44 protein-coding genes and 3 tRNA genes (1 of these 47 running past the window's edge) are annotated in these 57,671 nt (G+C 65.7%); 18 read left to right on the forward strand and 29 right to left on the reverse strand.

The window, feature by feature from the left end; genetic code table 11:
- Positions 1-297: 297 nt before the first annotated feature.
- From J2S97_RS22360 to J2S97_RS22370, 3 genes are read right to left on the reverse strand one after another with little or no spacing between them, the layout of a single operon-like run.
- Positions 298-3,987: a 1,4-alpha-glucan branching enzyme gene (locus J2S97_RS22360; RefSeq protein ID WP_307052131.1), complete on the reverse strand. Its 3,690-nt coding sequence runs from the start codon at positions 3,985-3,987 to the stop codon at positions 298-300.
- 1 nt (position 3,988) lies between these two features.
- A complete protein-coding gene (treS, locus tag J2S97_RS22365) occupies positions 3,989-5,785 on the reverse strand; it encodes a maltose alpha-D-glucosyltransferase (RefSeq protein WP_307052132.1) in 1,797 nt (598 codons plus the stop codon).
- On the reverse strand, positions 5,782-7,863 hold the full coding sequence (locus J2S97_RS22370) for an alpha-1,4-glucan--maltose-1-phosphate maltosyltransferase (RefSeq protein WP_307052133.1): 2,082 nt from the start codon (positions 7,861-7,863) through the stop codon (positions 5,782-5,784). Before J2S97_RS22370 ends, treS begins: the two co-directional genes overlap by 4 nt.
- A gap of 131 nt (positions 7,864-7,994) precedes the next feature.
- Here J2S97_RS22370 and glgP point away from each other — a divergent pair, with 131 nt between their 5' ends.
- Positions 7,995-10,613 carry an alpha-glucan family phosphorylase gene (glgP, locus tag J2S97_RS22375; RefSeq protein WP_307052134.1) on the forward strand — a complete coding sequence of 873 codons (2,619 nt, stop codon included), beginning with the start codon at positions 7,995-7,997 and terminating at the stop codon, positions 10,611-10,613.
- Between the two features lie 93 nt (positions 10,614-10,706).
- Here the strand turns inward: glgP and J2S97_RS22380 are convergent, their stop codons facing one another.
- Genes J2S97_RS22380 through glgX form a run of 3 tightly spaced genes read right to left on the reverse strand, consistent with a single transcriptional unit; the run spans position 10,707 to position 13,711 of the window.
- Positions 10,707-11,063: a barstar family protein gene (locus J2S97_RS22380; protein WP_307052135.1), complete on the reverse strand. Its 357-nt coding sequence runs from the start codon at positions 11,061-11,063 to the stop codon at positions 10,707-10,709.
- An 8-nt stretch (positions 11,064-11,071) separates the two neighbouring features.
- The gene (locus J2S97_RS22385; protein ID WP_307052136.1) at positions 11,072-11,575 is read right to left on the reverse strand and encodes a ribonuclease domain-containing protein; all 504 of its coding nucleotides are present in this window, start codon (positions 11,573-11,575) and stop codon (positions 11,072-11,074) included.
- A gap of 21 nt (positions 11,576-11,596) precedes the next feature.
- The gene (gene glgX / locus J2S97_RS22390; RefSeq protein ID WP_307052137.1) at positions 11,597-13,711 is read right to left on the reverse strand and encodes a glycogen debranching protein GlgX; all 2,115 of its coding nucleotides are present in this window, start codon (positions 13,709-13,711) and stop codon (positions 11,597-11,599) included.
- A 116-nt stretch (positions 13,712-13,827) separates the two neighbouring features.
- Here glgX and J2S97_RS22395 point away from each other — a divergent pair, with 116 nt between their 5' ends.
- The gene (locus tag J2S97_RS22395; protein ID WP_307052138.1) at positions 13,828-14,673 is read left to right on the forward strand and encodes a carbon-nitrogen hydrolase family protein; all 846 of its coding nucleotides are present in this window, start codon (positions 13,828-13,830) and stop codon (positions 14,671-14,673) included.
- A 135-nt stretch (positions 14,674-14,808) separates the two neighbouring features.
- Here the strand turns inward: J2S97_RS22395 and rlmB are convergent, their stop codons facing one another.
- The 6 genes from rlmB to J2S97_RS22425 form a co-directional block, all read right to left on the reverse strand.
- Positions 14,809-15,795 carry a 23S rRNA (guanosine(2251)-2'-O)-methyltransferase RlmB gene (gene rlmB, locus J2S97_RS22400; protein ID WP_307052139.1) on the reverse strand — a complete coding sequence of 329 codons (987 nt, stop codon included), beginning with the start codon at positions 15,793-15,795 and terminating at the stop codon, positions 14,809-14,811.
- A gap of 101 nt (positions 15,796-15,896) precedes the next feature.
- On the reverse strand, positions 15,897-17,351 hold the full coding sequence (gene cysS, locus J2S97_RS22405; RefSeq protein ID WP_307052140.1) for a cysteine--tRNA ligase: 1,455 nt from the start codon (positions 17,349-17,351) through the stop codon (positions 15,897-15,899).
- Positions 17,352-17,398: 47 nt separating this feature from the next.
- Positions 17,399-17,725 (reverse strand): hypothetical protein, encoded by a 327-nt coding sequence (locus J2S97_RS22410; RefSeq protein WP_307052141.1) that lies wholly within the window; start codon positions 17,723-17,725, stop codon positions 17,399-17,401.
- Positions 17,726-17,793: 68 nt separating this feature from the next.
- Positions 17,794-18,288: a 2-C-methyl-D-erythritol 2,4-cyclodiphosphate synthase gene (ispF, locus tag J2S97_RS22415; RefSeq protein WP_307052142.1), complete on the reverse strand. Its 495-nt coding sequence runs from the start codon at positions 18,286-18,288 to the stop codon at positions 17,794-17,796.
- A 2-nt stretch (positions 18,289-18,290) separates the two neighbouring features.
- Positions 18,291-19,112, reverse strand: coding sequence for a 2-C-methyl-D-erythritol 4-phosphate cytidylyltransferase (gene ispD / locus J2S97_RS22420; RefSeq protein ID WP_307052143.1), 822 nt, complete (start codon positions 19,110-19,112; stop codon positions 18,291-18,293).
- 112 nt (positions 19,113-19,224) lie between these two features.
- Entirely contained in the window at positions 19,225-19,707 is a 483-nt protein-coding gene (locus J2S97_RS22425) for a CarD family transcriptional regulator (RefSeq protein WP_011690592.1), read from the reverse strand.
- A gap of 339 nt (positions 19,708-20,046) precedes the next feature.
- Here J2S97_RS22425 and J2S97_RS22430 point away from each other — a divergent pair, with 339 nt between their 5' ends.
- On the forward strand, positions 20,047-20,583 hold the full coding sequence (locus tag J2S97_RS22430) for a hypothetical protein (protein ID WP_373460641.1): 537 nt from the start codon (positions 20,047-20,049) through the stop codon (positions 20,581-20,583).
- A 108-nt stretch (positions 20,584-20,691) separates the two neighbouring features.
- Here the strand turns inward: J2S97_RS22430 and J2S97_RS22435 are convergent, their stop codons facing one another.
- A complete protein-coding gene (locus J2S97_RS22435; RefSeq protein ID WP_307052145.1) occupies positions 20,692-21,372 on the reverse strand; it encodes a response regulator transcription factor in 681 nt (226 codons plus the stop codon).
- Complete coding sequence (locus tag J2S97_RS22440) at positions 21,369-22,589, reverse strand: sensor histidine kinase (protein ID WP_307052175.1); 1,221 nt, start codon at positions 22,587-22,589, stop codon at positions 21,369-21,371. The genes J2S97_RS22435 and J2S97_RS22440 overlap by 4 nt, the downstream gene beginning before the upstream one ends.
- A gap of 205 nt (positions 22,590-22,794) precedes the next feature.
- Here J2S97_RS22440 and phoU point away from each other — a divergent pair, with 205 nt between their 5' ends.
- Positions 22,795-23,457 carry a phosphate signaling complex protein PhoU gene (phoU, locus tag J2S97_RS22445; protein WP_307052146.1) on the forward strand — a complete coding sequence of 221 codons (663 nt, stop codon included), beginning with the start codon at positions 22,795-22,797 and terminating at the stop codon, positions 23,455-23,457.
- A gap of 143 nt (positions 23,458-23,600) precedes the next feature.
- On the opposite strand, the gene J2S97_RS22450 is transcribed toward phoU, so the two are convergent.
- The gene (locus J2S97_RS22450) at positions 23,601-24,347 is read right to left on the reverse strand and encodes a phosphoglyceromutase (RefSeq protein WP_307052147.1); all 747 of its coding nucleotides are present in this window, start codon (positions 24,345-24,347) and stop codon (positions 23,601-23,603) included.
- Positions 24,348-24,466: 119 nt separating this feature from the next.
- On the opposite strand from J2S97_RS22450, the gene J2S97_RS22455 reads away from it, so the two are divergent.
- Complete coding sequence (locus tag J2S97_RS22455; protein WP_373460640.1) at positions 24,467-25,327, forward strand: class I SAM-dependent methyltransferase; 861 nt, start codon at positions 24,467-24,469, stop codon at positions 25,325-25,327.
- A 62-nt stretch (positions 25,328-25,389) separates the two neighbouring features.
- On the opposite strand, the gene J2S97_RS22460 is transcribed toward J2S97_RS22455, so the two are convergent.
- Positions 25,390-25,740, reverse strand: coding sequence for a DUF2516 family protein (locus tag J2S97_RS22460; RefSeq protein WP_307052148.1), 351 nt, complete (start codon positions 25,738-25,740; stop codon positions 25,390-25,392).
- 9 nt (positions 25,741-25,749) lie between these two features.
- Complete coding sequence (locus J2S97_RS22465; RefSeq protein ID WP_307052149.1) at positions 25,750-26,934, reverse strand: trans-sulfuration enzyme family protein; 1,185 nt, start codon at positions 26,932-26,934, stop codon at positions 25,750-25,752.
- 88 nt (positions 26,935-27,022) lie between these two features.
- On the opposite strand from J2S97_RS22465, the gene tmk reads away from it, so the two are divergent.
- The 3 genes from tmk to J2S97_RS22480 all read left to right on the forward strand — a co-directional run bounded on the left by tmk (position 27,023) and on the right by J2S97_RS22480 (position 30,494).
- Positions 27,023-27,703 carry a dTMP kinase gene (tmk, locus tag J2S97_RS22470; protein WP_307052150.1) on the forward strand — a complete coding sequence of 227 codons (681 nt, stop codon included), beginning with the start codon at positions 27,023-27,025 and terminating at the stop codon, positions 27,701-27,703.
- A complete protein-coding gene (locus J2S97_RS22475; protein ID WP_307052151.1) occupies positions 27,700-28,842 on the forward strand; it encodes a DNA polymerase III subunit delta' in 1,143 nt (380 codons plus the stop codon). The genes tmk and J2S97_RS22475 overlap by 4 nt, the downstream gene beginning before the upstream one ends.
- Positions 28,843-28,919: 77 nt before the next feature.
- On the forward strand, positions 28,920-30,494 hold the full coding sequence (locus tag J2S97_RS22480; protein ID WP_307052152.1) for an alpha/beta hydrolase: 1,575 nt from the start codon (positions 28,920-28,922) through the stop codon (positions 30,492-30,494).
- Positions 30,495-30,523: 29 nt separating this feature from the next.
- On the opposite strand, the gene J2S97_RS22485 is transcribed toward J2S97_RS22480, so the two are convergent.
- Positions 30,524-31,279 carry an HAD family hydrolase gene (locus J2S97_RS22485; protein ID WP_307052153.1) on the reverse strand — a complete coding sequence of 252 codons (756 nt, stop codon included), beginning with the start codon at positions 31,277-31,279 and terminating at the stop codon, positions 30,524-30,526.
- A 272-nt stretch (positions 31,280-31,551) separates the two neighbouring features.
- Here J2S97_RS22485 and J2S97_RS22490 point away from each other — a divergent pair.
- Positions 31,552-31,624, forward strand: a tRNA-Thr gene (locus J2S97_RS22490).
- Between the two features lie 139 nt (positions 31,625-31,763).
- Here the strand turns inward: J2S97_RS22490 and J2S97_RS22495 are convergent.
- Positions 31,764-32,195: a hypothetical protein gene (locus tag J2S97_RS22495; RefSeq protein WP_307052154.1), complete on the reverse strand. Its 432-nt coding sequence runs from the start codon at positions 32,193-32,195 to the stop codon at positions 31,764-31,766.
- A gap of 96 nt (positions 32,196-32,291) precedes the next feature.
- Here J2S97_RS22495 and J2S97_RS22500 point away from each other — a divergent pair, with 96 nt between their 5' ends.
- Positions 32,292-33,344: a hypothetical protein gene (locus J2S97_RS22500; RefSeq protein WP_307052155.1), complete on the forward strand. Its 1,053-nt coding sequence runs from the start codon at positions 32,292-32,294 to the stop codon at positions 33,342-33,344.
- Positions 33,345-33,383: 39 nt separating this feature from the next.
- Positions 33,384-33,620 carry a hypothetical protein gene (locus tag J2S97_RS22505; RefSeq protein ID WP_307052156.1) on the forward strand — a complete coding sequence of 79 codons (237 nt, stop codon included), beginning with the start codon at positions 33,384-33,386 and terminating at the stop codon, positions 33,618-33,620.
- An 86-nt stretch (positions 33,621-33,706) separates the two neighbouring features.
- On the opposite strand, the gene J2S97_RS22510 is transcribed toward J2S97_RS22505, so the two are convergent.
- The 7 genes from J2S97_RS22510 to J2S97_RS22540 form a co-directional block, all read right to left on the reverse strand.
- The gene (locus J2S97_RS22510) at positions 33,707-34,552 is read right to left on the reverse strand and encodes an aldo/keto reductase (RefSeq protein ID WP_307052157.1); all 846 of its coding nucleotides are present in this window, start codon (positions 34,550-34,552) and stop codon (positions 33,707-33,709) included.
- 119 nt (positions 34,553-34,671) lie between these two features.
- Positions 34,672-35,127, reverse strand: a complete 456-nt coding sequence (locus tag J2S97_RS22515; RefSeq protein WP_307052158.1) for a hypothetical protein — start codon at positions 35,125-35,127, stop codon at positions 34,672-34,674.
- 7 nt (positions 35,128-35,134) lie between these two features.
- Positions 35,135-35,758 carry a bacterial proteasome activator family protein gene (locus J2S97_RS22520; protein ID WP_307052159.1) on the reverse strand — a complete coding sequence of 208 codons (624 nt, stop codon included), beginning with the start codon at positions 35,756-35,758 and terminating at the stop codon, positions 35,135-35,137.
- A gap of 176 nt (positions 35,759-35,934) precedes the next feature.
- Positions 35,935-36,126: a YbdD/YjiX family protein gene (locus J2S97_RS22525; protein WP_307052160.1), complete on the reverse strand. Its 192-nt coding sequence runs from the start codon at positions 36,124-36,126 to the stop codon at positions 35,935-35,937.
- A 13-nt stretch (positions 36,127-36,139) separates the two neighbouring features.
- The gene (locus J2S97_RS22530; RefSeq protein WP_307052161.1) at positions 36,140-38,440 is read right to left on the reverse strand and encodes a carbon starvation CstA family protein; all 2,301 of its coding nucleotides are present in this window, start codon (positions 38,438-38,440) and stop codon (positions 36,140-36,142) included.
- 178 nt (positions 38,441-38,618) lie between these two features.
- Positions 38,619-39,155 (reverse strand): PadR family transcriptional regulator, encoded by a 537-nt coding sequence (locus J2S97_RS22535; RefSeq protein ID WP_307052162.1) that lies wholly within the window; start codon positions 39,153-39,155, stop codon positions 38,619-38,621.
- Between the two features lie 130 nt (positions 39,156-39,285).
- A complete protein-coding gene (locus tag J2S97_RS22540) occupies positions 39,286-40,269 on the reverse strand; it encodes an NAD(P)H-quinone oxidoreductase (protein WP_307052163.1) in 984 nt (327 codons plus the stop codon).
- 123 nt (positions 40,270-40,392) lie between these two features.
- Here J2S97_RS22540 and J2S97_RS22545 point away from each other — a divergent pair.
- The 3 genes from J2S97_RS22545 (at position 40,393) to J2S97_RS22555 (ending at position 46,430) form a co-directional block, all read left to right on the forward strand.
- Positions 40,393-40,480, forward strand: a tRNA-Ser gene (locus tag J2S97_RS22545).
- 170 nt (positions 40,481-40,650) lie between these two features.
- Positions 40,651-41,472, forward strand: coding sequence for a VOC family protein (locus tag J2S97_RS22550; protein ID WP_307052164.1), 822 nt, complete (start codon positions 40,651-40,653; stop codon positions 41,470-41,472).
- A 368-nt stretch (positions 41,473-41,840) separates the two neighbouring features.
- Positions 41,841-46,430, forward strand: coding sequence for an ExeM/NucH family extracellular endonuclease (locus J2S97_RS22555; protein ID WP_307052165.1), 4,590 nt, complete (start codon positions 41,841-41,843; stop codon positions 46,428-46,430).
- 221 nt (positions 46,431-46,651) lie between these two features.
- On the opposite strand, the gene J2S97_RS22560 is transcribed toward J2S97_RS22555, so the two are convergent.
- Entirely contained in the window at positions 46,652-48,640 is a 1,989-nt protein-coding gene (locus tag J2S97_RS22560) for an FAD/NAD(P)-binding protein (protein WP_307052166.1), read from the reverse strand.
- Positions 48,641-48,701: 61 nt separating this feature from the next.
- On the opposite strand from J2S97_RS22560, the gene J2S97_RS22565 reads away from it, so the two are divergent.
- The 3 genes from J2S97_RS22565 to J2S97_RS22575 all read left to right on the forward strand — a co-directional run bounded on the left by J2S97_RS22565 (position 48,702) and on the right by J2S97_RS22575 (position 52,897).
- On the forward strand, positions 48,702-50,993 hold the full coding sequence (locus J2S97_RS22565; RefSeq protein WP_307052167.1) for a prolyl oligopeptidase family serine peptidase: 2,292 nt from the start codon (positions 48,702-48,704) through the stop codon (positions 50,991-50,993).
- A gap of 113 nt (positions 50,994-51,106) precedes the next feature.
- Positions 51,107-51,194, forward strand: a tRNA-Ser gene (locus J2S97_RS22570).
- Positions 51,195-51,307: 113 nt separating this feature from the next.
- Positions 51,308-52,897, forward strand: coding sequence for a phytoene desaturase family protein (locus J2S97_RS22575; RefSeq protein ID WP_307052168.1), 1,590 nt, complete (start codon positions 51,308-51,310; stop codon positions 52,895-52,897).
- A 25-nt stretch (positions 52,898-52,922) separates the two neighbouring features.
- Here the strand turns inward: J2S97_RS22575 and J2S97_RS22580 are convergent, their stop codons facing one another.
- Positions 52,923-54,368, reverse strand: a complete 1,446-nt coding sequence (locus J2S97_RS22580; RefSeq protein ID WP_307052169.1) for an MFS transporter — start codon at positions 54,366-54,368, stop codon at positions 52,923-52,925.
- 94 nt (positions 54,369-54,462) lie between these two features.
- Complete coding sequence (locus J2S97_RS22585) at positions 54,463-56,652, reverse strand: RecQ family ATP-dependent DNA helicase (protein ID WP_307052170.1); 2,190 nt, start codon at positions 56,650-56,652, stop codon at positions 54,463-54,465.
- 149 nt (positions 56,653-56,801) lie between these two features.
- Here J2S97_RS22585 and J2S97_RS22590 point away from each other — a divergent pair, with 149 nt between their 5' ends.
- A protein-coding gene (locus tag J2S97_RS22590) for a phosphomannomutase/phosphoglucomutase (protein ID WP_307052171.1) crosses the window boundary here: on the forward strand, positions 56,802-57,671 show its 5' portion. The gene runs 549 nt beyond the window's last position; 870 of the gene's 1,419 nt are visible here — the first part of the coding sequence; its start codon is at positions 56,802-56,804; its stop codon lies off the right edge, out of view.

Below are 57,671 nucleotides of genomic sequence, written 5' to 3' on the forward strand. Positions count from 1 at the left end.
TATTGAGTTCTCAAACAACAGACACACCCGGCACCACCACAACCAACAACTCGGTCGCGGATCGCTCCGGAGCAACTTTCCAAACTTACCCGCTTGCTTCACCCGAGTCAAATCGGCCATCCCGACTCACTTTGCCTGCGGCAATCTGTGGAGTCTTTGCTGGCCAACTCCGGGGAGCAGCGCGGAAATAAACTCTACCACCACTTCGGCGAGGATACAAAGCGACCTCTGCCAGGGGCGCCAAAAGCCCGGGATCACTAGTATCCCGGGCTTTTGGCGGCTTTGCGCGCTAGCCCGTTATGCGCCAGCAGATGCGCTGGCCGGCTTGAAGAAGGCCGCGCCCAGTGGAGGCAACGTAACGCTCAGCGTTGCCGGCTGGCCGTTCTGCCCTTCGTCCGTAGCCGTGAGGGCGCCCTTGTTCAGGACGCCTGAACCGCCGTATACGGAGTCGTCGGTGTTGAGGACTTCCTGCCACGCGCCTGTTACCGGAACACCAAGGGTGTAGCCGTGGTGCGGGCCGCCGGAGAAGTTGATTGCACACACCAGCGGGTTGCCATCGGTATCCCACCGGATGAACGACAGGACATTGTGATCAGCGTCTCCACCGTTGATCCACTGGAAGCCGCCCGGTTCATTGTCCCGTTCGTACATCGCGGGAGTCGACGCGTAGAGCTCGTTCAGTTCCTTGGTGAGCAGCTGGACACCCCGGTGCGCCGGAATTTCCGCCAGGTACCAGTCCAGGCCATGCTGTTCGGACCATTCAGCTTCCTGGCCGAATTCAGTTCCCATGAATATCAGCTGCTTGCCGGGGTGGGCCCACTGGTAAGCCAGGAAGGCGCGGAGGTTTGCCAGCTGCTGCCAGCGGTCACCGGGCATCTTCCGGAGCATGGAGCCCTTGCCGTGCACAACTTCGTCGTGGCTGATGGGCAGGAGGAAGTTCTCAGTGAACGCGTAGACCATCGAGAAGGTGACGGTTCCGTGGTGCCACTTGCGGTTTACCGGGTCTTCCGACGCGTACTTGAGTGAGTCGTGCATCCAGCCCATGTTCCATTTGAGGCCGAAGCCCAGGCCTCCGACGCTGGTCGGGGCGGTCACTCCGGGGAAGGCAGTGGATTCCTCCGCGATCATCACCGCGCCCGGGTGGGTCTTGTACACCGTGGCGTTGGCTTCCTGCAGGAAGGAGATCGCTTCAAGGTTCTCGCGGCCACCGTACCTGTTGGGCTGCCACTGGCCTTCCTCACGCGAGTAGTCGAGGTAGAGCATCGACGCCACGGCATCCACACGAAGGCCGTCGATGTGGAACTCGTCCAGCCAGTAGAGCGCGTTGGACACCAGGAAGTTGCGGACTTCCGTGCGGCCGAAGTCGAAGATCAGCGTGCCCCAGTCCGGGTGCTCACCAAGGTTCGGGTCAGCGTGCTCGTACAGTGCCTCACCGTCGAACTGGGCCAGGGCCCAGGCATCCTTGGGGAAGTGCGCCGGCACCCAGTCAAGCAGGACGCCGATGCCCTCCTGGTGCAGCGCGTCCACGAGGAACCTGAACTCGTCCGGGTGGCCGAACCGGGACGTGGGCGCGAAGTAGGAGGTTACCTGGTAGCCCCAGGACCCGCCGAAGGGGTGCTCTGCCACCGGCATGAACTCCACGTGGGTGAAGCCAAGCCACTTGACGTACTCCACCAGCTCCTTGGCGAGTTCACGGTAGCCCAGTCCGAGACGCCACGATCCCAGGTGAACCTCGTAAACGCTCATGGGCGAGTTGTGCGGGTCCCGCTCGGCGCGGGCAGCCATCCATTCATCGTCCTTGAAGGCATAGGCCGACTCAACGACCCGGGAGGCCGTGAGCGGCGGAACCTCAGTCCCGAACGCCAGGGGATCGGCTTTTTCCACCCAATGGCCGGCTTTTGTCTTGATTTCGAACTTGTAGCACGCCCCTGCTAAAACACCCGGGATGAAGAGTTCCCAGACGCCGGAAGAGCCCAGCGAGCGCATCGAGTTCTCCCTGCCGTCCCAGGCGTTGAAGTCACCCTTGACCCGGACAGCCTGTGCATTCGGCGCCCACACAGCGAACGAGACACCGTCGACATCCCCCAGGGAGGATTTGTAGTGCTGGACGTGCGCGCCAAGCACTTCCCAAAGCTTCTCGTGGCGGCCTTCCCCGATCAGGTGGAGGTCCACTTCCCCGATTGTCGGGAGGTAGTGGTAGGGATCGTCCATTGCCTGCGGGGGCAGGCCCTCGTAGGTGACTTCCAGCCGGTAGTCGGGGACGTGGCCCGGCTGGATGGGTTCCAGCACCACTGCCCAGACGCCGTTGGCCTCGTGAGTCATGGGCGCGGTGCCTGCCGCGGTCACTACCGACACAGCCGAGGCCAGGTGCTTGACGGTGCGGATGCTGACGTGGCCGTGGTCGTCAAGGTGCGCTCCCAGGATGGAGTGCGGGGCGTGGTATTCGCCCGACGCCACTCGTGAGAGCGTCTCCGCGTCCACCTGAAGCGGCACACCGGGCCGGTCTGTACGTGCTGAGCCTGTCATTTTGTTACCTTCCGCTGCGGCTGCGGCTGAAGCGCCGGAGCCTGTACTGCTGAGGAGACGTCGTGAGGCATTTACCGGAATGTCCAGCCATCCGGGCCTGTTCCGCAACTCATAGACAACTTCATACAAAGCCTTGTCCAGCCACAATGCCACAAACAAGGGCGAGCGGCGGTCAATGGTCCCGGGCGTAATTTCGCCGTACCCCGCCAGGAACGCGTCGGCGCAGTCGTCAGCCCAGGATGCGGGTACATGGAACCCGGCCTGCTCGCGTTCGGCGGCACCGGCGGCGTAGTCGAAGGAACGCAGCATGCCGACGACGTCGCGCAGCGGCACGTCAGGAAAGTTGCGTTCCGCGATGGGCCGCAGGGGTTCGCCTTCAAAGTCCAGGATGGCCCAGCGTTCCGGCTCCCCCGGGCGCCCGGGCACTTGCAGGATCTGCCCCAGGTGGAGGTCGCCATGGATCCGCTGCAGCGCACCGGCGTTGCTTCCTTCAAGCTGGTTGAGCAGACCCGCCAGGGCGTCGTCGTACTGCCCGACGGCGGGTGCCGCTTCCGCCCAGGACTGCCGCACGCGCTGGGCTACTCCGGGGGCGATGTCCTTACCCGGGGCGGATTCCGCGGCCAGGCCCAGGGCCTCGGCCAGCCGCCGGTGCACTGTTGCAGTTGCAACGCCGAGCGCATGGGCCTCGGATGTGAAGTCCGTGCCGGAGCTGGCGGCGGCAACGGCCAGCCGCCACGCGTCCCGGCCGCCGGCCAGGAACTCATGGGCGACGGCAAGTTCACCTTGAGCGGTGCGTGGACTGTCCTCGGTGCCGTTCAGAGGGGCTTCCCACTCCCCCGTGACCCAGCCGAGGGTCGCCGGCACTTCCGATGTCCTGGCCTGCGTCAAGGCTGCGCCGATTTCCACCTCGGGGTTCCGTCCTTCGGACAGCACGCGGAAGAATTTCACAATGGCCGCAGAGCCGCCGTCGTCCACTATCACTGAACTGTTTGACTGCTCACTCGAGAGGACCTTCACCGTACCGGTGGCCGTAGGCAGCGGATAGTCGGAGGGCACCAGGTGGCCCACCGCGTTTCCTGCCGGCGAGGTGCCCCCGCTGCGCATCAGCTCCAGCCATGCCGAGACAAACACGGGGTCATGGACGCCATCGTAGATCCAGCGCCGTCCCCGCGAGGGGTCCCCTCCCTCACCAACCAGCGCAGCTTCCTTGCCGGGCAGGGGTTCGACCCGATAGCTCAGTGGGACCTGCACAACGTCGGTGCGGCTGCCGCCGTCGGCCGTGGGGTAGGTGACTGCCGCCAGGAACACCTCAAGGCCCACCTCGCCGCTGCTGTCATCCAGGCGCACGCCGCCGACAGGTGACAAGGTGAATTCTCCCGTCTTGACGGGGAACCAGCGCTGGCGCGGAAGCCAGGCCCTGAGCAGTTCGGCGAGGGATGGGTTGAGTGTGGATTGGGTCATGTCAGCCTTCGATGGACAGGACCGGGAGGGCCTGGGTGAACGGCGAGGCCGGGTTGGAGGCAGCCGAGCGGATGCGCAGCCAGAAGAAATCGTGGCTGCCGAGCGTCAGCGTGAGCAGGCCGTCGTCGCCGATTGCCGGGAACGGCTGGCCGCCGAAAACGTCCCGCAGGCCGCGGCCGGCAAACTGCGGAACCCGCAGCGTGGTGGCCACCGGGTGCTGGGAGAGATTGAACGCACACAGGATGGACTCGGCGTCCTCCCCAGCAGCGTTGTCAACCGGGATCTCCCGCAGGTAGGCAAGGACGACGTCGTGGTCCGCTTCGACGTGCTTGAAGCCCCCCAGCCCGAAAGCGGGGTGGTTTTTCCGGACGCTGAGGATCTGCCGGGTCCACCGCAGCAATGATCCGGAATGCGCGGCCTCCGCTTCCACGTTGGCCATGCCGTAGTTGTAAACGAGCGACTGGATGACCGGCAGGTAGAGCTTGCCCGGATCGGCATGGGAGAAACCTGCGTTGCGGTCCGGGTTCCACTGCATCGGCGTGCGGACGGCATCGCGGTCCTCAAGCCAGATGTTGTCGCCCATGCCGATTTCATCCCCGTAGTACAGGAAGGGGCTGCCGGGCAGCGAAAGCAGCAGGGCGTTGATGAGCTCTATCTCGGCCCGGGAGTTGTCCAGCAGCGGTGCGAGTCTGCGGCGGATGCCGATGTTGGCCCGCATGCGGGGGTCGGGAGCGTACCAGCCGAGCATGGCCGCGCGTTCGTCGGACGTGACCATCTCCAGCGTGAGCTCGTCGTGGTTCCGCAGGAACGTACCCCATTGCGCACCCTCGGGAATATCCGGCGTGTCCTTCATCGTCTCGATGATGGGCGCCGCCTTCTGGTCCCGCAGCGCGTAGTAGAGCCGCGGCATGATGGGGAAGTGGAAAGCCATGTGGCATTCGGGTTCCTCTTCGGTCCCGAAGTACTCCACCACTTCAACCGGTGGCTGGTTGGCCTCGGCGATGATGACCCTGCCCGGGTAGTTCTCGTCCACCATTTTCCGCAGCTTGCGCAGGAAGTCGTGGGTGGCGGGCAGGTTCTCGCAGTTGGTGCCCTCCTCCTCGAACAGGTAAGGGATGGCGTCGGCCCGGAACCCGTCGATGCCCTGGTCCAGCCAGAAGCGCACGACGTCGAACAGGGCGTCGATGACCTTCGGATTCTCGAAGTTCAGGTCGGGCTGGTGGCTGAAGAACCGGTGCCAGAAGAACTGCCGCCGGATGGGGTCGAACGTCCAGTTGGATTCCTCGGTGTCCACGAAGATGATGCGGGCATCCTGGTACTTCTCGTCCGTGTCGCTCCACACGTAGAAGTCACCGAACGGTCCGTCCGGGTCCTTGCGGGACTCTTGGAACCAGGGGTGCTGGTCCGAGGTGTGGTTCAGCGGCAGGTCGATGATCACCCGGACGCCACGGGCATGGGCCTCGGCCACCAGGCGCTTGAAGTCGCTGATGGTGCCGAACTCGTCGAGCACGGAGTTGTAGTCCGAGATGTCGTAGCCGCCGTCACGGAGCGGGGACTGGAAGAAGGGCGGCAGCCACAGGCAGTCGACGCCCAGCCACTGCAGGTAGTCCAGCTTGTCGATGAGGCCGTGGAAGTCACCGGAGCCGTCACCGTTACCGTCGGCAAAGCCGCGGACCAGGACTTCGTAGAACACCGCCTTGCGGTACCACAGGGGATCGTGCTGGAGGCCGGGGGCGTTGAGTTCGAATGTGCCTTTGGGTGTGAAGTGATGGCTCGGGTTCTGCGGACTAAAACTCACGAATGCGACCTCCGGATATGCAGGATGTGGGCAGGTTCCAGATGCGCGTCCAGGCGCACGTAGTTGTATTCGCCCCACTCCCAGCTTTCGCCGGTAAGCAAATCATCCACCTGGAAGCCGCCGTTGTGCGTGAGGTCCTCGGAGTCGAGTTCAAGTGCCGCGAGATCCAGGGAAACGGTGCTCTCCCGGGTGCTGTGCGGATCGACGTTCACCACGATGATCAGCGTGTCCTTGGTCCCGTCCGGAAGCGTCTTGTGCTTCGAGTACACGATGGTGGCATCGTCCGTGCTGTGGTGCAGCGTCAGGTTCTGCAGGTCCCCCAGCGCGGGGTGCGCATGGCGGATTTCGTTGAGCCTGGTCAGGTACGGGGCAAGGGTACGGCCCGATTCCGCCGCCGCGTCCCAGTCCCTCGCCTTGTACTCGAACTTCTCGTTGTCGATGTACTCCTCGGCGCCGGGCCGGGCCACATGCTCGTAGAGCTCGTACCCTGCGTAGACGCCCCACAACGGGCTCGCCGTCGCTGCGAGCGCGGCACGGATCTTGAACGCGGCCGGCCCGCCGAACTGCAGGTACTCAGTGAGGATGTCCGGGGTGTTCACGAAGAAGTTCGGGCGGAAGTATGCCGGTGACTTATGGCTGACCTCGGTGAAGTACTCCTCAAGTTCGGTCTTGGTGTTCCGCCAGGTGAAGTACGTGTAGGACTGCTGGAAGCCCGCCCGCCCCAGCGCGTGCATCATGGCAGGGCGGGTAAAGGCCTCCGCCAGGAAGACCACCTCGGGGTGCTTCTTGTTGACCTTGGCGATGAGCCACTCCCAGAACCAGACCGGCTTGGTGTGCGGGTTGTCCACGCGGAAGATCTTCACGCCGTGGCTCACCCAGAGGAGCACGATCCGGAAGATCTCCTTGGACAGCCCCTCGGGATCGTTGTCGAAGTTCAGCGGGAAGATGTCCTGGTACTTCTTCGGCGGGTTTTCGGCATAGGCGATGCTGCCGTCCACCCGGGTGGTGAACCATTCCGGGTGCGACTCCACCCAGGGGTGGTCCGGCGCCGCCTGCAGGGCCAGGTCAAGTGCCACCTCGAGGCCGAGTTCCCGGGCACGGGCCACGAAGGCGTCGAAGTCCTCGAAGGTGCCCAGGTCCGGGTGGATGGCGTCGTGTCCGCCTTCCTTGGCTCCGATGGCCCACGGTGAACCTGGATCGTGGGGGCCGGCGATCAGGGTGTTGTTCGGGCCCTTGCGGTGCTGGATACCAATCGGGTGGATCGGCGGCATGTAGATGACGTCAAAGCCCATACCCGCGACGGCGTCGAGCCGCTGGGCGGCGGTCCGGAACGTTCCCGACTGCCATTCGCCCGTTGTGTGGTTGCGAACGGCCCCTTCGGAACGGGGAAAGAATTCATACCAGGCACCGCGGCCGGCCAGATCGCGTTCCACGAGCAGGGGGAAACGCTCCGAGACGGTGACGTGTTCACGGATGGGCTGGCGCTCGACGACGTCAGTCACCTCAGGGCCGAACCCGGCAGCGAGCCGCTCCTCCGGGGACAGCGACGTATCAGACAGGACCACGACGGCGGTCCGGAGCGTCCGCCGGTCGGAGGAAGGGCGGGCCGAATCTTCGGAGGCTTCGGAGAGCAGCGCAGCGCCCTCGGCCAGCATCAGTTCGACGTCGATGCCTGCTTCGACCTTGACCTCGGCGTTGTGGTGCCAGGTCCCGTACCGGTCATGCCACGCTTCAATGGCGAACGACCAGTTGCCGGTGCCGGTGGGAGTGATGATGCCTTCCCACCGGTCGGTGCCTTTTCCGCGGTCGCCGCGTGGCGGCGCCAGCCGGACGCGCTGGCGTTCCTTGCCCTTGGGATCAAACAGCACCGCGCTGACTCCGAGCTGGTCGTGTCCTTCGCGGAATGCTGTGGCGCCGACTACAAGCCCTTCACCGGGCAGCGCCTTGGCGGGAACCATACCTCCGTCCACCACTGGCTGCACGGCAGTGATCGGGAATCGGCCAAAACGCAGGCCTTCCGTGATCAGGGCCTTAGGCTTTTTGCTGGATCCGGCACTGGTTCGCGTATTAGTCGTCACGAACTCGACGTTATCTAGAAATCCCCCATTTTGCTAAGGGGACTTGCGTTTTTCTTGGAGCAATCCGTCATTTACCTAAAAGAAACCAAAACCTGTTCCTGCGGCCCATGTTGTCGGTTAGTGTGACGCAGGTGAAGGCTATCCGCAGATTTACCGTCCGAACCGTCCTACCGGAATCCATCCGGCCGCTGGCCCGGTTGGCCACTAACCTGCGGTGGTCGTGGCACCGGCCAACCCGCGAGCTTTTCGAGGGACTCAACCCCGCCATTTGGGACGAAAGCGCCCACGATCCGGTCAGCTTCCTAGGCCTCGTGAGCAGGGAAGAGCTACAGCGCCTCGCAGCGGACCAGGACGTTGTCCGCCGCGTCCAGGCCGCCGCCGAAGATCTGGACCGGTACCTCGACCAGCCGCGCTGGTACCAGGGCCTGGGCGACGACGCTCCGTCCTGCATCGCCTACTTCTCACCGGAATTCGGAATCACCGAAGTTTTGCCACAGTATTCCGGCGGCCTGGGAATTCTGGCAGGCGACCACCTAAAAGCCGCATCGGACCTCGGCGTGCCGCTCATCGGCGTCGGCCTGCTTTATCAGGCCGGCTATTTCAAACAGTCCCTCTCCCGGGATGCCTGGCAGCAGGAAACGTACCCGGTCCTTGACCCGGACGGGCTCCCGCTGACACTCCTCCGCGAGGACTCCCCCGACGGCAACGGCAAGCCCATCCAGATCTCGCTGCCGCTCCCCCACGGGCGCCGGCTGCTGGCGCACATCTGGCGTGCCGACGTCGGGCGTGTCCCCCTGCTGCTGCTCGACTCGAACGTTCCGGGCAACGACGACGCCGCCCGCGGCATCACAGACCGCCTGTACGGCGGCGGTGGCGACCACCGGCTGCAGCAGGAACTCCTGCTGGGGATGGGCGGTGTGAAGGCGCTGCGCGTCTACCAGCGCCTCACCGGATGCGCAGCGCCGGAGGTCTTCCACACCAACGAGGGCCACGCCGGTTTCCTAGGCATCGAACGCATCCAGGAGCTCATGTCTGCCGAGCGTCCGCTGAGCTGGGAAGAAGCACTGGCGGCGGGGCGTGCCTCCACCGTGTTCACGACGCACACTCCGGTACCGGCCGGCATCGACCGTTTCGAGGTCTCGCAGATCCAGCACTTCTTCGAGGGCGGTCTGGCTCCGGACGTGCCGGTGTCCAAAATCCTGGACCTGGGCCGGGAAAACTTCGCGGACGGCAATCCCTCGGTCTTCAACATGGCCGTCATGGGGCTGCGGCTGGCACAGCGCGCCAACGGCGTGGCCAAGCTCCACGGTGTGGTGTCCCGCGGAATGTTCTCGGCCCTGTGGCCGGGCTTCGACCACTCGGAAGTTCCCATCACCTCGGTGACCAACGGCGTGCACGTCCCAACGTGGGTGGACAGCCGTGTCTCCAAGCTGGCCCGTGACCAGTTCGGTGCCGAGGCGGAAGCCATGGGCCGCTGGGACCTCGCCTACAACGTCAGTGACGAGGACGTCTGGGCACTCCGTCGCGAGATGCGCGTCTCGCTCGTGGAGGACGTCCGCAAGCGCCTTCGCGCAGCGTGGAAGAAACGCGGAGCTGCCGATGCCGAGCTCGGCTGGACTGATTCGGTGCTGGACCCGGATGTCCTCACCATCGGTTTTGCCCGACGGGTACCGACGTACAAGCGGCTTACCCTGATGCTCCGCGAGCCCGCCCGGCTCAAGGCCCTGCTGCTGCACGAGACCCACCCCATCCAGCTGGTCATCGCGGGCAAATCGCACCCGGCGGATGATGCCGGCAAGAAGATGATCCAGGACCTGGTCCGGTTCACCGACGATCCCGAAGTGCGCCACCGGATCGCGTTCCTGCCCAACTACGACATCGCCATGGCGCGCACGCTCTTCCCCGGCTGCGACGTGTGGCTGAACAATCCGTTGCGCCCGCTGGAGGCCTGCGGCACGTCCGGCATGAAGGCGGCCATCAACGGTTCATTGAACCTGTCGGTGCTGGACGGCTGGTGGGATGAAATGTACGACGGCGAAAACGGCTGGGCGATCCCCACCGCCAACAACAACGCCTCGCCCGAGGAACGCGACGACATCGAAGCCGCTGCCCTCTACGAACTGCTGGAAACACAGGTGGCGCCCCGCTTCTACGGGCTCACCGTTTCCGACGCTGCCGGAGCCGCAGGGCCTTCGGAATCCGGAACGCAGAAGGTCCCCACCCACTGGGTGTCCATGATCAAGCACACCATGGCGCACCTTGGCCCGGCCGTCTCCGCTGAGCGGATGCTCCAGGACTACGTGAACATCCTCTACCGTCCCGCCGCGATTGCGGGGCGCCGGGCGGTCGCGGATTCCTTCTCCCAGGCCATTGCACTCGCAGCGTGGACGTCGCGGATCCGCGCTTCGTGGCCCCAGATCCAGGTGGAACACGTCGATTCGGTTGGCGTCTCCGAGGACCCGCAGATCGGCGACACCCTCCAGGTGAACGCCTACATCGCCCTGCACGATCTCGACCCGGACGATGTCGCCGTGGAAGTTGCATTCGGCCGCGCAGAGGAAAGCGACGAACTGGCCGATGTGACGGTGGCGGACCTGGTGCCCAAGGAAGACCTCGGCAAGGGACGTTTCCTGTTCAGCGGCTCGCTGCTGATCGACCGGTCCGGGTCCTTCGGCTACACCGTGCGGGTGCTGCCCAAGCACTCGGCTCTCGCTTCGCGGGCTGAGCTGGGGCTCATCGTCAACGCCTAAGCGTCCTGGCTTTGCTTCAGGGCACCAGCCGGCAACGCTCCCTCACTGAGGGAGCGTTGCCGGCTTAACGGCGAGAACTGCGGGAGCGTCCGGTTAGAGGCAGACTGTGATCACGGACAGGCTCTTGCCGGCGTAGCTCTCCGCGTCCTGGAGGATCTCGCAGATGATCCCGAACGAGCGGTCCGAGCGGAACACCGCCGGGACCTGCCAGATGAATGTGAGGGGTTCCTTGCCGTCGTCCGTGACCGTATCCGCGAAGTCGTGCAGCGAGTCATTGAGGGCATCGAGGTTCACGCCGTAGTGTTCAGGGAAATCCAGTACTTCCCCGAACGTGTGGAGCACCGCCTTTTTTGTGTCGGCGGCGGGGATCACCAGGACCCGGCGGCCGGCGTCGGACGCCTGCTCGCGCAGCTCATCGATGGTCCAGGTGTCAGCGGAGTAGATCTTCATTCGTGCCCTTACTTGCTTTCGACGATAAACAGAAACGATTCGTAGTGGTCCGGCGTGTAGTACTTTTCGCCGGTCTCTCCCGCTACTATCCGGCGGGCGCCACGGTCCGATTCCCCGGGGGTCCTGACGGTGAATTCCTTGTAGTAGCCGCCGGGTTTCCTCGGCAGCAGGCGCTCGAAGTTGCTGAAGACGGCGCCGTCACGCGAATACGGGTAGGGCCCGCCGCGGGCGATGAGGGCCAAGGTCTCCCGTGCCTCCGGTGGAAGGCTTGAGGCAGCAACCGCCTCCAGGCCTGAAGTGTTCGCCACCTCGGGGACAGCCGGAACCGTGGCAGTTTTTGCGGAGCCGGGACTGGCGGAGCCGGTCCCGATAGCGGACGTGCCGCCCGCCGTCGGGCTCGCCGAAACGGCCGGTCCGGCCGGGTTCTCCTGCGTGGTGGACAGCACCATGCCCAGGCCCACGACCAATATCAGGACCGCGGCCAAGGTCAGGAGCCTCGCGATCCCCCTCATGGATTCCCCATCTGCCGAGTCCTAGGTGCGGTAGATGCTGATGGTGTTGGACTGGACGACGTCGCGCTCGCCGGCGGCGACCCGCACGCCTTGGCGGCTTTCGTGGAGTTCAGACGTGGTCAGCCGGAGTTCAAAGAGCCGCCTTCCCGTGCCTTCGTCGTTGCTGATGTCGGGCAGGGTGATCTTGATGTCGTTGGCGCTGCCGTTCACCACCACGAGTCCGTCCACCTGGCCGTCGTCGGAACCCAGCAGGAGCTGGACAACCCGGTGCTGCGGATCATTCCAGCGGTCCATGGACATGGGGTTTCCGTGCTCGTCGAACCAGTGCAGATAGGCCTGCTTGTCCCGGGAGGGATAATCGTGCGGCTGGCTCGCCAGGAACTCCTTGCGGAGCCGGATGACCCGCTTCGTGCTGCGAAGCATGGCGTGGGATTCCGGCGTGCTGGTCCAGTCCAGCCACGTGATCTGGTTGTCCTGGCAGTAGGCATTGTTGTTGCCCTGCTGCGTGCGTCCGATCTCATCGCCCGCGGTGATCATGGGGATCCCCATGGACACCATCAGCGTGGCCATCAGGTTGCGGCTGGTCTGAGCCCGGCTTGCCAGGATCTCCTCGTCTTCGGTCCGGCCTTCAAAGCCGTGGTTGTAACTGCGGTTGTCTCCGTGGCCGTCGCGGTTCTGCTCACCGTTGGCCTCGTTGTGCTTGCGGTCGTAGGACACAAGATCGGCCAGTGTGAACCCGTCGTGCGCCGTGAAGAAGTTGAGCGACGCCATCCGGGAACGTCCCGATTCCGCGAAAAGGCCCGCGGAGCCGGAAATGGAGTCTGCGAGGCGGGCCACGGAACCACCCTGGCCGCCGGCGTCGATGGCGGCACGGTCGGCGACCCAGAAGGAGCGCAACGCGTCACGATAGTGGTCGTTCCAGTCAACCCACCCGGGCGGGAAGCGTCCGGTCTGCCAGCCGCCGTAGCCCACGTCCCATGGCTCGGCAATCAGCTTGACGGAGGACAGCACCGGATCCGCGGCTATGGCCACGAGGAACGGGTGGTGCGGATCGAAGTCGTTCGCGGCGTTCCGGCAGAGGGTAACCGCCAGGTCGAACCGGAAGCCGTCGATGTGGAACTCGTCCACCCAGTACCTTAGCGAGTCGAGGACCAACTGGACCACGCGGGGGTGGCCGAAGTTGAGGCTGTTGCCGCACCCGGTGGTGTCCACGTACCGGCCGTTGCCGTCGTTTCGGTAATACTGCATCTCGCCCAGCCCGCGGAAGCTGAGCGTCTGCCCGTCGGGTCCGCCTTCGGCTGTGTGGTTGTAAACCACATCGAGGATGACTTCCAGGCCCGCTGCGTGCAACAGCTTGACCATGCCTTTGAACTCGTCCTGTACCGCCTGCGGTCCGGCCTCCTGCGCGGCCCGGGTGGCATACGCCGGGTGCGGGGCAAAGAACGCCGCCGTGTTGTAGCCCCAATAGTTGGTCATGCCCAGGTTTTGGAGATGCGGCTCATCAAGATGGAAATGGACGGGCAGGAGCTGGACCGAGGTGATGCCCAGGCCCGTGAGGTGCTCAATCATGGCCGGGTGCGCCATGCCTGCGTAGGTGCCCCGGAGATTCTCGGGGATGTCCGGGTGCAGCATGCTCTGGCCGCGGACGTGTGCCTCGTAGATGATCGTGTTCCGCCACGGAATGTGCGGATTGCGGTCGTCGCGCCAGTCGAAGCTGCCGGACATCCGCACGTTGGAAAGGAACCCTTCGCGCTCATCCACGGCCCGGCCGTAAGGGTCCAGCAGCAGTGGCTGATCTCCGTCGGAATCAAAAGCCACGGTGGGCACTGATACCGGAAGGGCGTCATCTTCGGAAGAGGATCGGAACCCGTACCTCGACCCCGCGGGGAAGCCGTCCACGATACCGTGGTGGACGTCATTGGTGACGTTCGGCAGGGTTTTCAGCTGCCACGTTCCGCCGGGCGCACAGTAGGCGATTTCAAGCGTGGCCACGCCGGGTGCGTAGACCGCGACATTGGCGCAGGCACTCTGAGGATCGTCCGTTGCCGGAGAGCCCGTGCGCGGAACGCTGATACCCAGTGGAAACGGCCGGGAGGCGTCCACGGTGGAGGCTGTGTCTAGGAGTGGCATGACCATTGCTTAAATATTAGCTGTGCCACACAAATGCCCGGTATCTTCCGCAATGTGTCGGGAAATGGGCTGGCGTTGTTCAGCGTTGCATACTGGAAGAACACGCCAAGTTGGAGGTAATTGTGCGAGTTGCACTTGCTCAAGTAGTTACGGGCCGGGAGATTTCCGGGAATCTGGATCTGGTGGAAAATCTCGCCCGCCAAGCGAAAAAAGGCGGCGCGGAATTGGTTGTCTTCCCTGAAGCGACCATGCGCGCGTTCGGAAATTCGCTTCTCGATATTGCCGAGCCGCTCGACGGACCCTGGGCTACCCGCGTGCGGGAAATCGCAGCGGAGCTGGACATCGCGATCGTGGCGGGCATGTTTACGCCGGGCCAGTCCGGTCCTGCCGGCTCCGGGCAAGCCGGCAGGGAGGACAGTAATGCTGTCACGAAGGTGCGCAATACGCTGCTTGTCACCGGACCGGGTGTGGAGGCGAGCTACGACAAGATCCACCTGTTCGACGCTTTTGGCTTCGCCGAATCAGACACCGTGGAAGCCGGGACAGGACCGGTCACCTTCGAGCTCGGCGGCATCAGCTTTGGCCTGGCCACGTGCTACGACGTCCGCTTTCCTGCGCTGTTCACGGCCAACGCCGACCTTGGCGCCGAAGTAAACATCGTTTGTGCCTCCTGGGGATCAGGACCGGGAAAAGTGGACCAGTGGCGGCTGCTGGCCCGTGCCCGTGCCGTGGACACCACCACGTACGTTCTGGCCTGCGGCCAGGGCGATCCGGTAACCCAGGGCATCGAAGCCAAGGGATCGGCACCCACCGGCGTGGGGCACTCCGCCGTCGTTTCTCCACTTGGTGAGGTCATCGAAGAGCTCGACGGCGGCACCGGACTGCTGTTCGCTGACCTGGACCCCGCCGTCGTCAAGGAAGCCCGAACGAAACTCCCGGTCCTGGCCAACCGCCACGACTTCCGCTAATAGACGCTCTCTCAGATTTCGCCACAAAAACAGCAACGCTCGCTCACACTGTGAGAGAGCGTTGCTGTTTGACCCGCAGGAACTGAGAGAGCGTCACAGATTAAGCGGCAGGAAGTGAGAGAGCGTGCCTGGGGCCTACTTCGCGGCGCGCTGCCTGGAGACTTCGTACAGGGAGATGCCGACGGCCATGGAGGCGTTGAGCGATTCCATCGCGGAGTCGATCGGGATGGAGACGATCTGGTCGCAGTTCTCGCGGACCAACCGGCTCAGGCCCTTGCCTTCGGAGCCGACCACGATGCACACGGGTTCCTTGGCGAGGCTGAGGTCCGGCAGCGAAACGTCGCCGTCGCCGTCCAGGCCGAGCACGTAGATGCCCATGTTCTTGAACGCCTTCAGGGTGTTGTTCAGGTTGGCGGCGCGTGCCACCGGAACGCGGACTGCTGCTCCGGCACTGGTCTTCCAGGCCGAAGCCGTGACGCCGACGGAGCGCCGCTCCGGCACGATAACGCCGTGGCCGCTGAAGGCCGACACAGAGCGGATGATCGCGCCCAGGTTGCGGGGGTCGGTGATGCCGTCCAAGGCGACGAACAGCGGCGCGTTGGCCACGTGGCCCCGCTTCCAGCTCGCCAAGGTTTCTTCGGCCAGCTCGTACGCGTCCTGATACTCGTAGGGCGGAATCTGCAGCACGAGCCCCTGGTGGATGGCGTCGTCCGTCATCCGGTCCAGCTCGGGCTTGCCCGTTTCCATCAACGGAATGCCGCGTTCGGCCGCCAGCTTGAGGGACTCCTTGACGCGGTCATCCATTTCAATGCGGATGGCGACGTGGAGGGCCTTGGCCGGGATGCCGGCGCGCAGCGCTTCAACGACGGAGTTGCGTCCAGTGACGACTTCCTCCGTGGCCCGGCCCTTCGGACCTGAGCGGGCACCCGTGCCGCGAGCCGCGCCCGGACGCTTGGCAGCAGACCGTTCGGCGAGCTGCTTGTTCTTATGGGCCTTGTGGTACGGGCGGTCCTCCGCCTTGGGAGTAGGCCCCTTGCCTTCGAGGGCCTTGCGGCCGTGGCCACCCGTTCCGATGGTGGGGCCCTTCTTCGCTTTGACCGACCGGCGACCGTTGTTGGCCATGAGTTTCACCCTTGCTTTGTTGAGTAAGTCTGACCTCCAGTCTACTTACTCAGGTTAAATCGCCGGTCCAGCGCCCTGCCGGGCCTTCGGACTGCCACAACTCAGCCGCGCTTGAGGGTCCAGCTGGCGCCGTCCGGACCGTCCTCGACGACGACGCCAGCAGCGGCAAGCGTGTCCCGGATGGCATCCGATGCGGCCCAGTCCTTGGTGGCCCGCGCCTCCGCCCGGGCACCAAGCTGGGCCTCCACGAGGACGCCCAGGGCTGCGTCTGCCTGGTCGTCCCGTGCGGGGGCCGCGACGTCGTTCAGGCCCAGGACGCGAAGCATGTCGGTGACGGAGTGCAGCGCTGCCCTGGCTGCAGCGTTGTCGCCCGCGGTGAGCGCGGTATTGCCTGCCCGCACGGTGTCGTGAAGGACGGCCAGCGCCTGCGGAACATTCAAGTCGTCGTCCATGGCCGCAGCAAAGGCGTCCGGCACCTCGCCATGGCTGCCGAACAGGAGGGAACCGCCGTCTGACAATGCCCGCACGGCCCGGGCAACGAAGCCGTCAATCCGCTCCATCGCGGCGGAGGCTTCCTGCAGCGACGTGGGCTGGTAGTCCAGGATGGAGCGGTACTGTGCCTGGCCAAGGTAGTAGCGCACCACGCGCGGCGAAGCGATCTCAAGCATTTCGGTGGGGCTGACGGTGTTGCCGATGGACTTGGACATCTTTTCGCCCTGGTACGTCACCATGCCGTTGTGCATCCAGAAGTTGGCGAACGCGTGGCCTGCCGCCTGGGACTGAGCCATCTCGTTTTCGTGGTGCGGGAACCGGAGGTCCAGTCCCCCGCCATGGATGTCGAACTCGGTACCGAGGTATTTGGTCACCATGGCCGAGCACTCCAGATGCCAGCCCGGCCGGCCGGTGCCCCAGGGCGAAACCCAGCTGGCCGTCGTCGGCTCCCCTTCCTTGTGACCCTTCCACAGCGCAAAGTCCCTCGGGTCCTTCTTCCCGCGCGGATCGGCGTCGGCAGCGCCCTGCATTTCATCGATCTTCTGGCGGGTCAGGGACCCGTAACGGTTCCACGAGCGGACGTCGAAATAGACGTCGCCGGAATCGTCGAGGGCGGGGTAGGCATGGCCGCGATCGATCAGGCGCTGGATCAGCGAGTGCATCTCCGGGATATGGCCGGTGGCGCGCGGCTCGTACGTGGGACGGGAAACGCCCAGGGTGTCATAAGCATTGAGGAATGCCTGCTCGTAGCGGTAGGCCAGCGCCCACCATTCCTCTTCCCGGATGTCGTCCGGGCCTTCCTCGAAGTCCGGCTCAAAGGAGGCGGCTGACTTGGCGAGGATTTTGTCGTCGATGTCCGTGACGTTCCGGACCACGGTCACGCGGAATTTCCGGTATTCGAGCCAGCGGGTGAGCTGGTCAAAAGCAATGGCTGACCGAATGTGTCCGACATGCGGCAGTCCCTGCACCGTCGCGCCGCAGTAGTACAGGCTCACTTTGCCCGGTGTCAGAGGGACGAAGTCGCGGACTTCGGCGGATGCTGTGTCGTAAAAGCGCAAGGTCACCGCTCCAGATTAGCTGATCGCCATGGCCGGGCCCGGCGCCGGGCCCCCTATTTGCAGACTTCGCCGATCTTGTTGTTCTGCTCGCTCAGCTGTTGGGTCTGCTCGGCGCTTTTGGTGCCCAGCGAGGTACTGGCGACCTTCTTCATGATGTCCGCCATTTTCTGGATGGGCTCGGCAACCTCGGGGGCAACCTTGTCCGCCACTTCCTGGTAGTGCTTGGCGATCTGGTCAGCCTGCTGCTGCTCGTTTCCAGTGGGCACGAAGGTGTCCCCATTGAGGAACTTGCAGCTTTCCTCGACACTCATTTTTGGCGTTCCGCAACCGCTCAGCAACATTCCTGCAATGAGTACGACGGCGGCAAGCGGCTTCTTCACGAGGGGTCTCCTGGAGTGTTCGGCAGAGGTCTGACTCCCTTAAGCCTAGGCGAAAGGCGTGCCCGGCCTCAGCCCGCCCGGTAGACCAGCGCTGTGGCGAGGGCGGAAATGCCCTCCCCGCGTCCGGTGAAGCCGAGGCCGTCGCTGGTGGTGGCGCTGACGCTGACCGGGGCTCCGGCCGCCGCGCTGAGGACGGCTTGGGACTCCTGCCGGCGTGGACCGAATTTTGGCCTGTTGGCCACGAACTGAACCGCGATATTCCCGATCTCGAAACCTTCCGCCCTCACTATGCGCGCAGCCTCGGCGAGGAGCGTCACACCGGAGGCACCGGCGAATTCCGGGCGGTCGGTGCCGAAGTGGGTGCCGAGATCGCCGATCCCGGAGGCCGAAAAGAGGGCGTCCGCCGCGGCATGGGCCACGGGGTCGCCGTCGGAGTGGCCGGCCAGGCCCTGCTCGCCGTCCCACAGAAGGCCGCCCAGCCACAGCGCCCGCGGATTGTCCGCGGTGGCAAAAGCGTGGACGTCGATGCCGATTCCGGTTCTGGGAATGATGGGAACTGCCATGATCAGCCTTCCACCCAACGTACGCCCAAGGGACCTTCGAGCAGGCCCTCGGCAATGATCAGGTCCAGGGGTGTGGTGATCTTGAGTGACTGGCTGGCCCCGCGGACGGCGTGGACCGGAACACCGAGCCGTTCCACGAGCATCGCGTCATCGGTAATGGCGGCGGACTGAGCTTCGTCGAGGCCCGCCACTTCGCGATGGGCCTTCATCAACGTGTCAAGGTCAAACCCCTGCGGAGTCTGCACGGCGCGGAGCTTCTCCCTCGGAGCCGTACCGACGACCACCTCCGGCGCAATCAGGGCGTCCTCGTCGGTCGTTGCTTCAACCGTCTTGACGGTATCCACCACCGGCATGACCGGGATGACGGCCAAGGCGCCAGCCGCAAGCGAGTCGACCACTCGGTGGAAGACGGATTCCGGCGTCAGCGCCCGCGCGGCGTCGTGGACGAGCACGGCCTGCGTGCCATCTTCCAGGACCGCCAAGGCTGAACGCACGGAGTCAGCGCGCGTTGCGCCTCCGTCCACCAGCGTCAGCAGGGGCCCGCCGTCGACAAGCTCGTCCTTGAAGTCATCGCACATCTGCCGGAGTGCACCGTCGCCTGCCGGCAGGGCTACGCAGACCTGCTGGGCGACGCCGGACGCAACTATCCCGCGCAGGGCGTGCATCAGGATGGGTTCCCCGCCGAGGGGGACCCTCGCTTTGGGCATGCCGTATCCAAGCCGCTGGCCTGACCCGGCCGCGACCAGGACAACGGCGACAACTGGGCGGGGGCGGTGGTCCCCGGTGTCCGGCCCGGAACCGGCCGAAAATTCTGTTGCACTCATGGGCACAACACTACGTGCCCGCCCGCTTCCGGTGCCCGGCAAAATCCCGGGATTCGTCAAAATCCGGGCAAAAAGAAACCCCGGCGGCTGGTGAGCCACCGGGGTTCAATTCTTAGGAAGCCAAGACCTCGTCGAGAACGCTTGCAGCCTTCTCTTCGTCCGTCTTTTCAGCCAGTGCCAGTTCTGAAATCAGAATCTGGCGGGCCTTGGCCAGCATACGCTTCTCACCTGCGGAAAGGCCGCGGTCGTGATCACGGCGCCACAGGTCACGAACGACCTCTGCCACCTTGATGACGTCCCCGGAAGCAAGCTTCTCCAGATTTGCCTTGTAACGACGCGACCAGTTGGTAGGCTCTTCAGTGAACTCGGCCCGGAGCACGTCAAACACATGCTCCAAACCTTCTTTGCCCACTACGTCGCGAACACCAACAAGGTCAACGTTCTCTGCTGGAACTTCAATGGTCAGATCACCCTGAGCCACCTTGAGCTTGAGATACATCTTCTCTTCGCCCTTAATGGTGCGCATCTTGATTTCTTCAATTTTTGCTGCACCGTGGTGAGGGTAAACTACTGTCTCGCCGACCTCAAAAACCATGTGGACTTTCCCCTTTCCCGCAGACCAGTTTATCACGATTCAGGCATACGACTGGCACGGATCCGGGCCGGGAACCGCGTAAATACAGGGAAAATGGGGGTAATCCACCCCCGCCAACCCCTTGACGAATGCGGATATTAGTGCATGAAGGGGGTCATGCCAAGGGACCCCGGATGGTCTTCCGGGCCCGGCGGAGGTGTGCGGAGCCGTTGGGTTGGGGCTTGTTTCCGGACACCAATGTGTACTGCCCGAATCCTTGTTTGAGACGGTTTGAGGATAGGCTATGGCTGAATAATGTTTCAAGACTCTCAAGGAGTGCGTGACGTGCGTTTCACTGCGATGAACCGGGGCCAGCGCGGCAAGCTGGCAATGGCAACGGCAGCAGTTGCCATCGGCCTGCTGTCCGTAACCGGCTGCGGCTACATCAACGCCCAGCAGACCACAGAGCAGTACTCGGCATCGGACGGCACCAGGGAAGATCTTGGCCCGCTCCAGATCCGCAACTTCATGATCGTCTCCACCGGCGAGGACAAGCCGGGCCGCGTGATCGGTGCGATTTACAACTCGTCTTCCAGCGACGTCAAGCTGACTATCAACGGGGCAGGGGGCTCGCAGACGCAGGTGTCTGTGAAGCCGAATTCCTACACCCTGCTTAACAACTCCACGGATCCGGCGATCCTCAGCAGCACCGGGGCCATCCCGGGCTCGCTGTCCGAGGTCAGCATTTCCGAAGACGGCACCAACCAGAACGCCAAGGTCAGGGTGCCCGTCCTGGACGCGACGCTGCCCGAATACAAGGAGTACCTGCCGGAAGGCAGCGAGCCCACCGTCTCGGAGACGGCCACCCCGACTCCCACGAGCAGCGAAAGCCACTAACCCGGCCACGCAGACTCAGGTACGCAGATCAGATACGCAAAAGGAGGGCTCCCGCCGGGCGGGAGCCCTCCATTTGTGAATCCGGCTTTCTTCCTAACCGGCCGTTGCCTAGGGCTCGAATTTGTAACCCAGGCCCCGGACGGTCACAAGGTACCGCGGGGCCGACGGGTCCGGCTCGATCTTGCTGCGCAGCCTCTTAACATGGACGTCCAGCGTCTTGGTGTCCCCGACGTAGTCTGATCCCCAGACCCGGTCGATGAGCTGGCCGCGGGTAAGCACCCTGCCGGAATTGCGCAGCAGCATTTCCAGCAGCTCGAATTCCTTCAGCGGCAGCGACACCTGTTCACCGTCGACGCTCACCACGTGGCGTTCAACATCCATCCTCACGGGCCCCGCCTGGACCGTGTTGGTGATCAGCTCCTCCGGCTCCCCCTGCCGCCGAAGGACAGCCCTGACGCGGGCAACAAGCTCGCGGGAGGAATATGGTTTGGTGACGTAGTCATCGGCCCCGAGTTCCAGCCCTACGACCTTGTCAATTTCGGCGTCTTTGGCGGTCAGCATGATGACGGGCACCATGGAGCGCTGGCGCAGCTGCCGGCACACCTCGGTGCCGGACTGGCCGGGCAACTGGAGGTCCAGCAGCACCAGGTCAGCGCCGTTGCGGTCGAACTCCGTGATGGCGTCCAAGCCGTTGTCCACGACTTCCACCTCGAATCCTTCCTTGCCCAGGAGGTAGGACAGTGGGTCGCTGAACGACTCTTCATCCTCGACTATGAGAATCCTGCTCAAGCGCTGGCTCCTTGCTCATGGACGCCGGTGGCGTCGTGACTGTGTGGTGAGGTGCTACGGGCGGCCGCTGCGGGCGCCGCGGGGGCGTCGCCGTCGTCCTGCCCCTCCATCTCTGGAAGTCGGATGGTGAAGGTGGAGCCCTGGCCGGGCTGCGACCACAGCGTCACTTCCCCGCCGTGGTTGGAGATGACGTGTTTGACGATGCTCAGACCCAGGCCCGTGCCGCCCGTCTGCCGCGACCTCGCTGCATCCACACGGTAGAAGCGTTCGAAGACACGTTCCTGGTCCTCCGGGCTCAGGCCGTCCCCCTGGTCAGTGACAGAGATGGAGATCAGGCCTTCCTTGGCGCGCACGCCGATCCCCACCCGGGTGTTCTCGGGCGAGTAGCGGATGGCGTTGTCGATCAGGTTTCGCAGCGCCGTGACCAGCAGGTCCTGGTCACCGTAGACCATGGCGTCCACGCGTCCGCCGACCACGATGGAGATGTTCTTGCTTTCAGCTGGCAGTTGCGAACGGTCCACGGCCTCGGTGATCACTGAATTGACGTCCACGGGATGTCCCTGCTGGGCCACGTTGGCGCCCTGCAGCCGGGAGAGCTCGATGATGTCCTGCACCAGTGCTGCGAGCCGCGCCGACTCCTTCTCCATGCGCTTGGCAAAACGGCGGACGGCCACTTCGTCGTCAGCCGACGATTCCAGGGCCTCGGCCAGCAGGGAAATGGCGCCTACCGGCGTCTTGAGTTCATGCGAAACGTTGGCAACAAAGTCGTTGCGGATCTCCTCAGTGCGGGTGATCTCGGTCCGGTCGTCAGCGAGCAGGAGGATGTATTCCTCACCGAGCATGGCTGCGCGGACCTGGACGATGATGGTCCCCTGGCCCAGCGGGCCGCGGGGCAGTTCAAACTGCTTCTCGAGGATGACGCCGTCCCGCCGCACCCTGGCCGTCATGTCCAGGAGCTGTGCGTGGACCACGGTGTGCCCGCGGACCAGGCCGAAGGCATAAGCGGCCGGGCTCGCCCTCACCACGCCGTCGATCGCGTCGACCACCACAAAGGCACGGCCGACGACGGCGAGCACCTCGGCAGCCCCGGGAGGCAGCGCAGGTTCGTCGAATTCAACGTCCACCAGCTTGCGCTGCTGTTCGCTCACCCTGAAGGCGAGCACGCCAAAGATGCCGAAAGACAGACCGACCAGGCCTGCGATGACACCGATGAGCATTGGATCCACGGCTCCAGCTTATGCTCTGCCCCGGGCGCCAACGACGAATGTGATGCGATAACCCGATGGGTTCAACTAACGTTCACCTATAGGTGCGTAACAGTTCACCGGCCGCTGACAGAGTTATCAGTTGGACTGCTGAGCGGTGACACGAAATCTGCCCGCCACCACGGTGGGGAAAGGATTTCCAAGGAAAGGACGCGTAGTGCGTAAGGTTTTTCAGGAGGAGCTCACACAGGTGGGCGAGCAGCTCGTCGAGATTTCAAAGCTGGTCAGCGAGGCCATTGACAAGGCCACGACCGCTTTCGAAGGCGCGGACGTCGACCTCGCCCAGGACGTCATCGCCGCTGACGCAAGGATCGACTTCCTGCAGAACAGCCTGGACGAGCGTGCCATCGATATCCTCGCCCTCCAGGGGCCCGTGGCCAGCGACCTTCGGATGATCGTGGGTTCGCTGCGGATGAGTGCCTCGCTGGAGCGGATGGGCGACCTCGCCCGGCACATCGCCCAGCTGGCGCGGCTCCGCTTCCCCGCCACGGTGATTCCGCCGCAGCTCGCGGACACCTTCAAGAGCTTCGCCGAACAGGACCTTCTGATCGCGAACAAGCTCACCGAACTGCTGGAAACGCGTGACCTGGAAGTCGCCCGCGACATCCTCAAAGCAAATGCCACGGTCAACGACCTGCACCTGAGCGTCTTCAAGGCAATCGCCCGCAGCGACTGGAGCGAGTCCCCGGCCACCACCGTGGACGTTGCCCTTGCCAGCCGCTACTTCGAGCGGTTCGCTGACCATGGCGTCTCCGTTGCCCAGAAGGTCACGTACCTGGTCACCGGCGCCTGGCACCCGAACAGCACCGAAATCAGCTGATTTCCCTGGAGTTTTTGTCCAGATAATGGCCTTTGGCGGGCACTTTGGCGGCATTATCTGGACAAAAACTCGAAGTTGAGGGGGACAACGACGGCGGGCCGGTCACCTAGGGTGGCCGGCCCGCAGTCGTTTAACGCGTAACTTTACTTTTTGCCCTGGTTGGCCACCGCAAGGATGGCTTCCGCAGCAGCCTCCGGGTCGAGGTACGTGCCGCCCGGCTTGACGGGCTGGAAGTCCTCGTCGAGGTCGTACACCAGCGGGATGCCGGTGGGGATGTTCAGGCTCGCGATGGCTTCGTCGCTGATGCCGTCAAGGTGCTTGACGAGCGCACGCAGTGAGTTGCCGTGGGCGGTGACCAGGACGGTCTTGCCGGCCTTGAGGTCTTCCTTGATGTCCGATTCCCAGTAGGGCATCAGGCGGACAAGGACGTCCTTCAGGCATTCGGTGCGCGGGAGGGCGTCGCCCAGGTCCGCGTAACGGGGATCGTGCGCCTGGGAGAATTCGCTGTTGTCGTCCAGGGGCGGCGGCGGGGTGTCGTAGGAACGGCGCCACTCCATGAACTGCTCTTCGCCGTACTCGGCGAGCGTCTGTGCCTTGTCCTTGCCCTGCAGGGCGCCGTAGTGGCGTTCGTTCAGGCGCCAGTCGCGCTTGACGGGGATCCAGCCGCGGTCGGCCTTGTCCAGGGAGATGTTGGCCGTGTTGATGGCCCGCTTCAGGAGCGAGGTGTAGAGGACATCCGGGAGAACATCGTTCTCAACCAGGAGCTCGCCGCCGCGTGCTGCTTCCTCGCGGCCTTGGTCATTGAGGTCAACGTCCACCCAGCCGGTGAACAGGTTCTTGGCGTTCCATTCGCTGTGGCCGTGGCGCAGCAGAATCAGCTTGTAAGTCATGGTTTTTATCCTAGCCGAGCAGGCGGTAGCAGTGCCGAGCGTTACATCGTGGGCGCTGAGGGGCAGTTGAAGGACGCCGTGGCAGGCGTGCGGCGCAGGCGGACCGTTAAGCTTGTCCGGTGGTGCAGAAAGCTGAACGCGTAGCCCCCGTCCGGGCCGGGAACCATTCCCAAGGCGGAGCCGGCGGCGCAGGCAAAAGCGGCAAACCGATCGGCAACGTCACGCGCGGCACCACCAACCCCAACCGGATGCGGCGGCTGGACCGCTGGCTCGCGGGACCGCAGGCCTGGCGGCTGCGCCGGGCAACCGATCCGCTGGTCATCGACCTCGGATACGGCGCCTCCCCTGCGACCGCCGTCGAGCTGTTTGACCGTTTGTCCGCAGTGCGCGCGGATGTCCGGGTGGCCGGAATAGAGATCGAGCCCGCGCGGGTCCGCGCCGCCAAGGCCCTGGAACGGGCCGGGCTGAGCTTCCATGTGGGCGGCTTCGAGATTCCTGTGCCGGGCCAGCCGGTGATTGTCCGGGCGTTCAACGTCCTGCGGCAGTACGAGGAAGCCGATGTTGAGGCGATCTGGAGCCTGGTCCGAAGCCGGCTCAGCCCGGACGGGCTGTTCATTGACGGCACCTGCGACGAGATCGGGCGGCGCGTGACGTGGGTGGCCCTTGACGTCGGCGGGCCGCTCAGCCTCAGCATTTCGATGCGGTTCGGCGGCTTCGTGCTGCCCTCGGAAATTGCCGAACGGCTACCGAAGGCACTCATCCACCGGAACGTTCCCGGCGAGAAAATCCATGGTTTCCTGCAGGCACTGGACAAGGCCTGGCTGAATGCGGCGCCGCTGGCGGCGTTCGGGAACAGGCAACGGTGGACGGCCATGTGCCGGTCAATGCTCGACGGCGGCTGGCCCGTTCACGACGGCCCCTCCCGATGGCGGCTGGGCGAGTTGACGGTGGGCTGGGACGCCGTCGCTCCCTCACCCTAGGGAAGGCTGCTAAGAAGGTTAGGGAAGGCTGCGAAGAAGGGCTTCCGCGGAAAGGCGGCCGGCTACCAGGGGCCGTAGGGACCCATGTTGCGGCTGCCGCCCCGACCGGCATCCTTCACGGCGGGTCGCACGTCGGCGAGGTAGACGGACGCTGCGGTCACTGCCGCCAGCCCGAACAGGCCGAGCGTGCCGAAACCGCTGCCGCCGCCAAAGAGTGACAGCGCACCGATGGCCAAGGCGCCGCCGGTCAGTGCCAGCCAGAACGTCTTGGTCCGCTTGGACACGGCTTCGAAAGCGTTCGCCTTGTGGCGGAGGCAGTCAAAGAACGCCCACGCTTCAAGACAGAACGCCACGAGCGCCAGTACGAAATAGACCCCGGTCTCGACAAAGCCAATCAACTGTTTTCCGTCCACGACCCCAGCCTATCCGTCCAGAGCGTCCAGTGCCTGCTCCAAATCGGCCCAAAGGTCGTCTACGTTTTCAATCCCCACGCTCAGGCGGACCAGGTTGTCCGGCACGCTGACCGGCTCGGCCGCGTGCCGCCGTCGTCGTTCGATCAGGGACTCGACACCGCCCAGCGAGGTGGCGGGGAGCCACAGCTGCAGTGCGCGGACCAGCTTGTCCGCTGCGTCGGCGCCGTTGAACCCGCCGGCGGGGGCAATCTGCACGCACAGGATGGAACCGAAGCTCTTCATCTGTGACTTGGCGCGGTCATGGCCGGGATCCGAGGCGAGGCCCGGGAACCGGATGCCCTCGATGCGCGGATGCGCGCTCAGCCGCTCGGCGAGGACTGCTGCCGAGGCCTGGGAGCGTTCGATGCGCAGGGCGAGCGTACGAAGGCCGCGCAGGGCAAGCCAGGCTTCGAACGGACCCGCGATGCCGCCGTGGATGATGCGGTGGTGCAGCAGCGTTGCGCGGAGGGCGGCGTCGCACGTCACGAGGGCGCCCAGGACAACGTCGGAATGCCCGGCCAGGTACTTGGTGACCGAGTGCAGGACGACGTCGGACCCCAGGCTCAGCGGCTGCTGGACCAAGGGGGTGGAAAAAGTGTTGTCAGTAACGACGATGGCGCCGGCCGCGTGGGCGGCAGCGGTCAGGGCGCGGATGTCCGCGATCCCGAGCATCGGGTTGGTGGGGCTCTCCAGCCACAGCATGCTGGCGGCCTTGCCGTCGGCCGGAGCCAGCAGCGCCTTCACGGCGTCCGTGTCCGCGATATCCACAGTGCGGAGCTCGAACAGCCCCTTCTCAGCGAGTTCGGTGGCCATCACCAGGGAACCGGCGTAGCTGTGCGAGGGCATCACCAGGACTCCCCCGGCCGGGATGAGGGACAGCGCCGAACTTACGGCAGCCAGCCCGGAGGCATACAGCAGGCCGGGGAGGGTCGCACCTTCAAGCTGGCCCAGGGCTTCTTCGAACGGATCCCAAGTGGGATTGGAGTAGCGGCCGTAGCCGCGGTCGCCGTCGGCGAGGGGCCCGGTCCCGAAGTAGGTGGACGAGAGGACGATGGGCTGGTTGACTGGCTCATCGCGTTTTCGGGGCGGACGGCCGGCGGCCACAACCACCGTTTCAGCCGACAGCTCGGCGGCTTGCTGTTCGGAAAGACTCATGGTCAAAGAGTACGTGGGAGGCCTGCAGCGCATGAAAGCCGTTACGACTGACACCTAAGCTGTCAGTGATTGTCGGTAGGCTGGTCTTGTGACTAACCAGAACCCCGGACTGTTCATCGCCTTCGAAGGCGGCGACGGCGCAGGCAAGTCCACGCAGGCCGCAGCACTGGCCGGGGCCCTTGAGTCGCGCGGTGTTAAGGTGCTGCGCACCCGGGAGCCGGGCGGCACCCCGATCGGCGAAAAACTGCGGTCCCTGGTCCTGGACCACGGCCATGGCCACATCGATGCCCGCACCGAAGCCCTGATCTTTGCCGCGTCGCGCGCGGCCCACGCGGACCAGGTCATCCTGCCCGCCCTGGAACGCGGCGACGTGGTGCTGACGGACCGCTACATCGATTCCTCGGTAGCCTACCAAGGGGCCGGGCGCGAGCTCGGAACCGGTGCCGTGCATGATCTGAACGAGTGGGCCACGTCCGGCCTCCAACCGGATCTCACAGTGCTGCTTGACGTCGACCCCGCCGTGGGCCGGCTTCGCCGCACGGCAGGCGACGCCGCGGAAGACCGGATGGAATCCGAAGCCGACGAATTCCATGCCAAGATCCGTTCCGCCTTCCTGGACCTCGCAGCCGGCCGGCCGGACCACTACCTGGTGCTACCCGCCCACCTGCCCGTCGACGAGCTGGCCAGCCTTATCCTGGCGCGTGTGGATGAGCTGCTGCTGTCGCGGCAAATTCCCTGGCAAGTTTCCCGGAACGGTGTCGCCCCGTGACCGTCTGGGATGACCTGCAGGGCCAGCCCGCCGTCGTCGCCCAACTGCGCCAGGCCGCCCAGGGCGAAAACCTGACCCACGCCTGGCTCTTCACCGGCCCGCCCGGATCCGGCCGGTCCAACGCTGCCAAGGCGTTTGCCGCTGCCCTCAACTGCGACCAGGAGGACGTCACCAGGCGCGGCTGCGGCGAATGCGCGGCCTGCCTGACCATCCTGGGGGAAACGCACTCGGACGTGGCGTTCGTCCGCACCGAAAAAGTCACCATCACCATCGATGAAGCAAGGGATCTGGTCTCCACCGCGGGAAACCGGCCGTCATCCGGACGGTGGCGGATCATCGTGGTGGAAGATGCCGACCGGATGGCCGAACGCACCACGAATGTGCTTCTCAAGGCCATCGAGGAGCCCACGCCCCGGACCGTGTGGATGCTGTGCGCTCCTTCCCCGGCGGACGTCCTGGTCACCATCCGGTCCCGCTGCCGCGCGGTGGCGCTGCGGCTCCCGCCTGCCGCCGATGTGGCGGCACTGCTGGTGAGGCGCGACGGCGTGGATCCCGCCCTTGCCGAACGTGCGGCCCGCGCAGCGCAGAGCCACGTCGGTATTGCGCGCCGGCTCGCCCGGGATGCTGATGCCCGCGAACGCCGTTTGGAAACCGTGCGGTTCCCGCTGGGAATGCGGGGCATCACCGCGGCGGTCCTGATGGCCGAAAAGCTTGTGAAGATCGCCACGGAGGAAGCCAACAGCTCCAATGAAGTGCGCGACGCCGAGGAGAAAGCGGCGCTCCTGGCCACGCTGGGCGCCCCCGAAAGCGGTACGCTGCCGCCCGCCATGCGAAGCCAGGTCAAACAGCTCGAGGATGACCAGAAGCGGCGGGCCAAACGCTCCATCACCGATTCCCTTGACCGGACGCTCACGGACCTGCTCTCGTTCTACCGCGACGTGCTGATCATCCAGATGGGGAACGCCGTGGAACTGGTGAACGTTGAACTCAGGAACGAGCTGACGGAGTTTGCCGGCCGTTCCGGTCCGGAGGCAACGCTCGCCCGGATGGATGCGATCAACAAGGCACGCGAGAGAATTACCACCACCAACGTTGCACCGCTGCTGGCCATCGAATCCATGGCCGCGAGCCTGATCTAGTGCCGATCCGTCCAGCCCCGTCCCGCCGCCGTCCGTTCCCCGCCCGAGCCCACGCCAAGTCCCTCAAGGAGCCCTGCATGAAGCCTGCCCGACGTCTGCCCCTACGGTCACAGTCCGGAGCGACCGCGGTCAAGGCAGCTGCTGGCTCCCTGGCCGTGCTGCTCGCGCTGACCGGCTGCACGCTGTTCGGCACGTCCAACGGCGGATCAAACGGCGCCAGCACCGGCAAGGCTGATCCGTCGATCGCCGAGGCGGCTCCCGAGGAGCTCCGGAGCTTCTACTCGCAGGAGGTTTCCTGGACTGCCTGCGAGGACAAGCTTCAGTGCGCCAAGATCAAGGTGCCGCTGGACTACAGCAAGCCGGACGGCGACAGCATCGAGATCGCGGCGCTCAAAATGCCGGCAACCGGAAACAAAACCGGCAGCCTGCTGGTCAACCCCGGCGGTCCGGGCGGCTCGGGCTATGACTTCGTCAAGGACGCGGGCGCCACGAATATTTCCAGTGAAGTCCGGTCCAGCTATGACCTGGTGGGGTTCGACCCTCGCGGAGTGAAGCGGTCCTCGCCCGTAACATGCCTCACTGACCAGGAACGGGACGCGTCCCGGGCCAAGAGCTACGATCTCAGTTCCGACGCCGGCCTGGCCGCCTCTATTGCGGACAACAAGGCAACAGCCGCAAAATGCGCCGAAAAAACCGGTCCGCTGCTTGCCCATGTGGACACCGTCAGTGCCGCCAAGGACTTGGACATCCTGCGGGCGGTCGTCAACGACACCAAGCTGAACTACCTAGGGTATTCCTACGGCACGTTCCTGGGGTCCACTTACGCCTCACTCTTCCCGGACAATGTGGGCCGCATGGTGCTCGACGGTGCGCTGGACCCGTCCCTCAGCAACGAGGAACTCACCAGCGGCCAGGCCCGTGCGTTTGAAAAAGCCATCCGCGCCTACGTGGAGAAGTGCCTCGGCGACAACGGCTGCCCCCTCAGCGGAACCGTGGACAGCGGCGTTCAGCAGATCCGCGACGTGGTGGCGGCCGTGGACGCCAATCCGCAGCGCGCACAGGACGGAAGGCTGGTTACCGGCTCGGCCTTCGTCAGCGGACTCATCCTGCCGCTGTACAACGACGACAACTGGCCCGTGCTGACCCAGGCCCTGGACTCGGCACTCAAGGGCGACCCCTCACCAATGCTGCGGCTGGCCGACCTCGGCGCTGACCGGGATGCCGGCGGCAAGTACACGTCCAACAGTGCCTTCGCGTTCAACGCCATCAACTGCCTGGACTACCCCATGGTGACTGACGCGGCAGCCATGCGGGCGGACGAGCAGAAGTTGCGGCAGGAATCCCCCACCCTGGGCTACTTCTTCGCCTACGGCGGCACCAACTGCCAGGACTGGCCGTACAAGAGCATCCGCACGCCCGCGCCCGTGGAGTACCCCGGCTCCGCGCCCATCGTGGTCGTCGGAACCACCGGTGACCCGGCGACTCCCGTCGAGTGGGCAGGCGCCCTGCGGAAGCAGCTGGGCAACGCTTCCCTGGTGACCTGGACAGGCGAGGGCCACACGGCCTACGGCCGCTCGAACAGCTGCGTCACCGACGCCGTGGATGGCTATCTCCTGACCGGGGAGGCACCCGCGGACAACACGGAGTGCTAGGTCCGCCGGCGCAGGCCTGACGCAACGGGCTACGCGGACCGGGGCTCCAGCAGCACCGGCAGGTCGCGGATGGAATGCACGACGGCGGTGGCACCGGCCGCGCGGAGCGCTGGCTCCCCGTGCGCGCCGGTGAGGACTCCGGCAACCGTGGTGGCTCCGGCCCGCAGTCCCGATTGGATGTCCGCGCAGCTGTCCCCCACCACGGCGACCTCACGGACGTCGTCCAGGTCCAGTGCGAGGACGGCCGTCAGGATCATGTCAGGGTAGGGCCGGCCCCGCCCTGCATCGGCGGGACACAGGCTAAGGTCCGCCAAACCCATCCAGCCAAGGCTCTCCAGCACCATGTTCTGCGTGTGGCGTCCGAAGCCCGTGGCAAGGCAGACCATGATGCCGGCCTCACGCAGCCAGCCAATCGCATCCTCGGCGCCGGGCACTGCCCGGATGACGCCGTCTGCTATCAGCTCATCGCAGCTGCGTTCGAAGAAGGTGTTCGCTGCTGCGGCCCGGGCCCGGTCCTTAAACAGATGGCTGAAGACAGCGAGTTTCGACATCCCTGCCGTGTCCCTGGCGTACCGGAGCATGCGTTCGAACTCCGCCGAGCCTTCCCCTACGCCCTGGTCTGCCAGGGTGCGGCCCATGGCGCGCTCCATGAGTCCGCCGTCGAACACCGTTGTTCCCACCATCGCCAGTACGGCGAGCCGGACGTCATGGGCGGCGCCCGGCAGCGTCCCCTGCAGTGTGGCTGCGGTTGCTGTTGCGGATACGTCTGCTGTGTCCGGAGTCATGGCCAAGCCCCTTCGCTGACAAGCGGCCGTCGACGCGGCCGGCGGTTGATCCTTCCACAGTGGGAGCCCGGCGGAACCCCCTGCTGAACCCGCTTCGACCGCAGGATGAACATCCAGACAACGTCCGCCCCGGCACTTCCGGAACACCGCCAGCCCGGCCGGACCGGCGATCCTGCGGATGCATGAACCGCTCATTTTGACCCGGGCAGGGGACTCTATTACAGTTGTCTCTTGCATGATCCGCCCGGTTCTTCCGGGTCTTGTCGTGCGGTGCTTCCTTAGCTCAGTCGGTAGAGCGTTTCACTCGTAATGAAAAGGTCATCAGTTCGATTCTGATAGGAAGCTCGGGAAGAACCCCGTGTTGTCGCGAAATTTTCGACGATGCGGGGTTTTTTACTGGTTTGAAGCGGGCAGCGTTCACCACCCCCGCGCCGGCCTGACGCTGGGAGCGCTGCAGCCCCTGAAGGATGGCGGACCACGGAACTTATTGCCCGTCACCGGACCACTTCCGGTTGTTATGGAAAGACACGCCTCCGATGAGCCCCGCCAGAGCCGCCGGCAAGGCGAACAAACCAAAGATCTGCGGTATCAGCGATGGCGGCGTTGTGACCATCGTGGCCATCCCTGTTAGGGCCACCGGCGCGGCAACGCAGATCGTTACCCAGAGCGGATACTGCCGAATCTGGGACCAGACGGCCGCTGCAATGGATGCAGCCGACCCGGCGAGCATGAACAACCTGCCGACTCGCAAACGCTCCACAAACTCCGGCACAGGCTCGTAGACGAACAGCAATGTCCGCTCCAAAGAAATGCCTGTCAGGATGATGGAGGCACCCACCAACGCGGCCCAGGGCAGCGACCGTCGCCTCCACCAAGGGCGGACGACGTAGAGTTCATCGCTCGGTGAGTTCGTCACCCTGCGATCTTATCCAGTGGCTGCTGCAGGGCGCCGCCGCAGGCGGCGGAGCTCACTCGGAGGCGCAGAAGCGGCCGCGGCCCATATGATGCTCGCATGGATGAGCAACAACTGGCGGACATCGCCGCCGCGCTCTACAGGCTGCCGCTGGAGGAGTTCGTGACCGCACGGACAGCAGCCGCCAAGGCTGCCGCGGCGGATAGCGGCCGCGCCCCGGCCGACGATGTCCGTGCCCTGCCCAAGCCGTCCGCGGCGGCCTGGGCCGTCAACATGCTCGCGGTGCACCGTCCCGGCCCCCTCAGGGAGCTTGAAGAGCTCGGTGCGTTGATGCGCAGCGCCCAGGGGGACCTCGACGCCGGCGCCCTCCGCTCGCTCGCACAGGAGCGGCGGCAGTTGCTGAACAGGGTCATGGACGCAGCCCGCACGGTGGCGGAAGAGCATGGCCGCAAGCTCAGCGGCGCGGTGGCCACCGAAGTGGAACAAACGCTGCGGGCCGCCACTGTTGACGAAGGTGCGGCCACTGCCGTTCGGAGCGGCAGGCTGCTCCGGGTACTTTCGGCCGACGGCGTGGACAGTGTGGACCTCCACGACGCTGTTGCAGTCCCTTCCGTGCTGACCCTCCCGGCTGTTCCGGCACCGGAGGCAGTCCCGGCGTCTGAGTCGGGGCAGGCGTCCGAGTCGGGGAAGGTGTCAGAGTCGGGGAAGGCCGTGGAGGCGCCCGGGAAGTCCAAGGGGCGCGCCACTAAGGCTGGCACCCCGGCGGCCGATGCGCCCGCCGCAGCTTCCGCTGAGAAACCGCGGCTCAAAGCCGTCAGGACGGAGCGGCCGGCCCCAACACCGTCAGCCGTGGAGCGTGCCGCGGCGCGGCTGGCCGAAGCGGAAGAAGCCGCGCGCTCAGCAGCGGAGGAAGCACGGCTCCGCACGGCCGAATTCGAGGAAGCCGAAGCGGACATGACCCGGCTCGGGGACGAAGCGCGCAGCCTCCGCGAACGGCTCAAGGTTGTTGATTCCCAGTTCGAGCAGGCCAGGAAACGGCGGGAGGCCACGGCTGCCCAAAAGCAACTGGCTGCCCGCGCCGCGGAAAAAGGCCAACGGGCGGAAGTGCTCGCGAGGGAAAGGGTGCTCCGGCTTCGCAACACGCCGGACTGAGTGGCCTTTACTGTCAGAGGCCGGTTGCACACTGGATTCATGGATACGAACTTCAGCAACAGCAAGTCCTCAACCCGGGCTAGCCACGGCGGTGACGCCGCTGGCCACCGGGAATTCCACGTCACCTACTTTGATGCCGACTGCGGCCTGATCCGGTCGGAAGTGTTCAGCACCCAGGCCGAGGCGGAGCGTTTCGCCAGCCGCAATGTTTCCGACGAGCAGGGTTGGGCCGTGATCGACGCCGTGCCCGCTCAGCAGGGCCGCCTGGCAGCCTGAGGACACGCGGGAGGCCCCGCACTTCATGAGTGCGGGGCCTCCTGCCAAACCGGCCTTGGCGCTACGCCGCCGGGCCCTGTGACCGCCTAGGCGAAATCGGAGACGGCCGGGTCCGGGCCGATGCGGCCGGCGCCCTCAGCAGTCCGGTCCAGTCCGTTGATGGCCTCGATGTCCGTGCCGTCCAAGGTGACATCCAGGGCCGCGTAATTTTCGCGGATCCGGGACTCCGTGACGGACTTCGGAATCACGACGTTGCCGATGGCAAGGTGCCAGGCAATGACCACCTGTGCCGGCGTGGCACTGTGCTTGGCCGCGATTTCCGCGATGGCCGCGTGCTCCAGGAGCTCGCCGCCCTGGCCCAGCGGTGACCACGCCTGGGTGAGGATGCCCTTGGACGCGTTGAATTCGCGCAATTCCGCCTGGTTGAAGAACGGGTGCAGCTCCACCTGGTTGATGGCCGGGACAACGCCCGTCTCGTCGATGATCCGCTGCAGTCCCTCGGTGGTGAAGTTGGAGACACCGATGGACTTGACCCGGCCGCGCTTCTGCAGCTCGATCAGCGCCTTCCAGGTGTCCACGTACTTGTCCTGCTGCGGCTGCTGCCAGTGGATCAGGTACAGGTCCAGGGTTTCGAGGCCCAGCCGCTCCATGGATGCCTCGAAGGCGGCCAGGGTTGACTCGTACCCCTGGTCCGCGTTCCACAGCTTGGTGGTGATGAAGATGTCTTCCGGCGTCAGCCCGGAGCGTTCAATGGCTCGGCCCACGCCCGCTTCGTTGCCGTAGATCTTGGCGGTGTCGATATGGCGGAATCCGGCCTCGAAGGCCTGGACCACTACCTTTTCCGCAACGTCGTCCTCAACCTGCCACACCCCGTAGCCGAGCTGGGGAATGGTGTTGCCGTCATTGAAAGTCAGTTCAGGAGAAAGAGTCATTCGTTCATTGTGCCAAGGACGGCCCCGCCCGGCCAGCGAAACCGGCTGGCTAAGCTAGGCGCTTAACCGGGAATAGCGGCCTGGTCGGCTGGCTGGCGGGCAACTGCTCCCCCTGCCCGCTACGATTCCTGCGGCTGTTCAGCAAGGCGGCGTTCGGCGTCGGCGATCTGTTCAAAGACCGATTCCGCACGACGCCGCACCGAGGCAGCCCCGACGGGTATGGGCCCGACTGCAAGGCGCAGCATCGCAGCCGCTTCCGCCGTGGTGGCGAGGGAGTTGCCGGCCTTGGACAACGACCGGTGGACGCCTGCCAGTGCTCCCGGGATGTCCAGTCCGTCGCTGGGTGAGCGCCGCTGCGCTTCGACACAAACCTCCCGGACCCGGACGGAGAGCCCGGCGAGGTCGTTGGCGATCTCCACAAGCTCGGCATAGAGCTGGTCATCTTCCACGCCCTCCAGGACCTGGTGGAACCGGTCAAGCCCGCGGTGGAAACGGTCATGGGCGCGCCGCCACAGGCCCTTGCCGAGCTCGGCGTCGTCCTTCCGCCCCTGGCGGGCAGCTGCGAAGAATGCCACGGGAACCCTAAAGGTACTGGCCTGGACCGTGGTCCGGATCATCCGTTGTGCCGGCCTTCTCCGCGCCGGGGTGCGCCGCCCGGGCGCGCTCCGGCGTGCCGTCCTCGCCGATCACAACGCCGGGGGCGATCACCGTCCCGGGCGGCAGCTGGCGCAGCTGCCTCTGCGCCATGGCGTGTTCGCGGGCGGCATGCTGAGCGGCAATGGCGGTCTGGATGCCGTGGAACAGCCCTTCCAACCAGCCGACCAGCTGGGCCTGGGCAATGCGGAGTTCCGCGTCGGACGGCGTGGCCTGTTCGGGAAAAGGCAGGCTGATCCGTTCCAGCTCTTCGACGAGTTCCGGGGCCAGCCCGTCTTGGAGTTCCTTGATGGAGCGTTCGTGGATTGCTGCCAGTCGCCCGCGCGCAGCGTCGTCCAGTGGTGCCGACTTCACTTCATCCAGCAACTGCTTGATCATGGTGCCGATCCGCATCACTTTGGCGGGCTCGTCCACCAGGTCCTGGACGCTGCTCCCCTTGGGCCGCGTCCCCGTTTCAGGGTTCGATATGGGGGCGGAAGGAGCCGCGTCGTCGAGAGTGGTGCCCTCTACAGGGGCGTCAACCGCAGGCTGAGTGTCGTTCGGATCGCTCATGGCTTCATACTCTCACGAGCCGTGAGCACAGACGCCAGTCAATGAACGCAGTTGACCCGGACGGGACTGGCGCTGCGCAGGAACGGCAGAGGGCGCCGTCGGACCCCATGGATCCGGCGGCGCCCTCGAACGGCAAATTTGCCTTCAGCAGCCGTGGCTGCTCAGCAACAGTCTGCTCAGCAACAGCGGCCCTGGGGATTGCTGTCCTGCCGGTCCGTGTGGTCCCGCCAGAACTCGCGCTCGCTCATGGGCGCGTCCTGATGACCGGAAGCGGTGTGATGCTCCAGGTACTTGGCATAGGCGTCCGCACCCATCACACTGCCGAAGTAGCGGGCGAAGCCGCGGAACCCGTCCAGAATTGCGCTCATGACCGGGTCCGCATCAGTGGTGCGCGGGCTTTTCGAGCCGCAGCTCTGCTGGAAGTTTGTTCCACTGGGCCACGAGTTCCCGCTCTGCCGCTGTGGGAATGAGCCCCGCCGGAGCGTAGCCCCGGGACGGCACGGCCGGGTCCTCGTGGTCATCGTGACCAATGCCTGCGGACTCGTTGCGGAAGGCCTTCACCGTGGCGATCATCGCCGTGATGATGACGATGATGCTCAGCACCACGAAGATCACCGACAGCCAGCCCTGGATCATGGTGTTGCGGACCACGGCTTCCATGGCGGCTACGGTCTTGGCGGTTCCGAATTCCGTCTTGCCGTCCGCCAGGGCCTTGGAGAAGGCCGCATTGTTGGCGAAGTAGCCAACGGCCGGGACGGGCGAGAAGATCTTCTGGAAGCTCGCAGTGATGGTCACAACGGCCGCGAACGCCAACGGCAGTGCCACAATCCAGAGGTACTTGAATGAGGCCCGCTTGGCCGCGATGGCCATGCAGACGGACAGGGCGATGGCGGCGAGCAGCTGGTTGGCGATGCCGAACAGCGGGAAGAGCGTGTTGATGCCGCCCAGCGGGTCGGTAACGCCCATCAGCAGCACCGCACCCCACGCACCCACCATGACAGCCGTGCAGAGCCAGGCTCCCGGCCGCCACGAGTGTTCCTTGAACTTGGGGATGAAGTTGCCGATGGAGTCCTGCAGCATAAAGCGGGCCACGCGGGTGCCGGCGTCCACGGCGGTCAGGATGAAGAGCGCCTCGAACATGATGGCGAAGTGGTACCAGAACGCCATCATGGCCGTGCCGCCGATGAACTGCTGCATGATGTGGGCGAGCCCCACAGCCAGTGTGGGGGCACCGCCGGTGCGGGACACTATGCTTTCCTCGCCGACGTTCCTGGCGGTCTCGGCCAGGAGATCCGGGGTGAGGTTCACCCCGGCAAGCCCAAGGCTGTTCACCCAGGTGGCGGCGGTTTCGACCGTCCCGCCGGTCAGGGCTGCAGGCGAGTTCATGGCGAAGTACAGCCCGCGGTCGATGGAGATGGCCGCCACGAGGGCCATGATGGCCACGAAGGATTCCATCAGCATGCCGCCGTAGCCGATCAGGCGGGTCTGGCGTTCCTTTTCGATCAGCTTCGGGGTAGTGCCGGAGGAGATCAGGGCGTGGAAGCCGGATAGCGCGCCGCAGGCAATCGTGACGAACAGGAACGGGAAGAGCGCCCCGGGGAAGACCGGACCGTTTTCCCTGCTGGCAAACTCGCTGAAGGCCGGCACGGTGATTTCGGGGCGGACCACGATGATGGCCAGCGCCAGCATGACGATCACGCCGATCTTCATGAACGTGGAGAGGTAGTCCCGGGGTGCCAGGAGGAGCCAGACCGGGAGGATGGCGGCGATGAAGCCGTAGACGATGAGGCCCCAGGCGATGGTGACCTTGTCCAGGTGGAAGAACGCCGCACCCCATTCGGTCTCCGCGACGATCCCGCCGCCGATGATGGCCGCCATGAGCAGGACAAAGCCAATGAGCGAAACTTCGAGGACCTTGCCGGGCCGGAGGAAGCGCAGGTACACGCCCATGAAGAGCGCGATGGGAATGGTCATGCCCACGGAGAACACACCCCAGGGGCTTTCGCCCAGCGCGTTCACGACGACGAGGGCGAGGATAGCCACGATGATCACCATGATGAGCAGGGTGGCGATCAAGGCGGCGGTGCCGCCGATGACGCCGAGTTCCTCGCGGGCCATCTGGCCCAGTGAGCGGCCGCCGCGGCGCATGGAGAAGAAAAGGACAAGGTAGTCCTGCACCGCCCCGGCCAGGACGACGCCGATGATGATCCAGATGGTGCCGGGCAGGTAGCCCATCTGGGCCGCAATGACCGGGCCCACCAGCGGGCCGGCTCCTGCGATGGCGGCGAAGTGGTGGCCGAACAGGACGTTGCGGTCAGTGCGGACATAGTCTTTGCCGTCCGCCTTGTACTCAGCGGGGGTGGCGCGGCGGTCATTCGGCCTGGTGATGTAGCGTTCGATCACCTTGGAGTAGAAGCGGTAGCCGATCAGGTACGTGCAGACGGAGGCGAACACGAACCAGATCGCGTTGACCGTTTCCCCTCTGACAATGGCCAGCATGAACCAGGCGACGCCGCCAAGCAGTGCGATGGCTGCCCAGATCGCGATTTTCCGCGGTGTCCATTTGCGCTCTTCGGCTTCCTGCACCGCCTCATCCACCGCTGTTGGTGGCAGATTTGGATCCGGCACCAGCACGTCGTCCGCCAATGCTGTCCGTGCTTTGCCATCCGGCATTTTGCCCATGTCTCCTCCTTGAGAATCCCAGCTTAAGAGTGATCTTCCCCATGGCACCTTAGCAAGGCGTAGTGGGCCCGGATATTGGTTTGGGGGCGGCGGCGCCGCGCGCCTCGCCGAACGGTCGGAGCGCAGCGCTGAGCGGCAGGGATTTGGCGGACGGCCCGACCCGGGACGCCGTCCACGGCTACGGGGCCGGGCTGTTAAGCTGGGCCATCCGTGCTTCGCAGAGGTCCAGCCACCGGACCTCGGCTTCGGTCTGGAAAATCAGCGAATCAAGCACCAGCAGCCACGCGGTATCCGCCCTGCGCTGACTGGCGGAAGCATCGCGACGGGACTTGGTGTAGTCCTGCAGCGCTTTCACTGAGGCGACTCTCTGTGCCTGGATGACGGCGGCGACATCCACGCCGGGGATCGTCACGGCGAGGGCAAGTTTGATGGCGAGTTCGTTCCGGGGCGGGTTGCCGCGACTTACCGGAGCCTGGAACCATCCAATGACTTCGCTCCGGCCTGCGTCCGTGATGCTGTAGACCACATGGCCTTCGCCGTCACCGCCTTCGTTCCTGACCAGTCCATCCCGCTCCAGCCGGTCCAGGGTGGTGTAAACCTGCCCGATGTTCAGTGGCCAGGCAGAGCCGGTGCGGTCCTCGAACTCGACCCTCAACTGGTATCCGTAACGGGATTTGTCCTGAAGCAGGGCGAGGAGACTGTGACGAATGGACATGCTGCCCCCTGATGTCGCAAAGACGACGGCATACACGCGCCCCCAAGACGCGTGCATACCGCGTATGGAATTACAGTAGCGTGATTCCACCCTCAAGGCAATACTGGGTATTCATTCGCGGCGGGGACGGTCACATGACCAGGAGGACCTTCCCCACGTGATCGCCGGAGTCGAAGTACTCGTGGGCTGCGCTCACCTGGTCCAGGGGAAAGGACTTGGCAACCAGCGGCCGGATGCGCCCGTCGGTCAGGAGCGGCCACACGGATTCCCGCACTGCATTCATGATCACGCCCTTCTCGGCCACCGGTCGCGGGCGCAGTGCGGTGCCGATGATCGCTGCCCGCTTGCTGAGGAGTTTCCCGAGGTCCAGTTCCGCCTTCGTGCCGCCCTGGAGTCCGATCACGATGAGCCTGCCGTAGTCCGCCAGCGCGTCCACGTTTTGTTGGAGGTACTTGGCACCGACGACATCCAGGATGACGTCCGCACCTTTGCCGCCGTTTTGTGCCCGCAGGGATTCGGGAAAATCCTCCTCGGTGTAGTTGATGGCAATATCTGCGCCCAGGAAGGCCTTGGCGGTGCCCACCTTCTCGGCCGTGCCGGCGGTAGTTGCAACCTTGGCGCCGAAGGCCTTGGCCAGCTGGATGGCCATGGTGCCGATGCCCCCGGTGGCGCCGTGGATCAGCACGGTCTCTCCCGGGTGGAGCTGCGCGGTCATAATCAGGTTCGAGTAAACGGTGGCCGCCACTTCGGGCAGGGAAGCGGCGGTGACCAGATCCACGCCGTCGGGAATCCTCAGCACCTGCTCGGCGGGGACCGCCACCTGCTGGGCGTAGCCACCGCCTGCCAGCAGGGCCACAACCTTCTCCCCCACGGAAAACGGTTTGGACACGTCCGGACCGAAGCCGGCTATCCTGCCGGAAACCTCCAGGCCGAGGATCTCCGAGGCGCCGGGCGGCGGCGGGTAGAAACCCCTGCGCTGCTGGACGTCGGCGCGGTTGAGGCCCGCGGCGACGACGTCGATCAGTACCTCGCCGGGGCCCGGAACCGGCGCCGGGACCTCGCGTACTTCGAGCACCTCGGGCCCGCCGGCCTTGCTAACGTAGACGGCCTTCATGGTGAACTCCCGATTCCTAGCTGCTTCCTGCCACAAAAAATAGTGCGCAGCGGCTGCGCCTGCCCGCAAACACTCCGGACGGTTTTTGTCGCAGCCAACTGCCTATGAAACACTACTCGGTAAGGAAGGTTGTCCGAGCGGCCGAAGGAGCTGGTCTTGAAAACCAGTGTGCGGTAACCCCGTACCAAGAGTTCGAATCTCTTACCTTCCGCGAACGATGCCCCGGGTCCTGGATTATCAGGACCCGGGGTATTTTCCGTTAAGGGAAAGTTTGGACCGGGACCATTGAAAGTGTCAGTGCTCCGGAATAGTGTCTGGTTTGTCTTCACAGACCATCCACTCACCGCGGGCGTGCTGCCGCGGACACCGACAGGAGCCACTATGCCCAGCCCTGACATCACGCCCGGCGCACCGTGCTGGATCGACCTCATGACTTCGGACGCCGCCAACGCCAAGCAGTTCTATGGGGAACTGTTCGGATGGGACTTCCAGACGGGCGACGAGGAGAAATACGGCGGCTACATTACAGCCTGGAAAAACGGCAAGTCCGTGGCCGGACTCATGCAGAAGGATGAAACCATGGCCGGGATGCCGGACGTCTGGACCACCTACCTGCGCTCCGACGACGCCGCCGCCACAGCCGAGGCGGTCAAGCAGCATGGCGGCCAGGTCTACATCGAGCCCATGGACGTCCCGGAGCAGGGGTACATGGCCATGTTCGGAGACGCTACAGGCGCCGCCATCGGTATCTGGCAGCCACGTGAAATGACCGGATTCCAGCTCGTGGCCGAGCCCGGGACTGCAGCCTGGCACGAACTTCACACCAAGGACTACGCCACCGCCGTGAAGTTCTATCAGGACGTCTTCGGTTGGGACACCGACGTCATGAGCGACACCCCCGAATTCCGCTACACCACGTTGGGCGCCGGGGACGCCGCGAAGGCCGGCATCATGGACGCTTCCGGCTACATGCCGGCCGACGTTCCGTCCAACTGGCAGGTCTATTTCGCCGTAGAGGACGCCGACGCATCCGTCGACAAAGCTCTCAGCCTCGGCGGAAAGGTCATCGGGGCACCCGAGGACACCCCGTTCGGCCGGCTGGCCACTCTTGCCGACCCCACCGGCGCCATGTTCAAGATCGTGGCAGATACCGGGCAGGGAGGCGGCGGACAGGCCACGGCCGAAGACGCCGCCGGCGCCTAAGCCGCCGAGGAGGTCCACGTAGGAAAACTGATTCTAAGAAATACCGGCCAGCGGCTCCCATCCGAGCTACTGGCCGGTATTCTTTTTTTCATGTCGGCACATGGGGCGGGCCGGCATGCGCACCAAACCAAAAAGACACCGTTTCCGGGACCGGGCCGATGCCGCCCCGGGGCCGGCGGTGAACGTTTCGCTGGGGGACGTCTCGCAGAATGCACGCCAAATCAATCGCAAGTTCATTCAACCCTGTTTTGCTGTGCCGGAAACTACTTGACCAGGAGTAAAGTCCGGCCCCATTTGTCCGTCGCCACAAAGCCGGACACATTCCACTGAGCCCCTTACCCGGGGCACCCTAATGAGAGTTAGAGCGGATGAAACGCACACCTTGGAAAATTGCGCTGGGCTCGGCGTTGTCAGCGGGGCTCATCGCCGCTCCGTTGACGGCCGTCCCGGCGTTTGCAGCGGAGGTCTCACCCGCCGCTGCAGGCACCTCGCCCGTTGTCATCAACGAGGCCTACCTCAGCGGCGGCAGCGCCGGAGCAGCCTACAAGCACAAGTTCGTGGAGCTGTACAACACCTCTGATGCGCCCGTATCACTGGACGGATGGTCCCTCCAGTACCGCGCAGCCCCGGGCACGTCGGCGCCCACCGGTGTCGCGGCCCTCAGCGGCAGCATCCCCGGGAAGGGGCACTACCTGGTCCAGGGCGGCACGAACAGCGCCGCCTCCACGGCGGCCGAGCTGCCGACGCCCGACGCCGTTGCCACCGGTTTGAACCCGTCCGGGACTGCGGGAACGCTGATCCTCGCCAGGCAGGCCACCGCCGTCAGCCCGCTGGCCACCGGTTCGGTGATCGAACCGGCTAACGTTGCGGACCTGCTGGGCTACGGCCCATCCAACACTTTCGAGACGGAGGCCGCAGCCGCCCCCGCAGGCAACACCGACGTCAAGAGCCTGAACCGCTCCAACGGAGCGGACGGCAACAACAACGCCGTCGACTTCGCGCTCAGTGCCACCATCACCCCGGCTGCTGCCGGCGGCACCGTGGATCCGGATCCCGTCGACCCTGATCCTGTGGATCCGCCTCCCGCCCCGTCTGCCAGGAGCATCGCTGAAATCCAGGGTTCCGGTGCAGCCAGCCCGTTCGTCGGCGCCACCGTCACCACCAGGGGCAAGGTGACCGCGGCGTTCCCCACCGGCGGCTTCGCCGGCTTCTATGTCCAGACGCCGGGAACGGGCGGCGATCTGACGCCGGCCAGCCACACGGCGTCGGACGCTGTTTTCATCTACTCCCCCGCGGCCGTCGGATCCGTCACGATCGGCGATTACGTCGAAATCACCGGCACGGTCAGTGAATTCTTCGGGATGACGCAGGTGAGCGTGGCGGACGCATCCGGCCTGGCAAAGCTGTCCGAGGCTGCGCCGGAAGTGAAGTCCACCGGCTTCACCCTCCCGGCTGACGAAGCCTTCCGCGAATCGCTTGAAGGCATGCTGCTGACTCCGCAGGGCCCGGTGACCGTCACCGACAACTACTCCCTGAACCAGTACGGCGAAATCGGCCTGGCAGGCGGAACCACTCCGCTGGAACAGCCCACCGCCGTCGCCCCGTACGGTTCGGCTGACTACACGTCCACCGTGGCGGCGAACGCCGCCCGCGGCATCAGGCTCGACGACGGCGCCACCACCAACTTCCTCAAGGACGCCACGACCAAGGCGCAGGTGCTGCCGTACCTGACCACTGCGGAACCCGTCCGGGTGGGTTCGCCGGTGACGTTCCAGACCGACGTGGTGCTCAGCTACGCCAACAACGCCTGGAAGTTCCAGCCGCTGACCCACCTGACGCCTGAAAACGCTGGCATCGTCCAGCCGGCAACTTTCGGCGCAACCCGCGCCGGGGCCCCGGCCGCCGTCGGAGGCAACCTGAAGATTGCCTCCTTCAACGTGCTGAACTACTTCCCCACCACCGGCGACCTGCTCACCGGCTGCACGTTCTACAGGGACCGCGACGGCAACCCGATCACGGTCCAGGGCGGCTGTGACGCCCGCGGTGCCGCAAACGCCGAAAACCTCAAGCGGCAGCAGGACAAGATCGTGGCGGCCATCGGCAAGTCCGGCGCCGACGTTGTCTCCCTCATGGAGGTCGAGAACTCGGCGCACTTCGGCAAGGACCGCGACGACGCCCTTGCCAAACTGGTGGACGCCCTGAACATTGCCACTCCCGGCATCTGGGATTACGTCCGCACCCCTGCCAACGCTCCCCCGCTGGCTGACGAGGACATGATCCGCACCGCGTTCATCTACAAGAAAGCCGTTGCAGAACCGGTGGGCGAATCCGTCATCCACAATGACACAGCTGCTTTCGCGAGTGCCCGCAAGCCGCTGGCGCAGGTGTTCAAACCGGTTGACGCCCCCGACGACAAGAAGTTCATCGCCATTGCCAACCACTTCAAATCGAAAGGCTCCGCTGCCACTCCGGAGGACACCGACAAGGGCCAGGGCGCCTCGAACCTTGCCCGCACCGAGCAGGCCAAATCCCTCCTCGCATTTTCGAACGAACTGCAGTCTTCGAAGGGCACCGACAAGGTCTTCCTGATGGGCGACTTCAACGCCTACGCGAAGGAGGACCCCATTAACGTCCTTACGGCTGCCGGTTACGCCAACCAGGACGAGAAGGCCAGGAACGCCGACGGGACCGCCAAGCACTCGTACCTCTTTGGTGGCCTCGTGGGTTCCCTGGACCACATCCTTGCGTCGCCGGGTGCGAACGCCGTGGTCACCGGTGCCGACATCTGGAACATTAACTCCGTAGAGTCCGTGGCGCTGGAGTACAGCCGGTATAACAACAATGTGACCAACTACTATGCGCCGGACCAGTACAGGGCAAGCGACCACGACCCCGTGGTGGTGGGCCTGGACCTGCCGGCCGCACCGGTCACCCCGGCGAGCGTTGACCTGAACTTCCTGGGCATCAACGATTTCCACGGACGCATCGACTCCAACACCGTCCTGTTCGCGGCAACCATCGAAAAACTCCGCGAGGCTGCCGCGGCCGGCGCCACGGCGTTCCTGTCCGCGGGAGACAACATCGGGGCCTCGCTGTTCGCCTCGGCGGTGGCCAAGGACCAGCCCACCCTCGATGTGCTGAACACCCTCGAGCTGAGGGCGTCCGCGGTAGGCAACCACGAGTTCGACGGCGGCTGGACGGATCTTCGCGACCGCGTCGTCGCAGGCGGAACGAACGCCAGGTTCCCGTACCTCGGCGCCAACGTCTACAAGAAGGGCACCACGGAACCCGCCCTGCCGGAATACACGGTGCTGGAGATGAACGGAGTGAAGGTGGCCGTGATCGGCACCGTCACGCAGGAAGTACCGTCGCTGGTTACCCCGGCGGGCATCACCGAGCTTGAGTTCGGGGATCCGGTCGAGGCCATTAACCGCGTAGCGGCGAAGATCACCGGCGAGAAACTCGCCGACGTCATCATCGTGGAAAACCATGACGGCGCCGGGTCCGGTACCCCCGATGGCTCCACTTTCGAGCAGGAAGTGGCGGCCGGCGGCCCCTTCGCCAAGCTGGTCAACGAAACCTCGCCCGAGGTGGACGCGATCTTCACCGGCCACACGCACAAGCAGTACTCCTGGGATGCCCCGGTCCTGGATGCCAACGGTCAGGCGACGGGCAGGACCCGCCCCATCGTGCAGACCGGCAGTTACGGCGAGTTCATCGGCCAGATCCAGCTGACTGTTGATACGACGACGATGCAGGTGACCGGATACAAGGCCGGCAACGTCAAGCGGACCGTGCCCACAGAGACGGAAACGGCCGCTGACCTCGTGGCGAAGTACCCGCGCGTGGCGGCAGTGAAGACGATCGTCGACAAGGCCCTGGCGGACGCCGCTGTGATCGGCAACCAGCCGGTCGGCAAGGTCACCGCCGATATCACCACCGCCTTCACGCCCGCCACGGCAACCAGCCCGGCGTCCCGTGACGACCGCGCGAACGAATCCACCCTGGGCAACCTCGTGGCGGACTCCCTCGTGGACGCCCTCAAGGCTCCGGACCTCGGCGGCGCGGAAATCGGCGTCGTGAACCCCGGCGGCCTGCGCAACGAGCTGTACTTCGCGCCGGATGGGACCATCACGTACGCGGAAGCGAATGCCGTGCTTCCGTTCGTGAACAACCTCTGGACCACGTCCCTGACGGGGGCACAGTTCAAGACACTCCTGGAGCAGCAGTGGCAGACCAACCCGGACGGCACGGTCCCCAGCCGCGCCTACCAGCAGCTGGGATTGTCCAAGAACGTCAACTACACGTACGACGCCGCCCGCGCCGCAGGTGACCGCATCACGTCCATTTGGGTCAACGGTGCCCTTATCGATCCGGCCAAGTCCTACCGCGTTGGCACCTTCAGCTTCCTGGCTACCGGCGGCGACAACTTCCGGATTTTCAAGGAAGGCGCCGGCACCGACGACTCCGGCCTCGTGGACCGCGATGCCTGGATCAAGTACCTGCAGGACCGCAATCCGGTCTCGCCGGACTTTGCCCGCCGCACCGTGGCTGTTGTGAACACCACGGCAGCGGAGGTCAAGGCCGGGGATTCCATCACGCTGGCGGTGTCCAAGCTGGATCTCACCTCCCTGGGCAGCCCGGTCAACACGTCGCTCTCGGCGGCCTTCACGGACACCGCGGGCACCGTGACACAGCTCGGCACCGTCCCGGTGTCGGCAGGCGCGGCATCAGTGGACGTGAAGGTTCCTTCCGGCGCTGCTTCGGGCACCGGGATCCTGGTGCTCACGGCGGCTGAGTCAGGGACCGCGGTCAAGGCTGCTGTCCAGGTTGTTCCCAGCGGCCCGGTTCCGCCGGTCTGCACAGCGCCTGTGCCGCCCACCAAGTGGTACGACTTCCCGGGCTGGATCAGGTACGGCCTGGCCTGGCTCCAGTACCAGAAGTGCCTGAAGGGCTAGTTTCCAAGCCAGCCAAGGAACATGCCCCGCCCCCCCGGCCACGGATTCCCCTCGGAGTCCCCGGTCCGGGGGCGGGGCATGTTTTCGTTTGGGGCGAGTGATAGAGCGTTCGCCCAAAGGCACCGAAAGTGAGAGAGCGTCGCCAAGAAGGGCGCAGGAAGTGAGAGAGCGTCCTGCGGTGTTGGTCCGGGGGCGGGGCATGTTTTCGTTTGGGGCAGGGGTCAGCGGTCGAGGATGTGGCGGGCGATCTCGTCGGCGTCGCGGAGTGTCCGCTGGCCGCTGCGGTACACCGGCCCGCTCTGCGGACGCGACTCGGCGGCAATGGCCGTGCCCCACTGCGCGGCCGAGAGCTGCAGGCCCAGCACAAACAGCCCCTCGGTGACGGATCCGTTCGCGCCCACCGGCCGGTAGGGGTGCGGAATGACATCGAGGCCCGAGGTCTCCACCGGAGTCCCCTCCACCGTCATCATCAGGCGTGGCCGCACCAGGCCGTGGGCCAGGAGCTGCTCCAGCACCGGGGACACGTTCACGGCAACCCTGTTCGCGGGAGCCAATGCCTCGATCATGGTGCGGGCATGGACGGCCCCGTCACGGACCCACGGAGATGCCGCCGAGAAAGTGCCGGTATTGCGGTCGAGTGCGAATTTCGGGTCCGGACCCACAAAACTCACCACTCCCGCCCGGGCCAGGGCTGCGAGCTGCTCCGCCCGGATGGCCGGCGGCCCGCTGGCCAGGCCTTCGACGAACGATTCAAACCAGCCGCGGAGGCCGGCGACCCAGGACTCATCGGTGATGCCGCCGTCGGCGACTGCCGTTTTCAGCACCGCCCTGCCGTGGTGCAGCGCGCCGATGGCCATCTTTACCGGGTCGTCCTCGCCCAGGGCCGAGCGGCGGGCGTCATCGAGCAGGTATTCCACGACGGCGGAATCCACGTCCCCCCGCGACGCGAAAGACCGTCCGGCCAAGGGGGCTGCGAGGCCCGGGAGGTTCAGGCGCTGGTCCGGCGCCACATGCTTGGCGATCAGGACGTCGGCTTCGGCTTCCCAGTGGGAAACGCTGTGGGCGTGGGGCCGCATTGCCTCCTGGAGCAGGGCCAGGAACTCTCCGGGGTCGGTAACGGCGTCCGGCCGGGTGCGGACCAGGGTGGAGTAGTAGGCCCAGAGGGCGTCGCGCTGCAGGAGCGGCCAGATGTCGTGATCGAAGCCGGGGGTGATTCCTGCTGCCGCGAACCGCGCCACGGCGCCCTCGGTGCAGTACCGGAGCGTCACGCCAGCCGGGTAGTACCCCGCGAGGTTCGCCTTGGCCCGGTAGGGTGTCCCGCGCCGGGACGCGGCAATAACCCGCGGTTCGTCGCCGGACGGGATGTACTCCAGTTCGGTCCGGACCGGCCTGGGACCCGCGGCCGGTCCCCGGCCGGCTTCCGCTGCCACGAACTTCCCGCCGCGCCCTTCGGTGAGCTGGCCCATGACATCGAAGAAGTTCAGCCCCATGCCGCGCACCAGCACGGGCTGGCCTGCGGGCACCACAGACCAGTCGACGTCGGCGGGTGCCGCCGGCGGCAGGTACAGGAGCCCCAGCTGGCCGGCACCTGACTGGAGCTCGCGCTGTTCGGCGTTAAGCCTGGACTCGAGGTGCCCCAGGGCCAGTACCACGGAACCGACGGTGAGCGGCCCGCCGTCCTCGAGTTCGACGTCGAACCTTCCGTTGCCTGCCGGCCGGACAGCTGTGGCAATGGTGCGGTGGAACCGGACGGTCACTCCGTCCGGAAGGTGTGCCAGCAGATCGTCGAGCGTGGAGCTCAGGTACCGCCCGTAGAGGGCGCGGCTCGGAAAGTCCTCTGATCCGAGGCCGGACAGTTCGGCGCGTTCGTCCTCGGTGAGCGAGGCCAGCGGGTGGTCCTGCTGCGCGGCCCGCCACTTGTCGAAGGTGGCGCCCGCCACGGGCGCCGCGAGTTCAGGGTCCTCGGGAATGACTGTGGGATAGAACGCCTGCGTGTTCATCAGGTACAGCCTCGACTGGCCGGGCTGCCACACGTGGCCCGGCCCCGCCGGGTAGGGATCCACCACATCGATGTGGAGGCCCGCAGCGCCGCCGGGTCCGGAAACTGAGGGGTTCCTGAGCCGCCAGTTGGCGAGGAGGCGTTCCAGGACACTGGTGCCGCGGGGTCCGGCCCCTATTAGTGCCGTCCGGATGCTTTGCGATGTGCCCACGCCCTCCAGAGTATCCGCATGTGACTTGCTAGCTGCGCGCCGATGTTGTTTCGTAGGGGCCATGACCACCACAGCAGCTGATCACCAGCCCGCGTCGGGCGCCCCTTCCCCGAACGGAAAAGCGCCCGAACCGACCGACGAGAATATCTGGCTTGAGGAGGTCTACGGCGAGGAACCGCTGGCCTGGGTACGTGAACAGAACGCCCGCACCGAGGACCTGCTCGAGGATGCCGACTACGCCAGGCTCGAAAGCCGCATCCTGGAGGTGCTGGACTCCACGGACAAGATCGCCATGGTGGGCAAGCACGGCGACTGGTACTACAACTTCTGGCGTGACGGGCAGAACCCGAAGGGGCTGTGGCGCCGGACGTCCTGGGAGAGCTACCGGAGCGGGGCGCCCGAATGGGATGTGCTGCTGGACGTCGATGCCCTAGCCGCTGCCGAAGGCGAGGAGTGGGTCTTCCACGGCGCCAATTTCCTCCGCCCGGCAGCAGCCGGCGAACCGCACCGGCTGGCGTTGCTGGCTCTCTCCCCCGACGGCGGCGACGCCAACCGCTACCGCGAGTTCGACGTCGAAACCCGCACTTTCGTGGACCCGGCGTCAGGCGGGTTCGACCTCCCGACGGCCAAGGGCAACGCCTCCTGGCTGGACAGGGACACGCTGCTGGTGGCCAGCACCGCCGACGGTATGCCCAAGACGTCATCGTCCTACGCGCGCACCGCCGTCAAGCTACCCCGCGGCGGGTCGCTCGCGTCCGCCGAACAGGTCTTTGAAATCCCCGAGGACCACATGATGGCGCTGGTTGCCCATGACTCCACGCCGGGGTACGAACGAACCTTCGCCATGGACTGGATCAGCTTCTTCAACAGGAACACGTCCGTGCTGCGGGACGGCGCATGGGTTGTTATCGACGCCCCGACCGACGTGAACCTGAGCGTGCACCGCAAGTGGCTGCTGTTCCGCCCGCAGGGAGACTGGGACGTCAACGGAACCATGTACCCCGCCGGCTCGCTGCTCGCCGCGGACTTCGAGGACTACCTTGCGGGCAGCCGCGAACTCCAGGTCCTGTTCACTCCGGATGCGCACACGTCGCTGCAGTCCTGGAGCTGGACCCGGAACTTCCTTCTGCTCAACCTCCTGCGGGACGTCTCGTCGGAAATCCGTGTCCTGGACCCGGAACGGCCCGGAACCGATTCGGCCTGGGCGTCCACACTGCTGGACGCCTGCCCGCCGCTGCATGACGTCAACGCTTTCGCCGTTGACGACGAGGACGACGCCGGTGACTCGGACGACGACGACGGCACCGGCGGCGATGTGACCGTTCCGGAAGGCGAAGCTCCAGGTGCAGGGGATGACTTCTGGCTCGTGGCCACCGGCTTCACCACGCCCAGCACGCTGACCCGGGGGACGCTGCGCCGTACCGGCGAAGGCGACATTGTGAGCGAACACGCCGTCATCCGCACCTCGCCGTCCTACTTTGATGATGCCGCCTACGAGGTCCAGCAGCACTTCGCTGTGTCCGACGACGGCACCCGGGTCCCGTACTTCCAGGTGGCTTCCAAGGACCTGGTGCTCGACGGACAGAACCCCACGCAGCTGTCCGGGTACGGCGGATTCGAAGTCTCCCGGACGCCTGCCTACAGCGGCGCAATCGGCCGGGCCTGGCTGGAACGGCGGACGGAATCACCGGGCGGAGCCGAAGGGACGGGAGAAGGCGCCCCGTCGCAAACCCGCGGCGGCGTGTACGTGGTGGCGAACATCCGTGGCGGCGGCGAGTACGGGCCGTCGTGGCACCGCGCCGCGCTGCAGGAGAAGCGCCACCGGGCGTTCGAGGACTTCGCGTCCGTGGCCCGGGACCTGATCTCGCGCGGGGTCACGTCCAGGGAGCGGCTCGGGTGCGTGGGCGGCTCCAACGGCGGCCTGCTGGTCGGCAACATGCTGACGCAGTACCCGGAGCTGTTCGGCGCCGTGTCCTGCGGGGTGCCGCTGCTGGACATGCGCCGCTACACCAAGCTGTCTGCCGGCTACTCGTGGATCGCTGAATACGGGGATCCGGATGTGCCCCAGGAGTGGGAGTTCATCCGGACGTTCTCGCCCTACCACCTCCTTCGCGACGGCGTGGACTATCCGGAGACCTTCATCTGGACCGCAACCTCCGACGATCGCGTGGGTCCGGTGCAGGCCCGCAAGATGGCGGCCCGGATGCAGGCCATGGGCATCCCCAATGTCTGGTTCCACGAGGCGCTGGAGGGCGGACACGCCGGCGCCTCGGACAACCGGCAGGCGGCCGCCCTGCAGAGCCGGAGCCAGCATTTCCTGTGGCGTTCCCTGGCGGGACACTCCGAGGCGTAGCTCCGCGGGGTAGCGCCACGGCGGCTGGCGGGCGGCCGTGGCGCGCGCGTTTCGTGCCGTTTTGCACTGAATGCCCCGTTCTGCGTATCCTTGGTGGGCTAGGAATAGCAATTGGAGACGTGCCAGAGCGGCCGAATGGGCTTCACTGCTAATGAAGTGTGGGGCACAACTCCACCGGGGGTTCAAATCCCCCCGTCTCCGCGTTTGGCCCCGGTCCTTGGACCGGGGCCTTTTGCGTTCCCCGGATCTTGCGCGCTCCGGACCTTCCGCGTTTGCTTCCGCCGGGAAGGCGCCCGGGATGGCAGGATAGCCGGATGGCGGGCAGCAGCAATCATGACGTGGTTATTGTCGGTGGCGGGCACAACGGGCTGGCGGCCGCCGCCTATCTGGCCAGGGCCGGGCGGGACGTCCTGCTGCTGGAGAAACTGGACCACGCCGGCGGCGCGGCCGTTTCCGCCCAGGCGTTCGACGGCGTCGACGCCCGGCTTTCGCGGTACTCCTACCTGGTGAGCCTGCTGCCGCAGGAAATCATTGACGACCTCGGCCTGCAGATCGGGCTGGCACGGCGCCGCTACTCCTCTTATGCGCCGGACCCGGGCAGTCCCGGCCGCGGACTCCTGGTCGACAACGGTGACCCCGGGGCCACGGCTGCATCCTTCGCTGCAGTGGGGGCGCCGGCCACCGAGGCCGCGGCCTTTGAACACTTCTACGCGGAATGCCGGAAGCTCACCGGTGCGCTGTGGCCCACCATGACCTCCCCTTTGCTCACGCGTTCGGAGGCGAAGCGGCTGGCCGCAGCGGCCGGAGCCGGGGACGTGTGGGAATCGCTGATCGAGAAGCCGATTGGCGAAGCCATTGCCGGCAGGCTGCGAAGCGACCTGGTGCGCGGCGTGGTCCTGACGGATGCGCTGATCGGGACCTTCGCCAGGGCGGACAGCGCGGACCTCCAGCAGAACATCTGCTTCCTCTACCACCTCCTGGGCGGCGGCACCGGTGACTGGGATGTTCCCATCGGCGGCATGGGGGCTGTCTCGGACGAGCTCGAGCGCGCCGCCCGCGAAGCCGGCGCCACCATCCTGACGTCGGCCGAGGTCACGGCCGTCCGGTCCGGCGGCTCGGTGGACTACCGTCATGGAGTCCAGGAGCACTCAGTCTCCGCGGACTGGGTCCTGTCCAACGTCGCGCCCGCAGTCCTGGACAGGCTGCGGGGCAGCAGCACCGGGGAGCCCGCGAACCCGAACCACCGGCGCGAGGGTTCACAGGTCAAGGTGAACCTGCTGCTCAAGCGGCTGCCGCGGCTGCTGGACAGCGGCGTCAGCCCGGAAGCGGCCTTCGGCGGCACGTTCCACATCAATGAAACCTGGGCCCAGCTGGACGGTGCCTACCTGGCAGCGGAGCAGGGCAGAGTCCCGGATCCGCTGCCGTGCGAGATCTACTGCCATTCGCTGACCGATCCCACCATCCTCTCGCCGGAGCTGCAGGCCTCCGGCGCCCACACCATGACTGTCTTCGGGCTGCACGTTCCGGACAGGCTCATCACGGCGGAGAACAACGAACAGATGCGCACGGCGCTGCAGGCCGCCGTCGTGAAATCCCTCAATTCGGTGCTGGCGGAGCCGATCGAGGAGCTGCTGCTGACCGGCGCCGACGGAACCCCGTGCATCGAAACCAAAACCACGCTGGATATTCAGCGTGCGGTGGGCATGCCCCGAGGCAACATCTTCCACGGCGGGCTCGACTGGCCGTTCGCCGAGGACGACGCGCCGCTGGACACCCCCGCCCGGCGCTGGGGCGTGGCCACCGACGATCCCCGGATCCTGCTGTGCGGCTCCGGAGCACGGCGCGGCGGCGCAGTGAGCGCCCTTGGCGGCCACAACGCCGCCCAGGCGGTGCTGGAGTCCTAGCGGTCCGCCGATCAGGGTTTCGGGCTTAGGGGTTCGCGGTCTTGGGCGCCCCGGAACGTCCCCTGCTGACTTCGGCGCCAGCTTGCCGGGGCAGCGCCAGGCTGTCAGCGGTACTGAGCAGCATCAGCACCGTGATGGCCAGGAATGCGCCCCGGTAGGGCGCCACAGGATCTGCCCCGAAGGCGCCGGGGGCGGCGAAGAGCCGCAGGAACAGTGCGCCGACGGCGATCCCGGCACCGGCCGCAAGCTGGACCAGGGTGGCCGAAATCGCGTTGGCGGAAGGCAGCTGACCGGGGACGATGTCGGCGTACTGAATGGAAGCGTACGCCGAGAAGCCGATGGAGCGGAACGCGCCGCTGCAGACCAGCAAGGCGAAGATCAGCGGTTCCGGCGTTCCTGCATCCAGCAGGGCGCAGAGGGCAAAGGTTGCGGCCGACGCGAGCGATGCGAAGACGAGGACGGGCTTGAAGCCGAACCTGCGGATGAGCGGCGTAGTTGCCGGTTTGATGCCGATATTGCCCACGAAGACGGCGGCCACCATGATGCCCGCATGCAGGGGATCCCACCCAAAACCGTCCTGGAACATGAGCGGCAGCAGGAACGGGACAGCGCTGATGGTAAGGCGGTAGACGAACCCACCGGTGGACGTTGCCCGGAATGTCCGGGTGGCAAAGACGTTCAGCTGGAACAGCGGGTTGCTGGTGCGCCGCAACCACAGGACCGCCCCCGCAATTGACACGAAGCCTGCCGCCACGCTGATCGCCCCGAAGGGTTCCGAGGCGTGGGCGGTGGCGAGTTCGAGCCCCACCACCAGGGCGCCCACGCCCAGCGTGGTCAGGAGCAGCCCCACCCAGTCCAGGCGCCGGGACTGGTCGCCCGCTCCCTGCGGAACCAGGCGCAGGGCGGCTATGAACGCGGCCAGTCCCAACGGAATGTTGATCAGGAAGATCCAGTGCCACGAGAGGAACGTGGTCAGCGCCCCGCCGACCAGCGGCGCCAGGACCGGCGCCAGCAGCCCGGGCCACACCAGATACGCCGTGGCGCGGAGCAGGTCTTCCTTGGGTGTCCGGCGCAGCACCACAAGCGTCCCGACCGGCACCATCATGGCGCCGCCTGCGCCCTGCAGGACCCGGCTGACGGTGAGCATGGAGAGGTCCTGGCTCAGCGCGCACAGCAGCGAAGCAATGGTGAACACGGCGATGGCGGCGCAGAAAACACGACGGGCGCCCACGCGTTCGGCCAGCCATCCGCTGACCGGAATGCCCATGGCCACCGTCATGAGGTAGGCCGTCATGGTGATGTTGACGTCCGCCGGCGCCACGGCGAAATCCGCCGCGATGCTGGGGATGGCTGTGGTCAGTACCGTGCCGTCCAGGAACTCCATAAAGAAGGTCGCAGCAACCAGCAGGGCCAGCCGGGGCTGCCACTCCGGGCGGACAGCCGAAGCGGCGTTGCTCTGTGGTTCGCTCATGGCTCCCGGCCTGGACTCATTCGCCGATCCTATAGGCGTGCCAGGCATGGTGCCAGAATAAGTCCGCCGCTTACGGGGCCCGGCCGGCGGAGCCTTAGCCTGCCTGTCCCAGCACCAGCGGAAGCACGGCCCCGGCCCCGGCACGGCGCAAGGCCCGGCCGGCAACTGTTACCGTCCAGCGGCTGTCCGTGAGGTCATCCACCAGCATGATGCTTTGCCCCTGGATGCCGGCCATGGCAGTCTCCAGCCCGGGCCCCACAGCGAACCGTTCCCACACGCCCGCCAGCCGGTAGGCGCTGTTGCCCCCGCGCCCGCCGGTGGGTCCGCCGTGCTCCAGCTGCAGCTCGCCCAGGTACGGTATGCGGCCAATCTCGGAGATGCCCCTCGCCAGGGAGCCAACCAGGCCGGGCTTGCTCCGCGAGGGGACGCTGACGATGGCTGCGGGACGTCCTGCTCCGCTCCAGCCGGGGTTGCGCCCGTTTCCGGCGCCCCACTCGCGGAGGACCTGGACGCAGGCCTGGAGCATGGCGGGGTCGACTTCGCGGTCCGCAGCGCCGGACGCGAAAATTTCCCGCAGCGCACCGCCCCAGCCGAGGTCAGTCAGGCGGGCAAGCACCCGGCCCTCTGCCAGGCTTTCATCCGGCTTGATCTTGCCCTTGACGGTCACGCCGAGCCTGTCCATGCCGCTGGGCCACTGCAGGCGGGGCTCCAATGCGACCCCGGCACGGCTGAGCGTCTGCCCCGCCGCTTCCGTTGCAGCTGACGCGACGTCCGCCGGGAACCAGCGTCCGGCGCAGTTGTCGCAGCGGCCACAGGCATGGGCGGTTTCATCGTCCAGGACCGAGGTGATGTACTCCATCCGGCAGCCGGCAGTGTCCTGGTAGATCACCATGGAATCCTGCTCATCCACCCGGGCCTCGGCAATGCGGGTGTACCGTTCGGCGTCGTAGGTCCAGGGCTGGCCGGTGGAACGCCAGCCGCCGCCCACACGCTCCACTGCACCGTCCACGGACAGGACCTTGAGCAGCAGTTCCAGCGGAGTGCGCCGCAGGTCCACGCGGGCTTCGAGGGCCACAGTGGAAACAGCGGCACCGGCTTCGGCCAGCGCGGTCAGGACCGCCGCGGCCTTTTCCTCCGACGGCATGGATGCCGTGGCGAAGTACTGCCAGATGTCGCGGTCCTCCGAGCCGGGCAGCAGCAGGACATCGGCGTTCGCCGCGCCACGTCCCGCACGGCCCACCTGCTGGTAGTAGGCCACCGGGGAGGACGGAGCGCCCAGGTGCACCACGAAGCCCAGGTCGGGTTTGTCGAAGCCCATGCCCAGGGCCGAGGTGGCCACCAGCGCCTTGACCTCGTTGTCCTTGAGGAGCTGCTCCGCCCGTTCACGGTCCGCGGGGTCCGTGCGCCCGGTGTAGGCGAGCACCTCATGACCGGCCTCGGCGAGCAGGCGCGCGGTGTCCTCGGCGGCGGAGACTGTGAGGGTGTAGATGATGCCGCTGCCCGGCAGGTCTGCCAGGTGCGTCAGCAGCCAGCCCAGGCGGTCGCGGGAGTCCGGCAGGCTCAGCACCCCGAGCCGGAGCGATTCACGGCCCAGGGCGCCGCGGATGGTGAGCACGCCGTCGCCCAGCTGTTCCTCGATGTCGTGAACCACGCGGGAGTTGGCGGTTGCGGTGGTGGCCAGCACGGGCACGGTCTCCGGAAGTTGTTTGATGAGGTCGGCGATGCGACGGTAGTCAGGGCGGAAGTCATGGCCCCAGTCCGAGATGCAGTGTGCCTCGTCAATCACCAGGAGCCCTGTGCGGCGGATCAGTTCCGGAAGCTGGTTCTCCCGGAACGAAGGATTGGTGAGCCGCTCCGGCGAAACAAGCAGCACATCCACCTCGTCCGCAGCCAGCTGCCCGCGGACAGCAGCCCACTCCAGCTGGTTGGCGGAGTTGATGGCGACCGCGCGGACGCCTGCCCTGGCCGCTGCCGCCACCTGGTCCCGCATCAGTGCCAGCAGCGGCGAGACGATCAGTGTGGGGCCGGCTCCGCGGCGCCTGAGCAGCAGCGACGCCACAAAGTAGACGGCCGATTTTCCCCAGCCGGTGCGCTGCACCACGAGGGCGCGGCGTCCGCCGTCGACCAGTGCCTCAATGGCCTCGTACTGGCCGTCATGAAAGCGGGCTTCGGGATGTCCCACCAAGCTTCTCAGCACTTCCAGGGCCTGGTCCCGGGTGCCCGTTTCACCCGCGGGAAGGTCGGCGGAAGCGGAAAGGACAGCAGCATTCTGGTTATTGGCCATTGGTTCAGTATCCCAGCCCCCCTGACAGCCGGGAAGTTCAGGCTCCGGCCATGTGGACAGCAGATTTCAAACCCGGGCATGCACGGCGCGCCCGCGTAACTCAACTACTCCTCCACAGCCGCGCTGTGCTTCACCGTAAGATGGAATGCGTGACTAGCGACCAGACAAAGACTTTTGACCTTTCGGCATCGTTCAAGGCCTACGACGTGCGTGGCATTGTGGGCGAATCGATTACCGCCGAAATCGTCGAAGCCGTAGGCGCCGCGTTCGTGGATGTCCTGAAGCTCGAGGGCCAGACTGTCCTGGTGGGCGGCGACATGCGCCCCTCCTCCCCCGAGTTCAGCAAAGCCTTCGCCAACGGTGCCGCCACCCGCGGGGCAAACGTCCAGCTGCTGGACCTCATCTCCACGGACGAGCTTTACTACGCCTGCGGTGCGCTCAACGCGGCCGGTGCCACCTTCACCGCCAGCCACAATCCCGCCGCGTACAACGGCATCAAGATGTCCAAGGCCGGAGCCCAGCCCATCTCCTCGGAATCGGGCCTGAAGGAAATTCAGGCACGCGCGGAGGACTACCTCCACGCCGGATCCATCCCGGCCGCCGCCACGCGCGGACTCATCGGAGTCCACGATGTCCTGAAGGACTACGCCGAATACCTGCGCACGCTTGTGGACCTCAAGGGTTCCCGACCCCTTAAGGTGGTTGTGGACGCCGGCAACGGCATGGCTGGCCTGACAACCCCGGCTGTGCTCGGCGACGCCCTCCTGCCTAAGCTGCCTTTCGACATCATTCCCCTTTACTTCGAGCTGGACGGTTCCTTCCCGAACCACCCGGCCAACCCGCTCGAACCGGAAAACCTGCTGGACCTGCAGGCTGCCGTCGTCGAGCACGGCGCGGACATCGGGCTTGCCTTTGACGGAGACGCTGACCGCTGCTTCGTCATCGACGAGAAGGGCAACCCCGTCTCGCCGTCAGCCATCACCGGAATGGTGGCCCGCCGCGAGATCGCCAGAGCCAAG

This window comes from Arthrobacter oryzae (genome assembly GCF_030812315.1).
GTDB lineage: Bacteria > Actinomycetota > Actinomycetes > Actinomycetales > Micrococcaceae > Arthrobacter > Arthrobacter oryzae_B.

Bases quoted from the DNA above. Each gene is read 5' to 3' on its own strand.
- J2S97_RS22360 (WP_307052131.1), bottom strand. From the start codon at position 3,987: ATGACCCAATCCACACTCAACCCATCCCTCGCCGAACTGCTCAGGGCC.
- J2S97_RS22380 (WP_307052135.1), bottom strand. From the start codon at position 11,063: ATGAAGATCTACTCCGCTGACACCTGGACCATCGATGAGCTGCGCGAG.
- J2S97_RS22385 (WP_307052136.1), bottom strand. From the start codon at position 11,575: ATGAGGGGGATCGCGAGGCTCCTGACCTTGGCCGCGGTCCTGATATTG.
- glgX (WP_307052137.1), bottom strand. From the start codon at position 13,711: ATGGTCATGCCACTCCTAGACACAGCCTCCACCGTGGACGCCTCCCGG.
- rlmB (WP_307052139.1), bottom strand. From the start codon at position 15,795: ATGGCCAACAACGGTCGCCGGTCGGTCAAAGCGAAGAAGGGCCCCACC.
- ispF (WP_307052142.1), bottom strand. From the start codon at position 18,288: ATGGCAGTTCCCATCATTCCCAGAACCGGAATCGGCATCGACGTCCAC.
- ispD (WP_307052143.1), bottom strand. From the start codon at position 19,112: ATGAGTGCAACAGAATTTTCGGCCGGTTCCGGGCCGGACACCGGGGAC.
- J2S97_RS22425 (WP_011690592.1), bottom strand. From the start codon at position 19,707: ATGGTTTTTGAGGTCGGCGAGACAGTAGTTTACCCTCACCACGGTGCA.
- J2S97_RS22430 (WP_373460641.1), top strand. From the start codon at position 20,047: ATGAACCGGGGCCAGCGCGGCAAGCTGGCAATGGCAACGGCAGCAGTT.
- J2S97_RS22440 (WP_307052175.1), bottom strand. From the start codon at position 22,589: ATGCTCATCGGTGTCATCGCAGGCCTGGTCGGTCTGTCTTTCGGCATC.
- J2S97_RS22450 (WP_307052147.1), bottom strand. From the start codon at position 24,347: ATGACTTACAAGCTGATTCTGCTGCGCCACGGCCACAGCGAATGGAAC.
- J2S97_RS22465 (WP_307052149.1), bottom strand. From the start codon at position 26,934: ATGAGTCTTTCCGAACAGCAAGCCGCCGAGCTGTCGGCTGAAACGGTG.
- J2S97_RS22480 (WP_307052152.1), top strand. From the start codon at position 28,920: ATGAAGCCTGCCCGACGTCTGCCCCTACGGTCACAGTCCGGAGCGACC.
- J2S97_RS22485 (WP_307052153.1), bottom strand. From the start codon at position 31,279: ATGACTCCGGACACAGCAGACGTATCCGCAACAGCAACCGCAGCCACA.
- J2S97_RS22500 (WP_307052155.1), top strand. From the start codon at position 32,292: ATGGATGAGCAACAACTGGCGGACATCGCCGCCGCGCTCTACAGGCTG.
- J2S97_RS22505 (WP_307052156.1), top strand. From the start codon at position 33,384: ATGGATACGAACTTCAGCAACAGCAAGTCCTCAACCCGGGCTAGCCAC.
- J2S97_RS22510 (WP_307052157.1), bottom strand. From the start codon at position 34,552: ATGACTCTTTCTCCTGAACTGACTTTCAATGACGGCAACACCATTCCC.
- J2S97_RS22520 (WP_307052159.1), bottom strand. From the start codon at position 35,758: ATGAGCGATCCGAACGACACTCAGCCTGCGGTTGACGCCCCTGTAGAG.
- J2S97_RS22525 (WP_307052160.1), bottom strand. From the start codon at position 36,126: ATGAGCGCAATTCTGGACGGGTTCCGCGGCTTCGCCCGCTACTTCGGC.
- J2S97_RS22530 (WP_307052161.1), bottom strand. From the start codon at position 38,440: ATGGGCAAAATGCCGGATGGCAAAGCACGGACAGCATTGGCGGACGAC.
- J2S97_RS22535 (WP_307052162.1), bottom strand. From the start codon at position 39,155: ATGTCCATTCGTCACAGTCTCCTCGCCCTGCTTCAGGACAAATCCCGT.
- J2S97_RS22540 (WP_307052163.1), bottom strand. From the start codon at position 40,269: ATGAAGGCCGTCTACGTTAGCAAGGCCGGCGGGCCCGAGGTGCTCGAA.
- J2S97_RS22550 (WP_307052164.1), top strand. From the start codon at position 40,651: ATGCCCAGCCCTGACATCACGCCCGGCGCACCGTGCTGGATCGACCTC.
- J2S97_RS22555 (WP_307052165.1), top strand. From the start codon at position 41,841: ATGAAACGCACACCTTGGAAAATTGCGCTGGGCTCGGCGTTGTCAGCG.
- J2S97_RS22565 (WP_307052167.1), top strand. From the start codon at position 48,702: ATGACCACCACAGCAGCTGATCACCAGCCCGCGTCGGGCGCCCCTTCC.
- J2S97_RS22575 (WP_307052168.1), top strand. From the start codon at position 51,308: ATGGCGGGCAGCAGCAATCATGACGTGGTTATTGTCGGTGGCGGGCAC.
- J2S97_RS22580 (WP_307052169.1), bottom strand. From the start codon at position 54,368: ATGAGCGAACCACAGAGCAACGCCGCTTCGGCTGTCCGCCCGGAGTGG.
- J2S97_RS22585 (WP_307052170.1), bottom strand. From the start codon at position 56,652: ATGGCCAATAACCAGAATGCTGCTGTCCTTTCCGCTTCCGCCGACCTT.